The organism is Collimonas sp. GW821-FHT07E08, assembly GCF_059418905.1.
The window spans coordinates 113,474-160,239 of sequence record NZ_JBWKQR010000001.1; the positions used below are offsets into that span (position 1 = coordinate 113,474).

Here is a 46,766-nt window from a genome sequence, read left to right on the forward strand (position 1 = left end):
CGGGCGCTGCTGACGGTATGCGAGGTCCAGGAAGAAAGCGTCTGGGTCCACTTGGTCAGGTTGTTCTTGAATTTCTCGGCATTGCTTTCGGGCAGCAGGATCTTGGTGTCGCTGCTGCCGATGATCACCGGGCGGTTGAATTGCGGATTCAGGGCCTTGAATTCATCCAGCGACAGTTCCGCCAGCTGGGCCGCTACCTTGACGTCGATATCGCGGGTCTTGCCGATGGTGACGAAGTAAGGCTGGTTGTCGACCTTGGGCAGCGCGATGTTGTACATCTCCGGCGCGGCGATGATGTTCTTGACGGCTTGCAGCTTGGGTACGTAATTGCGGGTTTCCGCCGGCATCAGCGGCGCCAGGCTGTTGAAGTCGATCGGCAGGCCGGCGGCCTGGTTCTTGTTGATGGCGCGCTGCACCGAGCCTTCGCCCCAGTTATAGGCAGCCAGCGCCAGTTGCCAGTCGCCGAACATGCCGTACAGTTTTTGCAAGTAAGTCAGCGCTGCATCGGTTGAGGCCAGGACGTCGCGGCGGTCATCCTTGAACATGTTTTGCTTGAGATTGTAGTCGCGCCCTGTGGCAGGCACGAACTGCCACATGCCGGCGGCCTTGGCGCTCGAATAGGCTTGCGGGTTGAACGCCGATTCGATGAACGGCAGCAAAGCCAGTTCGGTCGGCATGCCGCGTTTTTCCAGTTCTTGCACTACATGGAACAGATAGCGTGAAGCGCGTACCGTGGTGCGTTCGAAATATTCCGGGCGGGCGCTGTAAAAATCGGTCTGGCTGACTACCTGCTGGTTGTCCAGGTCAGGGATGCCGAAACCTTTGCGGATGCGTGCCCAGATATCGATCTGTTCCATGCCGAGCATGCCGGCGCTGGGGTCGTTCGGGTCGATCAGGCTGAAAGTGGGGGTATAGATGGAAATGTCGTTGGCTTGGGCCAAGAGCGGAGTGCCGAAAAAAGCGAGCGCGGCAAAAGCGAATGTCTTGAGTTTTAGCTGATACATGGGTTCAATTTATGTGACCGGGATGTAATCAACCGGTAATAATGGATTAGACGCAGTGTACGTAAGGCGGTTTTCTCCCGTCAAGCAGAAATTGCACTGTTACAAGAGATAAGTGATTGATTTATCAGGTATTACTTTTAATAAATCGATATGCGGAAACTATCTAACCGACAATCGCAATAAATGACGATCAGTATTCCCTCGGACTGCCGGATTACCTGAAATTGTTTTTCCACTCGCGCAGGGCAGCGAATGCCGCCACCGGATCGGCTTGCCTGGCTTGGTCGTCGAGGCGGCCGCTGGCTTGCAGGCTGGCAATAATGGTTGCTTGCTGGTAGCGCAGGAAGGGATTGGTGGCGTTTTCCAGGGCGATGGTCGACGGCACGGTGGCTTGCTGGCGTTCGCGTTTGGCTTGTTCGCTGGCCATGCGGGCAACCAGGGCCGGATTGTCCGGCTCCACCGCCAGCGCGAAACGCAAGTTCGAAACGGTATATTCGTGCGCGCAATATACCTGCGTGCCCGACGGCAAACGGCTCAGCTTTGCCAGCGAGTCGACCATCTGCGCCGGGCTGCCTTCAAACAGGCGGCCGCAACCGCCGGCAAACAGCGTGTCGCCGCAAAACAGCCAGGGATGGCCTTGCGCCACGTAGGCAATGTGGCCGCTGGTGTGGCCTGGCACATCCAGCACCGACAACGTCAGGCCTAACTGAGGAACGGTGGCAGTGCCGCCTTCCTTGAGCGGCTGGCTGACGCCGGCGATGTCTTCGCCGGCAGGACCGAATACCGGTATGTCGAAGTGCCGCAGCAAAGTTTGTACGCCGCCGACATGGTCAGCATGGTGATGTGTCAGTAAAATAGCGACAAGTGTCAGGCCGTTGGCGTCGAGCGCAGCCAGGATCGGCTGGGCATCGCCGGGGTCGACCACCGCCGCATGGCGGCCATCGTGAATCAGCCAGAGATAATTGTCGTTAAATGCCGGCACCGCCAATACGCTTAACGGCTTATCCGATGGTTCACTCAATGAGTTATCAATTAAGGCAGGCATGGCACATCCGTCGTCAGAAAAGTCCATTATAGCGCTCGGCCCCTGGCTGCAGACGCCCACCGGCAGCTACATGCTGGAGTGGGAGCAGGCGCGCCTGGACGCGATGACGGCGGATATCTTCGGTTTCAACGCGATGCAGATCGGCGTGCCGCAAATCAAATCCCTGCAAGCGAACCGGATGCGCCACAAATGGCTGACAGACAGCCGCCTGCCGGAAGCGGGCGAAGCGCAATCCGGCGTGGTGGTGACCCACGATTTTGCCGAACTGCCGTTTGCCTCGCAAAGCCTGGACCTGGTGGTATTGCCGCATGTGCTTGAGTTCGCAGCCGAGCCGCACCAGATCTTGCGCGAGGTCGAACGCGTGCTGATTCCGGAAGGGCAGGTTATCATCTGCGGTTTTAATCCGGCCAGCTTGTGGGGCGTGCGCCAGACTGCCGGACGCATGTCGGGCGTGCATTTCCTGCCGCAGAACGCCGAATTCATCAGCTTGCTGCGCCTGAAAGACTGGCTGAAACTGCTGAACATGGAAGTCAACCGCGGCCATTTCGGCTGCTACGCGCCGCCGTACACCAGCAGCAAGTGGCTGCACCGGTTTGCGTTCATGGAAAAGGCCGGCAATCGCTGGTGGCCGTATTTCGGCGCGGTATATATCGTGCAGGCGATCAAGCGGGTGAAGGGCATGCACCTGGTCGGCCCGGCGTTCAGCAAGCAGGTGATCAAGGCTGCGCGCGGCGTGCCGGCCACCAACAAGATACACAAGACGGACCGGAATGGCGCCGAGTAGCCAAGGCAAGGTTCTCACATATAACAAGCAGCGAAAGTGAAACAGACAAGCATGGATAAAGTAGAGATATATGCCGATGGCGCCTGCAAGGGCAATCCCGGGACCGGCGGCTGGGGTGCGCTATTGGTAGCGGATGGCAAGGAAAAGGAATTGTTCGGCGGCGAACGCAACACAACCAACAACCGGATGGAACTGAAAGCGGTGATCGAAGCGCTGACCGCCCTGACTCGTCCTTGCGAGGTGACGGTATTTACCGACAGCCAGTATGTGCAAAAAGGGATCAGCGAATGGATCCATGGCTGGAAAGCGCGCGGCTGGAAAACCGCGGCGCGCGAACCGGTGAAAAATGTCGACCTGTGGCAAGCACTGGACGCGGCCCAGGCGCAGCATAAAATCGAATGGAAATGGGTCAAGGGCCACGCCGGCCACGTCGGCAACGAGCGCGCCGACCAACTCGCCAACCGCGGCGTGACCACGGTTGTATAAAGCCGCCACAGCCGGCCGCATTGCCTGCGGCGCGCTACGATAAATATATGTTTGTATTGAAGATCAAGTGACCATGCGACAAATTGTTCTGGATACCGAAACCACCGGCCTCAACCCGCGCACCGGCGACCGCGTCATCGAAATCGGTTGCGTGGAACTGCTGAACCGGCGCCTGACCGGCAATAATTTTCATCGCTACATCAATCCCGAGCGCGATTCGGAAGAAGGCGCACTGGCAGTCCACGGCCTGACCACCGCGTTCCTCAGCGACAAACCGAAGTTTGCCGAAATCTTCGACGAGCTGCGCGAGTACATCCGCGGCGCCCAGGTCATCATCCACAACGCTCCCTTCGACCTGGGATTCCTCGATGCCGAGTACAAGCTGCTAGGCAAGGGCGCATTTTCCGGCGATATTGCCGGCGTCATCGACACCCTGGTGCAAGCCAAGGAAATGTACCCCGGCAAACGCAACTCGCTGGACGCCCTGTGCGACCGCTACGGCATCTCCAACGCCCACCGCACCTTGCACGGCGCCTTGCTCGACTCGGAATTGCTGGCCGAGGTGTACCTGGCGATGACGCGCGGCCAGAACAGTTTCAGCATCGATCTCGGAGCAGGGCAGGAGGATGCGGATGGCGGCGGCGCGGCGCTGGAGCTGCTGCCTTTGGCCGAAATCGTGGTGCGCGCGGCGAGTGCGGAAGAGCTGGCTGAACATGAGCTGCTGCTCAATGGCCTGGACAAGGATGCCAAGGGCGCGTGCATATGGCGCCAGCCGGCCGCAGATGCGGTGGAAAACCCGCCGCAAAACTGATCTTGTAAAAAATCCACACAAGACACTAGCCACGAGCGAGATTTGCCATTATAATTTCGCTTCTTTAGGCGCGTAGCTCAGCTGGTTAGAGCACTACCTTGACATGGTAGGGGTCGTTGGTTCGAGTCCAATCGTGCCTACCAGTATTCTCGATGTTGTGGGAATGCTGGGATAAATCGAGAGCAATTCCCGGTTTATTTTATGAAAATTGTTTTGGCAAATTATGGATGGAAGCGCGGTATGGCTTCCATTTTTGCTTTCTGTCTTCCTCAGCCTTCACAGAGTCAGTCCACTTCGCATAAATTGTAAATGGCGACTGTGCAATTGCAGGCCTTTGCGCACGCGACTTTTCAAGCGTATCAACGTCGGCTTTCAATATTCCTATCTCTGGTTGCGCTTGTCATGCCATGACTCTTCATCCGATTTCGTGGCTAGCGCCTATTTGCCAGTGTCCGTTATCGACCGGAAATGGTTCCTACTTGCTTGAAAAATTTGATGTTGTTGCAACAATCTTTCCGTGGCAACATAGAGTGACGTTATTTCCATGCATGAATACACAACTCTGCGGCCGATTGCTGAATTATGGCGATAGATTTGGCGTTTCTATGCTTGGCACAAAAAAGGAAGCTCGCGAAGCAGCGACTGCCATTTGGTAATAAAACAAACCGATTGTGAGACAGTAGTGGAAAAAACAAATGGATTCGATACGGATACCTTTGCTGTGTACCTTGCCAAGCAGTACATCGCAAAAAAAGGTTTCACCGTCGGTACGGTACCGGAAGCAAGTGCGCTTGCTGAGGAATGCGACATTATTCTTACTGGCTTGACGGCCATGAACCTGCAGCTCATTTGCATGGTCGATTGTGAAGCAAATCCTGGCAAACGTTTCACCATGTCCCCTAGTGCCGTAGAAGAAATAGGTCAACAATGCCTGAAATATTCCGGTGCGATTAATGGAAGCAAGATGCCGGTTTCAATCCAGATAATGGAAATCGGGAAACGCCCAATTGATAATTCGGACCGCGACCGGCTAAAAGGGTTTAAACGGCGATCAATTTTTTCCAAGGCGGTTCTCTCCGCCTGGATCATCGATAGTTCAGCGGGTTCAGTTTGGAGTAACGCGGCATTTAATGGACGTATGATAGGGCGCCTATTTATCGAACAAATGATACGGGAACCGCGCGCCGACGATTCAACCATGCAGCCTGTCGTGGCTGCTGTGCAAAATCCGGGCGTTCCATTCTTAACCTACGGATTAATGGCGACATTGGCGGCCGTCTTTGCAGGTGAACACATATATGGGATTGGGCCGTCAAGTGGCTTGCTGACGCCAAGTGTTCAGACATTGGTCGCATTAGGAGGTTTAACATATAACAAGGTTTTTCAATCGGGTGAGTGGTACCGCGTTTTTTCTGCGACCCTGCTGCACGCTGATTTATTCCATCTGATTTTCAACGGCGTGGCGTTGTATATGGCAGGCGCCGTACTAGAAAACCTCGTTGGCAGAGCCTGGTTTTTTGCGCTATTCGTGCTGGGTGCGGTGAGCGGCTCATTCATGTCGCTCGCAGTTAATCCGCATACGGTCGTTTCTGTAGGGGCTTCTGGTGCGATCATGGGGCTTTTGACTGCAGCATTCGTATGCAGTTTCAGGCTCCCGGGAGGCGTCAATCGTAATCAGATCCATGTCAGCCTGCTTCAGATACTGATCCCGTCACTCATTCCTTTAGCTGTAAATAGAACTGGCCAACACATCGATTTCGGCGCGCATCTAGGTGGTGCATTAAGCGGTGCACTGGTAGGTCTGGTGATGTTGAAAACATGGCCAGTAACAAAGACACTGCCGCGGTTCGTCGGTTTTGCGACAGTATTGTCTTGCGCCGGATTTGCTGCATTTGTATTTGCTGCGGGTCCTGTCATCCAACGCTACGGTACTTACGCACTGGACACGTTGCTGATTCCAAATAATCAAATACCTGAATCCAATGCTGAGAAGAAATTGCAATCCGTTGATTTGGTAGGACGTTATCCTCGGGACCCACGAGCCCGCTATTTTCGTGCGTCTGCATTACTTGAAGCGGGCGATGCAGATGGCGCTGTCCGCGAGCTGCGTGCAGGCCTAAATGAAAAGGAAATTCTTGAGACGAAATTTTCTCCAGACCTTGAGTCGCGCATGCAGACGATGCTTGCATTCGTGCTCGTAGATAAAGGTCAACAGACTGAAGCCAAAACTATTGCACTACAGGTCTGCAGGAGATCGCCGAATGGACCGATGCATGATGTGCTTATAAAGAGCCGCCTTTGTGATTAGATAAAACAATCATTAGTCGTCCCGTCCTTATGGGGGTGTCTGTCGCAAAAGACCTTGTCGGCTCGGATGCAATCATGAAAATAGTGAAGAAAATCGGGTTGGCGACCTGCTTTCTGGCCAGAGAGCCGTCATTAAATAACTTGCACGACTCGTCGCTGCATACAGATTCATTTTTTGTCAGCGAACTTCATTTTGTTGAACCCAAAGGAAAAAAAATGAAAGCGTCAATTGTCAAAATGTCGCCATGGCTTGCTGTCACACTTAGTCCGATCGTTGTGGACTGCCACGCATTGATATTGACCACACATTCACCGTTAATAAGCTATGACGTGTCCAACAGTTAGAACTTGGGTTGGTTGGCTCCGACAATTATGAGTGCCCACATGATCGCCCCGATGACAATGACTATCCAATTTGATCGGCTGAATTTTGAGTTTTCAGCGTGAGGTAGATGCGCTGCTGCATTTATTCGATTTACATGTGCCTGCACCGGGAGTAAGTAAATGAATGAAAGCAGGAAGTACAACAGCCATGGCCCTCGAAGTTTGGGGGAGATTGTAATTAGCACCCAACCTGCAGCCCATACAATGGGCGGCACAACTGATTGCACTCCGATCTGAGCGCCGTATTTGTGAATACGGGAAAAGCATTGATAGCAGAAAAAGACCGAGAATACGGACCTAACGCCCGGGGCTATATTGGACTTCTCTCGGACTTTGATAATCCGCCAGTTTCGATAAAACCAATAGATCTCATAAATACCCGCCGTGAAGATAGACATGATAGCGAGCTTGAAAAGAGACACAGCAAAAAATGGTGGGTCAATTTCAATAGTTTTGTATAGCTGCGGGCCATTGGTAATATCATTTGGCTTGTAGGCACTCATCGAATCAGTGATCACATTCTTCCCTGGAATCTTATTGTGTTTTCGCGAAAATCTAGGTTCGCCCATAGATTAATAATGTTGCCGTACATTATCGTTTCTTAATTGTATAATTCGCAAATGAATTGTGTAGTTTTCTAGAGAAACACCGTGCTCTAAGGCGTCCCATAAAATTGAGATTGAGCCATGAAAAATCGCAATCCTGCACTGCTTTCGTTCAAACCGATTGAGTCAGGAGACCTCCGCCGCCTCCTTGATCTCGCGCGACAAGATAGACATGCCTTTTTTCAGAAGTACCCAGAATGGGCCCGTCTTTACGCCGATCGCGTCATCGGAGTAGCCCTTTGCCAAGGAGCTGCGGTTCACTACACAGACGCAACTGCCGGCATCAACGACTTTGATGTCTACACATTTTTTGCTGCCCATCCCGAGCGCCGTTGGTATGCAAAACGCCTGAAGTCTGTGGATTTCGGGAATCCGAAGTTTGGACAATCAGAGGTAACTAGGCCAGGTTTTCAGGGGCGCAGAGTGGACCTCATGAGCCGAGCAATCGAAGTGGCGCCCGGCACGAATTTGACCGATACTCTGCGCCGTTGGTTAAGTGCTGGCGCGAGTGAAACGGCCCGCGAGCTCAGCAAAAAAGCCGTTGTATTGCTAGAGCCTGAGGACAGGCTCGGCACAGTCGTGTGGCCAATTTAATTTGCTCCCTCCAATACCTGCTATCAAATGTTGGAGGGTAGCCGCCTCTTGATCAAAGCTCGGTCCCCAGTGAGTTATTTTTCCTGATTAATTAGATCATTTTATATAGAGATTTACATGCTAAGGCGCTGGCTACTGATTATTTTATTTTTCACTCCTCTTGTCGTGTGGGCCTACTTTATGCCGACACAAGCTATTTCATCTGTCCCAGGGGTTTCGTGTGTCACTGCTACCGTGTGTACGAATGATTTGGTCCATTCTCGAGAAGCAGAAGAGCTCTATGACGAAGCATTCAATTTTGTGTCGTCAACGTTAGGGCCGATGGGTGCGAAGCCGATAGTGGTTTTTTGCAGCACTCAGTTTTGTTTTCAGTCTTTTGGGCCAAGCGCGGCAACTGCAAAATCTATTGGTAAATTTTGTGTCGTAATAGGTCCACGAGGATGGAAGCCATATTACGTTCGCCATGAAATGATCCACTACTTGCAAAGTGACAAGCTGGGTGTGATCAAATTGATGTTGACTCCAACGTGGTTCACGGAAGGAATGGCTTACAAACTTAGCGAAGATCCTCGGGCCAAGCTTGCCGAACCATGGCAGCAATACCGTACGCATTTCGATTTATGGTACCGGACTATCGATAAAAAAAATATTTGGGATGAAGCGCGCAAGCTTTGAAGATGATTTGTTCTATGTTGAAGGACTGAAAACAAACGCGGCTATTCATCAGAGTTTAAATATGAAAAATAAATCAAAAACAAAGCTGGACACAATTGTTGATACTTACGAAGAGCTCGCAGCGGAGTACAGAGTTCTTGGTGATAAAAAATTGATAGACTTGTTCGAGTCTTTTATACCGCTCATCCACGAATCGAAAAGTAATCCCGAAATCAAGCGCTCTGCGATTGTTACTGGATGCGAACAGGGCTTAAGAGAAACGCCGCAATTCCTCGCTAATTTTAAGCTGCCAGAAGATATTCAAAGTACGGCGCTTAAAATTTTTTATAGAGTAGTGGAGACTCATATGCCAGCTTTTTTCGAAAAAGAGCGGCAGAAGCGAGAGCTGATAGTCAGCCGTGGGAAGATCAAAAGGGAGAGCGAGTGGTATCTACTCCGAAATCGCGTGGATGAGATTGAAGGAGACGTTGCGCATGAAGTGGAGTTACTTGAACTCTACAGGATGCTGGATGATTACGAGAGTGCCGCATAGCCACCAGGTGGACGCATAACGACTCTTCCTATCAAAAAAGTGTGCGGTTCTGGTCGGCTTTCTTTTTTCGTGGTGCTGCCAGTGCCGGCCTGGCGGCCATTAATTCGGCAGGGTAGAGCTGGGGATATGATCTGGCGCGCTCAGGATCGTGACATTCCAGCCAGTCTTCATATTCGGATTCGGGGACGATGCCCAGGGAGCGCTTCTCGCCGTCGGGTTTGTGAAATCGCTTCATCAACGGATGTTCGTCGGCATTGATCGTGATCTGTGTGAAGGAATGTGCGATTGAGCCGTCCAGCTCACTCCAGGAGCGACACAAGCCAGCAGCCGGCGCTCCCAAACGGCGCCTGGTCAATAATCATGGCAGGTAAAAATCGACGGCCGACATTTGATTTGTGCAAAAGCAGTACGTTTTATGTATAATTTTTTTTACCCTTTATAACTGAAGGGTCTGGGTATCTCCACGAGGAGCGCCTTTTTTGCCAGTCGGAGTGACTCTGCTGGTTCCCGTGATGTTGTGACAACGAGCGGGTTCCTTTAATCATCGGAGCTGCTCATGACTACCTCTTTATCTCATCCTCGTTCTGCCGCCTTCACCCGCCAATCGGGCTACTGCTTTTACTGCGGTTTGCCTATGTGGCAGGGAAATCCCGCTGAACTCATCAAGAAATACAATATTTCGATCAGTCAGGCCAAGCGCTTGCAGTGTACCGGCGAGCATCTTCAAGCTCGCTGCGCCGGCGGGACGTCAGCGCAATCAAATGTTGTTGCAGCATGTTTGTTTTGCAATCGCACCCGCCATAGGGCCAAGCATCCGCTTTCGCCGGAAGAATACAAAATCCGAGTACGACGCCTGATGACTAGTAAGCAATGGCACGAGCGATGGGTTTTCACACTAGATTTTTTTGAAAGAATCTAACGGTTGCGTGCGTGTATACCCAAGCTAAGTGCAAGAGAATAATCGGGGGAAACGCTATGGGGACTAAATAGGAACGACTCGAAGGCTCGGATCTATTACCCACATGCCCGCATTATCATCGTAGTGTCGAGGCGCTCCATCTGCGTGGATCTCAGTAAGCCGGAACTGTGACGTTACAGCGCAGATACCAGCTCGTTGTTTGTTAAATTTGGTCGTAAAAATCGGTGGCACGCATTTTATAGTTGCTTTTTGACCAAAAAACTCGTACGTTGCTTTGAGGAATTAAGTTCAAGTTGCCAGACGAAAGGTGCCGAACATGCAAAAAATGAGGCCGCAAGCGCCGACGCAGGCGCCGCATCGTAGCGCGCAAAGCAGCTTGGCGGGACAACCTTGTGCGACGCACGATGGTGGCAACGAACTTATTGCAATGGGCGCGTATAACTATGCCGGGAGCGTGGTCCAGAGGCGCATGGCTAGTATCGGGGATGCTTCCGGATCAGCCGAGGCATCGCCACTTGGTTTTGATGGCGGCGGTCTTCCACGCAGCTTGAGACGGGGCGTCGAGAACCTGTCTGGTGTGGCGTTGGACAACGTCAAGGTGCATTACAACTCGGCCAAGCCGGCCCAAGTCCAAGCGCAGGCCTATGCGCAAGGCAGCGAAATACATTTGGCACCCGGGCAGGAGAGGCATCTGGCGCACGAGGCGTGGCACGTGGTGCAGCAAAGGCAAGGGCGGGTCGCGCCGACGACACAGATGAAGCCAGGTGGTACTGCGATCAACGATGATGTACAGCTCGAACACGAAGCCGATGTCATGGGAAACAAAGCTGCGCATGCTGAGCTGCCCGCCGATACCGGCGACGCAACAGACGTCGCCACGAGCGATACGCTCCAGGATGGCGGAATCGTTCAACGGAAGATGGGCTTCGAGTTCGAAGCTGGCGGGAACGTATTCACAAAGAACAGCAGGCGGGAACAGCCTCTGGATCGAAAAGATGTCGCCTTCGATGGCGGTGACTTCCGATTGGAAGCGGATTCAGGCTATCACCTTGAGTTTGTCACAGAACCCTTCGACAACTGGCCAGAGTTGGGAGATGCGATTCAACGCGCCGTAGAGCTAGCGGACTTTCTCGTCGCGGAGGTAGATGATGATACTAACAACTTAACGGTAGGCGAAGAAGATAATTTTGAAGAGAATGACATTTCGATGCATATTGCCGATCCGACGTTCAGGGCATCTCCACAATCGACCGAAGGTGTCCGGCTTGGGGACTTAGAAGGAATGATCACGGAGCACCTGGCGGCGAGGGGGCGCGCCACTGCGATAAACCAGAATACGGATAACCTCGTCAACGACGCTCGTGTCCGGACACACATTGCGGCTGAGGCCGCTGTCGACCGTACCGTGCTTGGGCTGATTCGCGCGATTGTCATGTACATCCATCGAGCCCGGGCACATCGCGGGCGCTCTAAGGATGGCCCCAAGGCGGGATTTCGCCTGATGGCCAGGACTGACTTCCGCAGTATGTACCAGTCTCTCTCCGATACCCAAAAGACACAATTCAACGCCATTCTTTTTGGTGCCGGTAACGCCGCCACTGCCGACAGCCAGAACAATCCAATATCCGCCAGCACCGGGGTCGCACTTGATGCCAACCTGTTCCGGCGCGGTTATCAAGATGAAGGCTCGGCGGCGGCTCAGCGGAGAGTTGTTGGCCCAACACTGCGAAACTGGTTGGGCAGCATTGCCACTGCCGCCGCAGGAAAAGATATATTGTCGCCGCCGCCAGGCTATACGCCGCACAGTGATCTGGAAGGTGACGACGCAAAGTTCCGTTATGGGATGGGTGCAATGGGCATGGATGACAATCTGGCACTTTTCGAAATGCGAGGATACCGTAAGGTGAAGGGCAAACAGACAAAAGATCATTGGCTGACGTTCGCTCAAGCGATATACGACTTGGCGGCCGCTCGTAACGATTCGCTCGAGGCGCGTGAACAGCCTGAGGCAGAAGTTGAGCCAGTTGATGAAGATATTGTCGCAGAGCCAGCGGGACCACGTGCGCAAGAAATGGAAGAGGAGGTATTGCCGCAACCGGCAATCGCCGAGTTGCAGCAGCAAGCCCTCGCAATGCTCCCGCATCGTCAGGTAATTGATCTCACGGACGATCCTGCACTTCCAGATGTTGGGGAATTTGCGGGGAATATGGCAGGCGCCTCTTGGGACAATCCGATAACCGTTGAGGATGACGAGCCGCCGATCCGCATGGATACGGAGGAGGATTTGGAACGTTCCGGCTACGAGGATATTTCGGGGCCCATCGACGACTCTGAGGAACTGTATTAGTCGCGCCTGGAGCCTGAGGGTATTCGGGGAAGAATCGAGGGAAGAATTTGGGTATTTCAGGGGGTGACCTGGTACACCTATCGTAGGCGAGTCTGCCCCTGATTGTCCCTAGATTCCCCTATCTATTTGGTTCGAGTCCAATCGTGCCTACCAGTATTCTCGATGTTGTGGGAATGCTGGGATAAATCGAGAGCAACTCCCGGTTTATTTTATGAAAATCGTTTTGGCAAATTATGGATGGAAGCGCGGTATGGCTTCCATTTTTGCTTTCTATCTCCCGCATCCGCGGAATCAGTTCACTTTATATCGGCCGTAAATAATATTTGCATTTGCCCGAGCTAGCTGGCGGCCGATGTGTGTCGGGTTGTTGACGAGAGTCAGACCTCGATGCAATTCAATACGCTCATTTTTTTGCCGCGGCCATAAGAACGCCTCGCCGTCGCAGATCGCCAACAAGAATGTGAACTCTTGCAAAATTCGCTATTTCCAAGTATTTCCCCTTGGTAACTAATGATGTTGGCAGTTATGATTTGGTGAAATATTTATCAAGCAGATTCTCAGTCATATCCATTGCTAAAAAAACCATAATATTGATGTCGATTTAATTTCCAGGGGCGCCGCATGAGTAGTGTGTTCAAGTCTTTGATAATGGGGCGTCAGCATGGCCGCATATTGCGGCTCTCTTTCCCGCACGACGATGGCCCCCAAGCCCAGCTCCTGGTCAACAAACTCGATGCAGTAGAAAGCCTGTCCCGCGACTTCGAATTCAATGTCGAATTGATATCGGACGATCCGGCATTGGCGCTCAAGGACCTGCAAGGCAAGCTGTTCAGCGTAGAGCTGGTGCGGGCAGATGGCAGCCTCCGGTATTTCAGCGGTTTTTGTTTCGAATTCCGTTTGACCAGGACCGATGGCGCCATTACGTTCTACCAGGCCAAGCTGGGTCCGTGGCTGCAGTATCTGCGGCTGCGCAAGGACAATTACATTTTTCATGGCAAGACGCTGCGTGAGCAGACGGAAAACATTTTCAGCGACTACGGCACCCATCCCGACTGGGATTTCCAGGTGCGCGGTGCAGATGCGGTAATGACTGACGCCTGCCAATTCGGGGAAAGCGACTACAACTATTTGCATCGTCGCTGGGAAGCCGCCGGCTGGTCGTACTGGTACGAACATACCGAAAAGGGTCACAAGCTGATCCTGACCGACGATACCACCCAGGCCGCAGCCATCGACAATGGCCCAGACATACGCTTCCAGCGCCACGGTGGCGCGACCGAAGAAGATGGCATAGGCGACTGGTCGCCGGTGCGGCAGATCGTGCCAGGCAATGTCACGCTGGCGGGATTCAATTTCAAAAGTCCCGTTCCGTTCAGCGCAGGCGTACCGACCTTGAACAAGCAAGGCAACGTCCTCGATATCGAATCCTATGAATATACCGGCGCCTATGGCGCCAAGGATGCCGGGGATGCGGATAAATTGGCGCGGCTGCGCATGGAAGAAATCGAAGCGGCCGGCAAGCACTTCGAGGCCGCAGGCAATAACCGTTCTGTCCTCCCTGGGCGATATTTTCGTCTGACCAGCCACTTTGCCTTCAATCCCTTCGGCAGCAAAGAAGAGGCCGGCAAGAGCGAGTTCCTGATCCTGTCGGTGCATCATGTCGCCGTCAATAATTACCTGCAGCAGGCCGATGAAAAAGCGCACTACGAGAACCACCTGACCTGCATCCGCAAAGCGATTCCATGGCGGCCAGGCCGCGGTTTCAATAGTGCCGCCACAAAAATCCTGGGGCCGCAAACTGCCACGGTGGTTGGTCCATCCGGACCGGACAGCATCCATACCGATGAATACGGCAGGATCCGTGTGCAGTTCCATTGGGACCGCATCGGCAACAACGATGAAAAGAGTTCGGCCTGGGTGCGCGTCGCCAGTTCGTGGGCCGGCGGCCAGCTCGGCGCCAAAGCGATTCCCCGGGTTGGAGCCGAAGTGATTGTGATGTGGCTGGACGGTAATCCAGATCGCCCGCTGGTGACTGGCGCTGTCTATAACCAGCGCAATATGCCGCCGTGGAAACTGGCAACGCAACAGGCGCTGATGGGTTTGCGTAGCCGTGAGCTGACGCCCAACGGCGGCAATGCTGCCGGCGGCCGCAGCAATCACCTGATCCTGGATGACACCAACGCCAAGATCCAGGCGCAGCTCAAGAGCGACCACCAGCACAGCCAACTGAGCCTGGGGCATATCACGCGCATTGAGGACAACGCAGGCCGCAAGGATGCACGGGGTGAGGGCTGGGAGCTGCGCACCGATGGCCACGGCGTGGCGCGTTCGGCCAAGGGCATGCTGATTACCACCGAAGGCCGGGGCAATGCAGCGTCGCACATGAAAGACATGGGCGAGACTGTCCAGCGTCTGACTTCGGCACGCGACCAGCATGAGACTCTGGCCGACATGGCGCAGCAGGCGGGGGCACAGGAAAAGCAAGGGCAGCAAGCTGATATCGCCAAGATCCTCAAGGCGCAAAATGATGCGATCAAGGGCAGCGGTACTAGCAGCGACGGTACTTTCCCTGAATTGTCGGAACCGCACCTGGTGCTGGCTAGTCCGGCCGGCATCGAGACCAGTACAGCCCAATCGACTCATATCGCTAGCGGTGAACACACCGCAGTCACTACCGGTAAGAGTTTGTCGATCGCCAGCGGCGACAGTCTGTACGCCAGTATCACGAAAACTTTTCGCTTGTTTGTACAAAAAGCGGGAATGAAGATGGTCGCAGCAGCTGGTGACATCGATGTAACGACCTTGAAAGACAGTATCAACCTGCTGGCCAAACTCAATATCACGCACACCGCGGACCGTGTCACGATCACGGCCAAGGAAGAAGTCGTAATCAATGGCGGCGGCAGCTATGTCAAATACAATGCAAGCGGAATCGAACACGGCACAAATGGCATCTATGTTGCCCACGCCGCCACGCATAGCCTTCCCGGGCCTAAGAATCGTTCAGTCGATCTGCAAAATTCTGGGGTCCCAACTCCATTCGACAGGGAAGTGGTTTTCCATCATATAGACGACCAGAACAGCACCGCGGCCAAACAAATGTTCAAACTCGATCGGGACGGAGCTAGCGCAGCTGGGCCTGTCACGGGATCGGACGGTAGTACTCAAATGCAACGCTCCGATGGCCCCGAATTCTACAAAGTCCGCTGGCTTGGGAGGGCCAAATAATGACGGTTCAAGGTGATGACCAAGACATCTGGCTCGATTTCACCCTAGGGGTAAACCAATCTGCCGAGGTTGGTGTTCAAACCACCCCGACTAACGACAAACGTAGGATTAGAGTACGCGTGCCCCCGGGAAAACTGATTCCGATCGTATTCTTTCCTGGCATCATGGGCAGCAATTTGCGTCTGTCCAAAAAACGCCAAGCAGAGATACAGCGCCAGGATAATCGTTCCTGGCGCCCCGATGACAAGGGCGATGCTTTGAAGCGACGTAATGCGTCAGCTGCGGAGCGTCAAATGCGTCTGGACCCCGACGAAGTCGAAGTAGATCACTATGAAATCTCCTACGATAAAGACAAAGATCGTTTCGAATCCACTGGCAATGCAACACAAACTTCAGATAGCCGCCATGACAATGTGCCGGACAATCTCGCGGATGTGAGTAAGTTGTTGATGAGCGATCCCAAGCTTGAAAATGATCACCATCCACTTACCAGAGGACATGAGCAACACTTTAGTGCCGCGCAAAAGGCTCGCGCTCGCGGTTGGAGCGAAGTCATGTTTGGCTCTTACGGCGAAATCCTTATGCTGCTGGAAAAGCAGCTCAACGACATGCTTAAGGCTGACGGCGCCAAAGTTGAAGTGTCGGCATCCTGGGCGAACAAAAGTAACACCGAAGCTTTAGTTGGACGCGCACCCGCGAGTTTTGGCAATGCGGAGGCCCCAGCCCTGGCTGAGACTGACATTAAAAAAATTGGCAACTGTTGGTATCCGGTGCACGCCTTTGGGTATAACTGGCTCAAGAGCAATGGTGATGAAGCCAAAGATATTGCCCCTCGCATTCAAAAGCTTATTGATACTTACAATCAGAATGGCTTCGATTGTCCCGGTGTCATCCTCGTTACTCACAGCATGGGCGGGTTATTGGCTCGAGCTTTGATGCACCCTGATTATGGTAATCTGAAAGACAAGGTGTTGGGTGTGGTTCATGGTGTGATGCCGACAACGGGTGCCGCCGCTGCCTACAAGCGCTTGCGCGCGGGCTTTGAGGGCAGCAACAAAACATGGTGGCACTTCCTCGACAAAATCCAGGGCGGTATCGTCAAAGGTGTGCTGGGCGATAACGGTCAGGAGGTAACTGCAGTATTGGCCAATGCACCGGGTGGATTAGAACTACTACCTAATAAGGTGTATGGCAGCGGCTGGCTCATAGTACAAGACAGACAAGGCAAAGATTTAATGCCTGCTCTACCCAAAGAAGACCCTGCTGCAGAGATTTATACGCAAGCACAACCACAGTGGTGGCGGCTGATCAATCCAGAATGGATTGATCCAGCGGGATTGGGTAAGATGCCCCCAGAAAATGGCGGCAAGAAGGAAGACAAAATTGGCCCAGAAGCCACGATGAAGCGTATCGACAATGCCATGAAGTTCTCTCATGCCATCCAAGATACTTTTCACGAGGAGACTTACGCACATTTCGGTGCAGATCATGAACAAAGGGCGTGGAACGATATTGCCTGGAGAGTCACTGAGGGTAATGCTCAAGCTGCCGGTGATCCGATGGCTTGGACTTTGCTGGAAGGCGAACACGGCGACAATGGAAAAGGCACAATCCGCGTATTGGGAGCCAACGCGACGACTTTAACTCTGGAACTTCAAGCTGCGGCAGCGCCTGGCGACGGAACGGTACCAATGGTACGGAGCGCTGACAAGGTGCAGGCCAAATACAAATTTACTCAAACCGGTTACGATCATCAAGGTAGCTATGGTAATCCGGCTGCGCAAGCTGCCACGCTGTACGGCGTGGTCAAGATTGCCTATGCCTACAATGCGGCGTGGTGGGAAAAGAAGAACTGATCAAGGAATCGATGATGAATCAACGAATCGAAAAACTGTTTTCCAAATCTAAACTATTGTGTTTTGGGCGATATGTATTGCTGGCACCTCAAGACGCCAAGCTGATATTTGGCTCGGATTTCCCGACGCTGCCGAACAGGGCCAAGGATATCAAGCAGATTATGGAAGCTAGGCGGGCAGAGATATTGGCGAAGGACAAGACCGCAAAGATTAACTACTTTGGCCCAGGCCCGGCATCCAATGTGATGTGGATTCGGTATTACGAGGACGAATTTTCTCCGAAGTATGGTCTAGAGAGTTTTGATACCTACTATATAGTTGGTCCGCATATATTTGTCGGAGGCGGGGCTACTGCTAAGAGCCAGAATTCAACTGTTGAATCCATCACGGCGAAAACCATTGAGGTTGCTCAAAACATTCGTCCTCGTGCCCCCGACGAAGTTCCCACGGAACCTGGCTTGTGCCACGAATTCGGCTTCACTCGCCTAGCAAGTGACAAGGGCCAAGTGCTATCTCAAGTTGGACTCTACCTCCCGGAGTTACCAGACATCACCTTCAGTGTGGAGAGCAACCAAAATGCCAGCACTCAAGGCAGTAATGGCCACAGCCTGCTCAAACAAATCAATGATAGACGTAAGGAGTTGGGTGAAAACTACCCCAAGCTCATCACTTTGCGCGAAGGTAAACGCACCGTGCACGGCTGGGCCGGCGAGGAATCGCTGGTGCGTCGTGCTGACGGCACCCATGACTTTGAATGGAAGTTTATCGGCGAAACAGGTAATGTGGCCAAGCCTGCCATGCTGGACGTAACGATGTACAGCAAGGTCAAGGCCAACCGCGTTGGAGCCGCATCTGCCGCTTCCGTCGACGACGACGAAGCACTAGCCCTGTGGGACAAGCTGCTGGAAGGCTTGAAGTTCCGAGTCGCAGTGCCAGGCGCACCGAGCGACGCGGTGGCGCTCCCATGAATGCGGCGACGACTATGGCGCCAATATCTCGTCGCCGTGTACTTGGCATTCTGCTCGCTACATTGGCTGTGCCTTTGACACCCGCTTGGGCCTTGGAACCTACTGAGCCTGTCAACCGCCTGTGGAAGCCTATCGATCCGTTCAAGATGAACGTAAATGACGATTGAATGACATGCCCCTGTGCGACAGGCCGAATCCGGCCACAAGCGACCTCCTGCAACCCCTTTGCAAGTGTCTAGTCACAAGGTACAAGCCGCCCTTTCGGTCGTCCGGCAGACAAAGGCTCCAGATGTTCGGCTGGCCGACGCGCGCCCGCCGATGTGTGTTATTCCGGAATACGGGTCAGGCTTCCTGTTGTGCGGCTTGCCGGCGAATCGCCGAGGCGAAAACGTCGGCCGTCCATGACTCTCCGAGCGCCCGGGCGAACAGCATTTGCTGGCTTTCCGGCGCAAGGCCGCCCACCGGCGGGTCATTGTCAAGGTTAGTGGGAAACGGATAGCCTTCAGCGCATGACGCAATGACTGCATTGGCTTCAGCTTCAGTCATCTTTGACGTCGCTAGCATATCCAGCATGACCGGATACAAGACCTCGCACATCCTTGCCCGATTCAACGACTCCATTGCGCGACCGTAGGCTGAGGAAATCTGCAGCAGATTGGCCATGCGTTGCACGCCAGCCGTCCGGTTTGCTCCTGCTGCATGAAAGAGCGCGGGACTGAAGAAGATCACGTCGCCTTTCTCGAGGGGCAACTGGACATGGTTGGCCTCGAAGTAGTCGCGAAAGTCCTGGCGCCGCCATGCAAGATAGCCTTCAGCGTATCGCTGCGAAAACGGCAACAGCTTGGTGGGGCCGCTTTCCACCGGCATGTCGCCGTGGGCGACAGCGCCTTGCAGCGTCAAGAAAGGCGACATCGCATGGATGTGCGCCGGGTAGCGTTCGGCCTGGGCTATAGTCTGGAATCCCAGGTGATAATCTCGATGCGCCTGTTGTGCGTCTCCGCCGGGCCGCACGACGTTCACCTGCGACGTCATCTGGTAGCAGGGCCCTAGCCATGCTTCCGCTGCTGCAGCCAGCATTGGGTTGGCGTAGTAACGGGCGAACACGGACGGCGCGCGCAGGCACAGCTTTTGCTGCGCATTCCATATCCTGTCGTTGGCTCCCGCCTTTGCGAAATGATCGGCGGCAGCTCCGCCAGTTGCTCGCTCGTTGCGGATGATCGCTTCGAAGACCGCCGTCGCATCGTCAATTGGCGCGGGATCGGGAAAGGCGCGCTTCAGCACCAGCACACCCGCACCGTGGTTCAGGACCTCCGCCCACTCATCTTGCAGGGCGGCGCGACTCGCCGCGTCGTCGAGCAGGCGACCCAATCCGGCACAGTCGTAAATCGGCACCTGTTCGCATATTTCGCGGGCGTATTCGAGCTGAACCTCATTGCGGCGATCCTGCAAGACTGCGATGAAGTCGCGCAGCGAACAATCCTGCTCTCGATATCGTCTGCCTCGCTTTTCGTCTGAGTGCAAATCGGCTTGATCCATGGCGTCTCCTCACGTAATCCGTCAAGAATACCTCTCCCGCAGCGGCTTGCGTTACCATAAACACCTCAAAAACACCTCAGCCAGGATCAGTGTCCCCATGACGCATCGCTTTCTCATGAAGGAAATCGCCCTGCAAGCTGGCGTTGGCCTAGCCACGGTCGACCGGGTACTGAATGGCCGGCCGCACGTGCACGAACGCACCCGGCAGCGGATTCAGCACGCCATCAAGGAGCTTGAAAGACAGCAATTTCAACTGGCGACCAGCGGCCGAAAGCTTGTCGTCGACGTCCTCGTGGAGGCCCCGGGCAGATTTTCCGAAGAGATCCGTGAGGCATTGGAATCCGAACTCCCGATGCTCCGTCCGGCCGTGTTTCGGCCGCGGTTCACGATGCAGGACACCATGACGACTGCTCAGGTTGTGGACGCACTCGAGGCGGTGGGCCGTCGAGGCAGCCATGGCGTATTTCTCAAGGCGCGTGATACCCCTGAGATATCGGGCGCAATTGCCGGGCTGCTACAACGAGGCATCCCTGTTGTGACCATTTTCACCGATATACCCGGGTCGGCGCGGATAGCCTATGCGGGCCTCAACAACCGGATGGCGGGCGCAACCGCGGCCTATCTCGTCGGCCAGTGGCTTGCCCGGCCGCAGGGGAATGTCCTCGTAACGATGAGCGATTCCTGCTTCAGGGGCGAAGAAGAGCGCGGAGCCAGCTTTCGTGACGAACTGCGCAAACGCTATCCGAAACTGACGCTGGTAGACGCCAGCGGCGGGCACGGGCTCGATGCTCAGACTGAGGAACGCGTGCGAAGAGCTGTCGGTAGAAAAAGAGAAATCGCGGCGGTGTATTCAATGGGTGGCGGGAATGTCGCGATACTTCGTGTCCTGCATGCCTTGGGGAAAGCGCCGAAGTGCTTCATCGCGCACGACCTTGACAGGGACAACATCCGCCTGCTGCGAGGCGGGCAGATTAGTGCGGTATTGCATCATGACTTGCGGCAGGACCTGAGGAACGCCTGCCACCAAATCATGCATTTCCACAAGTTGTTGCCCGTATCGGCTGTTGGCGATTCGTCGTCTGTGGTTGTGGTCACCCCGGTAAACATTCCGCAATATATAGACCGTCGTTTTGGCAAAGCCCAACAGAATTAGTCTATTTTCCACGCCAGTTCCTGTGACAGCTCGATGGCCACCCTGCGGAGGAGTCGGTCATCAACGGTGGTCCGCGAGCGTCCGGCATATGGCCGCTCAGCGGGCATCGGCGACACAATGATGGAAGGCCGGTTGGAGTCGAATTGAGTCTGTCGCGGCTGGCTCAAAACAGCCGCTAGCTCCGTTGTTACCAGTTGCGGGCGGCATCGACCAGCAGTTGGCGGCAGAGGTCAACCCGTTCAACGGAGCTGCCTCCCTTGCCACGCGCAAGATAGAGCGAAAACAGCGGCGCGCGTTTCGGCAGCGGCAGTGCTATCAGCTGGCCGGCATGAAGCAGCGGCCGGCATAAACATTCCGGCAGAACGGCCAGGCCGCCGCCCGCTGCTGCTGCCTCTAGCGCCATTTGATAGTCAGGTACGATGGCGGATGGCAGCTCGGCGTTACCGCCGAACACTTCGCGCCAAAAACTCGCCAACGGCGGTACCGGCCCCTGCAAATCGATCAGCGGCAGACCTTTCGGTGCAGCCGACTTGGGCAGGCGGTCGCGAAAGGCCGGAGCGCATGCCATTTGCAGGCGCCCTTCATGCAGCAATTCATAGTCGACACCTTTGTGCGGGATGCGCGCTAGCGTTACAGCCACATCGAGTTCGCGGTCGGCAAGCGCCTTGACCAAGGCCGGTGGCGGCATCGCGCGCAGGTCAAGTCGAATAGCATAGCGCGGCAGGGTGCTCAATGCAGACAGCAACAACCTGGAAAAACCGCTGGTCGCGCCCACATGGACGACACCGGCAAGGGCGTCGCGCTGGCCCGCGCCGCTGCCGATGACGGCCTCGAGTGCGTCCAGATGCAGTCCGGCCTGCCGCTCCAGTTCGATGGCGGCTGGCGTCGGCGCTAATCCGCGCGGAAGACGGGTGAACAGCTGAGACTGCAGGCGCGCTTCCAATATCTTGATGTGTCGGGATACGGCAGGTTGGGTCAGCTGCAGGGCAAGCGCGGCACGCGAGATCGAATTGTGTCGGTAGACGCTGATGAAGCTGCGTAGATGAAGTAGGTAAGACATCTTATTTTTGATGAGATGACCAATAATTGATAATTTGATTTTAGCCTAATCAGTTTGTAATCTGGCGTCAAGCATTCACTGGAGACCTGCCATGACCGAACCAAACAGCCTTGTTCCGACCTACCCAGACCTGCGCGGCAAGGTCGCCCTTGTTACCGGTGGTTCGCGCGGGATCGGGGCTGCCGCTTGCCTGGCGCTAGCCCGCTGTGGCGTACGGGTTGCCGTCAATGGCCGTGCCCACGATGCCGTCGACGCTACCGTGGCCGCTATCCGTTCATCTGGCGGCGAAGCTCTCGCGGCGATAGCCGACTGTGCCGACCTGGCTTCTGTCGAACGCATGCGCATCGCCATAGAGGCCGACTTCGGTGCGCCGGAGCTGCTGCTGGCATTTGCCGGCGGCGGCAGCGGACGCCCCGCCGCACTGGCCGACATTACTGAACAGGATTGGCGCTCGAGCATCGACAACAACCTGACTTCAACTTTCTTCACGCTCAAGTCTTTCCTGCCAGCGATGATTGCGTGTGGCGGCGGCAGTATCGTCACCATGGCTTCGGCCGGTGGAAGAGTCGCGTCGGGAGCACCGGCCGGCTATGGGGCAGCCAAGGCGGGTGTGATCATGCTGACACGTCACGCGGCTAACGAAGTAGGGCGGCACGGCGTGCGTGTGAACTGCATTTCACCGTCGGCTGTGCTGACCGAACGCACTGCTCAGCGCATGCCGTTCGAGCAACAGCAACGCATGCTGGAGGCGTTTCCGCTGGGCCGGCTTGGTCAACCCGACGACGTTGCGTCGGCCGCACTATTTTTACTATCAGCGGCGGCGTCATGGATCACCGGCGTCACGTTGGATGTCGCGGGTGGCCGCGTCATGACGTGAACGATTCTGTCAGCGCATTGAAAGGAACATCATGGTAACCCTCGATCACCTCATCCTGCGGGTGCGCGACCCGGTCGCGTCAGCGCATTTTTATCAAGAAGTGTTCGGTTTCCGTCACGAAGGACGCGAGGGTCCGTTCGAACTCGTGCGGGTGAACGAAAGCTTCACGCTCGACCTGATGGGCGAGACGCCGCGCGATCCAGTGCACTTGGCGTTTTGTCTTGACCGCGCCAGCTTCGAGGCGGTGCACCGCCATCTTGGCGAACGATCGATAGCGTTTGGCAGCACCCCATTCGACCGCAAAGGCGGACCGCTGGCGAAGTCCCAGGGCGCGCGCGGCATGGCCGACGCCTGGTATTTCTACGATCCCGATGGACACAATCTCGAAGTGCGCAGCTACTTTAATGTCGATTACGCCAAGAGTTGCGTTTGACAGCATCCTTATACGGTAAGGCCATCGAAATATATGTAACGACTAAATTCCGATTGCCCCGATCGGGTCGAGGCCTGAAACAAATTGGCCGCATTATTTATTGAAAGACCAGCGTCGCGATGCACGCGACGCTGGCGCAGCAGCCCCTGTCTGTCCTTGAACCAGACAAGGCCGCTGGCAACCGGCATTACGCGAGATCGAAGCGGTCCGCGTTCATGACCTTGACCCAAGCCGCGACGAAGTCCTTGGCGAACTTCTCCTTGGCATCCACACCTGCATAGACCTCGGCATAAGCCCGCAGCACCGAGTTGGAACCGAAGATCAGATCGTTGCGCGTGCCTGTGTACTTGACCGCGCCGGTCTTGCGGTCGCGTCCTTCGAACAATTCGGCCTCGCTGTCCACGGCTTTCCACTCCAGGTCCATGTCCAGAAGATTGACGAAGAAGTCATTGCTGAGCACGCCAGCCTTGTCGGTGAACACCCCGTGCTTGCTGCCATCAAAGTTGGCGCCGAGTACCCGCAGGCCACCGACCAGCGCGGTGAGCTCAGGTGCGGTCAGCGTCAGCAGCTGGGCCCGGTCGACCAGCAACGCTTCGGTCGGAGCACTGAACTTGCCCTTATTGTAGTTGCGGAAACCGTCGGCGAGCGGCTCCAGCACGGCAAAGGCCTCGACATCCGTCTGTTCCTGTCTGGCGTCGGTGCGGCCCGGTGCGAAAGGCACCTCGATCGAGATCCCACCCGCCTTGGCCGCCTGTTCAACACCAACGCCGCCGGCGAGCACAATCACGTCAGCCAGCGAGGCCTTGCCCGAAGCCTTCTGAATGTCGACCAGCTTTGGCAAGACACTCACTGCCGTCGCGTTGACTTCCCAGTCCTTCTGAGGGGCCAGAGCGAGGCGTGCGCCATTGGCGCCGCCGCGTTTGTCGCCGCCACGGAAGGTGGAGGCGGAAGCCCAGGCCACCGACACCAACTCGGCTACCGATAGGCCAGAGGCTGCGATCTTGGCCTTGATATCGGCAATGTCGGCCGGTGACGGCTGGTGTGTCGCAGCCGGCAATGGGTCCTGCCAGATCAAATCTTCCTTCGGCACTTCGGGGCCGAGGTAACGTGCCTTTGGGCCCATGTCACGGTGGGTCAGCTTGTACCAGGCGCGCGCAAAAGCTTCTGCAAAGGCTTGCGGGTCCTCATGGAAGCGCTTGGATATCTTGCCGAACTCCGGGTCGAAGCGCATGGTCAGGTCGGTGGTCAGCATGGTGGGCTTGTGGAACTTGCCTTGCACATGCGCGTCGGGAATGATGTCCTCGGCATTCTTGGCCACCCACTGTTTGGCTCCAGCCGGCGAATGGGTGAGCTCCCAGTCGTACTTGAACAGGTTTTCGAAGAAGTTGTTGCTCCACAATGCCGGGGTTTTGGTCCAGGTCACTTCCAGGCCGCTGGACACGGTGTCTTTGCCGTGGCCGCTGCCAAAGTTGCTGTTCCAACCCAGGCCCTGGGCTTCGATGCCCGCGCCTTCTGGTTCGGGGCCCTTGTGCGATTCGGGCGCGGCGCCGTGCGCTTTGCCGAAGGTGTGGCCGCCGGCGATCAAGGCAACGATCTCCTCGTCGTCCATGGCCATGCGGCTGAAGGTGGCGCGAATGTCCTTGGCTGCAGCCATGTAGTCGCCGCTGGCGTTCGGGCCTTCCGGGTTCACGTAGATCAGGCCCATGTGGGTGGCCGCAAGGTTGTTGTCCAGTTCGCGGTCACCATGGAAACGCTTGTCGGTCCCCAGCCAGGTGGTCTCGGCGCCCCAGTTCACGTCCAGGTCCGGTTCCCACACGTCTTCGCGGCCGCCGGCAAAGCCAAAGGTGCGGAAACCCATGGATTCCAGCGCCACATTCCCGGCCAGGATGAAAAGGTCGGCCCAGGAGATTTTCTGGCCATATTTTTGCTTGATCGGCCACAACAGGCGGCGCGATTTATCAATATTGACGTTGTCCGGCCACGAATTGAGCGGTGCGAAACGCTGTTGTCCACGACCGCCGCCGCCTCGACCGTCGAGAGTGCGATAGGTACCGGCCGAATGCCAGGCCATGCGGATGAACTGCGGGCCATAATGACCAAAATCGGCCGGCCACCAGTCCTGGCTGTCGGTCATGAGTTTGATCAGATCTGCCTTGAGCGCCTTGTAGTCGAGTTTCTTGAACTCGTCAGCGTAGTTAAATTTCTCGCCCAGCGGATTGGACTTGTTGGAATGCTGGTTCAGCAAATCAACGCGTAGCTGATTCGGCCACCAGTCTTTGTTCGTTGTGCCGCCGCCGGCGTGGTGGAAAGGGCATTTGGCTTCAGTTGACATGGGGATCTCCTTTGTCGTGGGTAGGTTAGGTGGCTACAACATCTCTTTAACCAGGTCGTTCGGGCCAACAGTTTGTGAACTTCGATTATCACCTATTGCTGCGTCCTTATCCCGAGTGGGAGCTGCTGCAATGCTTGGACCGTTGCCAAGCGCAATGAGCGCCACCGCGATGGTCGCTAGACATAGAGCTGGCAGCCCGATATAGCGCCCGGGAAGTGAAGCATTTTTCATGGGGCGTCTCCTGATTATCAAATAGCGTATCCATAGTAATTTCAATTCAATGATATATGAAATTAATTATTATCATTAAATCGATAGTTATATACAATCACTCGCTCGGCTTAGGCTGAGATAGCTCGAGCCATTCGACCATCTGCGCCTGATCGCCTCCGGCTACAGCCAGATCAAGTGTCATGCGCCCGGTTTGCTAAGGCGTGTTGACATTCGCTTCAGCCACAGCGCCGAAGCAGCGATCACCACAAACGACTCGAAGCGCGAGACGAGTTTGTCGTAGTGAGTGGCGATTCCTTTGAGAGGCCGGAAGGGACCGATCAATTTGTTCGAGTAACTGACTGGGAGCCGCCTGAAGGCTGATAGGGCGAGGTCATTGCGTCAGTCCGGTCTGCTCCAATGCTCCGATGTAACATCGTTGTGGACTGCCTCGCATTGATATTGAACGTAAGATGTAGTGGCTGCGACCGGATCTGACAGTTACCCGGTTTGAAGCCTGCGACTGTCAGATCAAATCGAAACTGCTACAACTTAGGCTACTTGGTGTTGATGGAATCGACGACTGAGTTATTCCTTCCGCCATTGGGTAACAGCGTCAGATTGATGTTTCCTTTGGCCGACCAGTTGTCCGTCTTTATACTGTCCTTGCTCGTTCGGTCATAGCCCTTCACCCGCGTGCCATCCTCATGGAACAGTATCATGAGCCTCAACCGCGCCGAGCAGCTTCAATCGCAGCGATGTCTATCTTTCTCATCCCCATCATGGCATCGAACGCCCGCTTGGCCGCAGCGCGATCAGGATCGGTGACCGCAGCCGTCAGGGCGCGTGGCGTGATCTGCCACGACAATCCCCATTTGTCCTTGCACCAGCCACACGCGCTTTCCTGGCCGCCGTTTCCGACAATCGCATTCCACAATCGGTCCGTTTCGGCCTGGTTGTCGGTCGCGACCTGGAATGAGAAAGCCTCGTTGTGCTTGATCGCAGGCCCCCCGTTCAGGCCGAGGCAAGGAATGCCCATCACGGTAAATTCGACCGTCAGGACATCGCTTTCCTTACCCGCAGGATAGTCGCCAGGCGCGCGAAAGACCGTTCCTACCGCGCTGTCCGGGAACGTCTCGGAGTAGAATTTCGCAGCGTCCAGCGCGGCGCCGTCGAACCAGAGACAAATCGTGTTTTTGCTGACCATGTTGCTTCTCCTGAATTGGAATAGATAAAAGAGGCATCATTCGCCTCTCAACATTTGGGCCGGGTTGCCCAGTCAAACACTTCTTCGATTTAACTTCCTGGGAATAGTGCCGGAAAAATTCTTCGCTCCCTGATAATCTGCTGATCAAAATGGAATCCATTACTTGATTGCTGAACAACGTTGATGGTTCTTTCCCATGGTCGACGGCAAGTGGCGCGGATGATGGCTTGCCATTATTTTATGCCCACATCCGGCCACAGCCGGACGGTTGGCTATCTTCCGCAAATAGGTTTCCGCCTCAAGGGTTGCGGCGCCATACGTCTTGTACGGCGATTACCGCGCTGCACGGGCGAGGAAACCAGGGGGCCGGGAAGTGCGCAGCAGGATCGCGAACACCAGCACATGGGTCCAAAGCAAGAGAGGAACGCCGACAGTCGGGATAAACCAGGCAGCGCCGAGCGCAGCCGGCTCGATGCCTACGCCGATCACGCCTTGGTAGAACGCGAACAAAAGGTCGGCAAACCCCCACAAGTTGAACACCCAAATCACATTGAAGGAACTGACGTGCGGCTGCAGGTGGATAGCTCGACATCCTTGTCCCGCTGACCCATTGAGCAAATCAAGCTGCATATGCTACCCAGCCTTTGATGCTCAAGCCGGCGTAGAAAAGGCTGACGTCCGAAAATCCTGCGCCTTTAAGCATCGCCACCTCTTCCTCTGGCGACAGGATTGTCAGCTTGGTTCTGATTGCTTCGCGGGCATGCTCCGCTTGGGCCGAGCCTGCTCCATCGGGGAGGCCATAGGCGACATGGCGAGCTATCCATGTCGACCGCTCGGGCTCAGTTTGCGGGAAGCTCAGATGGACCAGGACGAGCGCTGCGCCGTCCCTTAAGCGACGCCGGAGTTCTTGCAGGGTTTCGAGACGCTGTTCGCGTGGAATGAAATGGAAAGTCAAAATGCATGTGGCGGCGTCGAAAGGTTCCTCTGGCGCGCTGCCGATGTAGCCCTCATGCAAACGCACCCTCGCGTTGTGTGGACTAGTTACCTGCTGGGCCAATCGGAGCATGTCGGCCGAAGGGTCCACGCCATCGAATGACCATTCCGGATGCGCTTCCGCAAGTGCCTTGATTTCTTGCCCGCCACCGGCTCCCAAGACCAGCACGCGTCCATCGGCAGGCATATGCTCGGCGAGTAAAAGAGACACCATGCGATGAAGGCTTGAATAGCCCGGAACTTGTCGCGGCGGGCCTGCGCTATAAGAATCCACGGTGCTTCCAGAAAAAACGGAGTCGATATTATTCGGCATGGTTATTCTCTAGGTTAATGACTTTGAGGTGCTCGCCGCGAAGTGGGGAGGGATATGAAACACGCCGGAGAAACGGTTGCCCTTATTTATGCAACATATGTTGTTACATAACGTCTTGCATGTCAAGGACAACGGTCGATCAAAGGCCAGCGCTCTTGCGAGGATGCGATGCTTCGCCGGTCTCGGGCAGGTGATATACTTTTTTTCGGCGCATTTCTGCATGCGTACGCTGCGTGAAACCTAAGGGCCGAAGCTGCAACTCTCTCTTGCATGGCGCTGCACGGTGCTATCAGGCCGGCTTCAGGCGAAAACGAACAAATAGGATCGAAAGTCATGAACGACAAGCCAGATGCAGCGCCAGACAGCACAGCAGCGCGGGTCGCCTTGTGGCGCGCCTTGCATGTCGAGGCCGACCCTCCGCCGCATGTGCTGGAAGACCAGATCGGCCTCAAGCTGCTGGCTCCGGGCAAGGACTGGCGCAGCCGCGGAGACATGGACCCGCAGTTCACGCGTCCCTTCCGCGCTTCCATCGTAGCCCGTGCCCGCTTCATTGAGGACCTGGTGGTGGAGCAGGCAGGCCGCGGGCTTACCCAGTACGTGATCCTCGGCGCCGGCCTTGACAGCTTTGCGCAACGAAGGCCGGAGATCGCCTCCCGTCTCGAGGTGTTCGAAATCGACCAGCCGGGTCCGCAGGCATGGAAGCGCCAGCGGCTGGTCGAGCTCGGCTTCGGCGTCCCGGACTGGCTGCGCTTCGTGCCGGTCGATTTCGAAGCGGGCGAGGCCTGGCGGGACCGGCTCGCGGCTGCGGGCTTCGACGACAGCAAGCCTGCGATCGTGGTCTCCACCGGCGTCAGCATGTATCTCACCAAGGAGGCGAACGCGGCTACTTTGCGCCAGGTCGCGGCCCTCGCCTCAGGATCGACGCTTGCAATGACGTTCCTGCTCCCGCTGCAGCTGGCGGACCCAGAAGTACGTCCCGCGCTTGAGATGGCGGAGAAGGGCGCGCGAGCGAGCGGTACGCCTTTCCTCAGCTTCTTCACCCCGCCGGAGATCCAGGCGCTGGCCCGCGAAGCCGGCTTCAGAGAAGCACGGCACGTCTCGGCGGCGGATCTTGCCGGGCGCTACTTTGCGGGCAGGACGGACGATCTGCGCCCGCCAAACAATGCGGAGGAACTGCTGGTGGCCAATACATAGCAGTCAGCGCAATTCTAATCCAACAAGAGGCAAATTCTCCATGAGTGGCATTCAAGAAAGAATCGCAGCCAGCTTCAACGCGCAGGGCCTGATGGCGACCCTCGGCGCCCAATTGGTCTCAGTGGCGGACGGCGAGGTGCAAATAGAATTACCGTTTTCCACCCGGCTTTCGCAGCAGCGCGGTTATGTTCACGCTGGCGCAATAACCAGCATTGTTGACAGTGCATGCGGGTACGCGGCGCTGACCAAGGCGTCGTTGGAAAGCGATGTTGTCACTGCCGAGTTCAAGATCAACTTCGTGCGCCCTGCGATTGGCGAACGATTCCTGGCAGTCGGAAAAGTCCAGACTTCGGGCAAGCTGCTCACTGTCTGCACGGGAGAAGTCCGAGCCTTGTCGGGAGGCGCCTGGAAAGTGGTCGCCATCATGCAGGCGACGATTGTCAATGTTGCCGCCTGACGCCTGATTCCGCTCTATATAACTGATCATGGATGACAAGGGACGTTTGCGCGCCGACAAGAGGACAGCAGCGGCGCCTTCCTCGGGAGCGGCTCGGCTCGGCGTTGTCTTTACCGCTCTGTTCTACTGCTCCCTGCTGGTGGCCGCATTGATGGCGTGGATTCCGCTGGCGGTGCTTGTCCTCTACCACGCGGCGAGCGCCGTCGCGTTTCTCGCGTATGCCTTTGACAAGGACGCCGCAAAGAAAAAACGATGGCGAACCAAGGAGAGCACGCTGCACCTGCTGGCGCTTGCCGGCGGCTGGCCAGGGGCTTTCCTGGCCCAGAAAATAATACGCCACAAATCGAAGAAAGAAGAGTTCCAGGCGGTATTCTGGATCACCGTCATCTTGAATTGTTGCGCGCTTGGCTGGATTCTCGCGCAGCCTGGCGCCGGTTTCCTGCGCTCTGCCATGGCCTTGGGCGCATAGGCAATGTTGAGCAGATCGGCATGAGGCGCTCCACGTTGCCGAAAGCACTCAAATATTGGCGAGAAAATAACATGTTGTAATGCTCGCTATCGCACATACGGCTGCGAACGTTTCCGATAGATTCAAATTTTAGATCGGAGACTATCATGCCAGCCAAGCGAAATTTTTCCTTATCCACGTTTATTGATTGCAAGGCAATACGGCAACTGGCCTTGGCGCTCTTTATCTCCGGCGCCTCGCTGGCAGCCGTGGCCGCCGGCAATCCGCAAGATGCGAATGCACGCTACCAGGCGGAACGGGCAACCTGCTTGAACGGACAATCGAACCAGGCGCGCGAGACCTGCCTGCGCGAAGCCGGCGCCGCTTTGCAAGAGTCGAAAAGAGGCCGCCTGAGCGACAACCCGGAGGCCGACCAAAAGAATGCCCTGTTAAGGTGCAACGCCTTGCCGGCCGACGACAGGGATGCGTGCCAGCGCCGCATAGCGGGTGAAGGCACGACGACCGGCAGCGTGCTTGACGGTGGCGTGCTGCGGGAATTGACTGTGCCGGATCGCAAATAGGCGTCATGCTTTTGAGTTGAAGCGGGCCGGCCAAAATCAAGCCGCGCGGCTTGCCGGCTGCGCGGTGTGGATATTGGTAAAAGCTCAATACATCAATCTTGGTGTATTGGGCTGCGGCTAAATGCCTATCTAAATGCGCATAAATTTTGAACTTGCGAAACGGCTGCGATGTCTTATACCATCAGCTCCATCGCAGGCGTCCGCATGGCTCCAAGGCAGGCGCGGCAGCTATTGTTCAATGCTGAGATGGGAATGCTGGTTTTACCACCTATTTTCAGGAGAGAAGAAAATGCGAATTTCCTTTCTCGGTGCAATAGTCCACGATCCCAATTCCAACAGCGTCATCATTCCAGTCGTCATTGATAACAAACTGACAAAATGCAATGTCACCAAGGAATGCCTGGATAATAAGTTCTACGCGGGGCCGCAACCGGAAGACCGGCTTGCGACTTATCGCGGCCATAAGGTCGAGATCCAGATAGCGCTCGCCCACAAGCTCAGGGCAACGGGACGCCGCAACGGCGTTACACTGTTGGCTGACGATTTTAACGATTAGATAATTCTTCATTATTGCAGGCCGGTATTCAACCGGAACAGCGGATAATATCGAGCATGCATATCAAACCTGTCATGTCCCGGCTGATCGCTCTTGGAGCGATCAGCCTTGCCTTGTGCGCCAGCATTGTACAAGCCGATGAAATCGATGTGATGAACTCGGGCGGCTTTACCGCTGCCTATAAATCCTTGCAGTCCAAATTTGAAGCGGCTACCGGCCATACGCTGGTAACCGCCTGGGGACCTTCCATGGGCAAGGCGCCGGAAGCGATTCCCAACCGCCTGCAGCGGGGCGAACCGGCCGATGTCGTGATCATGGTCGGTTATGCCTTGGACGAATTGATCAAGCAAGGCAGGGTGATTGCCGGCAGCCGCGTCGATCTGGCGGATTCCCGCATTGGCATGGCGGTCCGGAGAGGCGCCGCCAAACCGGACATCAGCACGGTGGCAGGCTTGAAGTCGGCCTTGCTAGGTGCGCAATCGATTGCCTATTCAGATAGCGCCAGCGGAGTCTATATCGAGCACGAGCTGTTCAAGAAGCTGGACATTGAAGAACAGGTCAAGCCGAAAGCCCACATGATCCAGAAAACCCCGGTCGCCGCACTGGTGGCCGGCGGCCAATACGAATTGGGATTCCAGCAGGTGAGCGAGATATTGCCGGTGCAAGGCGTCGATTTTGTCGCCAGGATCCCAGAGCAGGTCCAGAGCATCACCACTTTCGCGGCCGGCATTCCAGTGGGCGCCAAACATCCGGACGCCGCGCGCGCATTGATTCGTTACCTGGCTTCGCCCGAGGCGCGCGCCGACGTGATCAAGAGCGGCCTCGATCCGCGCCAGTGAGCTGCGCCGCGCGCAGGCACGCACTACGGATCAAACATTCATTCGCAAGCAGCGGCAATGGATTAACATGTGGTATCTGCCGACATGTATCCACTGCCCGTATCCGAGCCATATGAAATTACCGATCGCTATTGTCATAGGTTGCATCATCATTGCAGTTGCCATATTCCTGGGCCTTACCTACGACAAGCGCACCTGGATGGAGTCATGCACCAGCGGCAATGAACTTTTCCTCAAAGACCAGGCGACGCAAACCTGCGAGCTGCAATACGTCAAATCCAGGAAATAATTCGAGAGCGCGGACAGCTTGCCGGCGCCGCCGTGAAAAATTTCTTATCGCTCAGCCAGCGCCAGCTTGACCGCCAAGGCGCCAAACGCCGCCGCAAAACTGCGCCGCATCCAGGTCATGACATGCGGCCGCGATACCACGCGATCGCGCATCACGGCGGCAAACACGCCATAGCCTGAAAAAATCACGAAGGTGGCCAGCATGAAGGTGCCTGACAGTTCCAGCATGCGCAGCAGCGGATGCGTATCCTGGGGACTGACGAACTGAGGCAAGAACGCGACAAAGAAGATGGACAGCTTCGGATTGAGGATGTTGACGAGGACGCCATCGACGATCACGCGCAGGTCGGAGCGTTTGTCTTCGACGCGGCCCACCCGCAATGCGCCTTTCTCGCGCAAGGAACTCCAGGCCATGAACAGGAGATAGGCGATGCCCGCATACTTGACGGCGTTGAAGGCAAGCGCGCTGGCGTGCAGGATCGCGGCCAGTCCCAACATGGCGGCGCCGAGGTGCGGCAGGATTCCCAGCGTACAGCTGAAGGCGGCCAGGATGCTGGCCTTTGTTCCGCGCGACAGGCCGGCGGACAAGGTGTAGATCACGCCGGTGCCGGGCGATGCGACAATGATCAAGGTCGTCAGCAGGAATCCGAGTGTCATTGGCCGGTCCTCAGTGATGTGGTTTGCGGGCAGGATGGTTAATCGCGATTGCAAAGTCTATCATTGAAAACAGCTTTCGTATTCCGGGGCGTCATGGCGTGGGGAAATGCTGGGGAGGGGGCGCACAAGGGGGAAATGTATTGGCGCACACGCTGGCGATGGAAGCGTACCGCTGCTCCCAGTGTGGCTTGTTGCATGCCAGGCCTGAACTCCACCGGCCGATCCACATACGCATCAAATCGGTGGAAAGCGTCCAGCCCGGTTCAGGCAAGTCTTTCAACGCCAGGCGTGTTATTCAAAAGCCGTAAAACGGCTCTCGGGGCCTGGCACTCGTGATCGAGGTTCAGGGGTTTTGAATATTGGATGCCTGCTTGCCTTTCGGACCTTGGGTGACATCGAATGACACCTTCTGGCCTTCCTTGAGGGTCTTGAAACCTTCCATGTTGATCGCTGAGAAATGCGCGAACAGATCTTCGCCGCCATCGTCCGGCGTGATGAAGCCGAAACCTTTAGAGTCGTTGAACCACTTTACTGTACCTGTTGCCATGATGATCTTTCAAATGTGTGAGCTACGGGCCAAGGTTAGTAGCGCCAGGAAAATGCTTCTGTACGCTATTTAACATAGCGCCGAGGGTCGGGCCGAAAACAAGCTGCGTCCCGGCATCGATCAGTATCCTCCTAAATTTCTGTTTTTGCCAAGAGTGTTGCTGAAATAAATACAGATATCCAACTATTGGATACCTGCCGTCTGTCAGCGCACGTTCGCCAGCGATTCCAGAAACTGTCCGCACCACCAGTGCACATCGTACTTGCGCACATTTTCCAGCAGCGCCGCGTGGCGCGCCTGGCGTTCTGCCAGCGGCATTTGCAGGGCGCGCTGGATGGCCTGCGCCGTGCCGGGAATGTCATAGGGATTGACCAGCAGCGCCTCTTTCAGCTGCTCGGCGGCGCCGGCGAAACGCGACAGCACCAGCACGCCCGGATCGGCGGCATCCTGCGCCGCGATGAACTCCTTGGCGACCAGGTTCATGCCGTCGCGCAGCGGCGTCACCAGCGCGACGTCGCAAGCCTGGTACAAGCCGGGCAGCCGGCGCCGCGCCACGGCGCGATGGATGTACCGGATCGGCATCCAGTCGAGGTCGCCGTAGTTGCCGTTGATGGCGCCGCACAGGCTTTCCAGTTCATGCTGGATGTCGCTGTAGGCGTCGACATCTTCGCGGCTGGGTGCTGCTATCTGCAGCAAGGTCGCACTGTGCCGGTTCTCCGGGTATTCCTTGAGCAGCTCGCCGAAGGCGCGGATGCGTTGCGGCAGTCCTTTTGAATAATCGAGGCGGTCAACCCCGATCAGCAGCCGCCGGCGCGAATATTCGCGGCAGGTGGTTTCATAGGTTTCCTGCGACTCGCGCGCCCGTCCCAGGCGATGAAAGTCGTCGATGTCGATGCCGATCGGAAACGCGCCGGCCTGCACCGTGCTGTTGAAGGCGCGGAACTGGCCGACGCCGACGGTTTCAGCAGTGGCCTCGGCTTTCACGTAGTGAGCGAAATTCAGCAGGTCGGCCTCGCTCTGGAAACCCACCAGGTCGTAGGCAAACAGGGCGCGCATCAGCCATTCGTGCGATGGGATCGCCGCCAGGATCTGCTGCGGCGGCAGCGGGATATGCAAAAAGAAGCCGATCTTGTTGCCGCAGCCCATGGCGCGCAGTTCCGCCGCCAGCGGGATCAGGTGATAGTCGTGGATCCAGATCAGGTCGTCCGGTTTCAGCAGCGGCATCAGCTTGCGCGCGAACAGGTGGTTGACGCGGCGGTAGCCGCTCAGGTAGCCGGACTCCAGGTTGGCCAGGTCCAGCCGGTAATGGAATATCGGCCACAGCACGCCGTTGGCGTAGCCGCGGTAATACGCATCGTGGTCCTCCTGGCACAGGTCCATTTCGGCCAGCGTCACCGGCCCGGCTTGGTGCACGTGCAGTTCGCCTTCGCCGGGCGTGCCGTCCTTGACTACCGCACCGCTCCAGCCGAACCACAGGCCGCCGGTTTTCTTGAGGGTTTCGCCCAGCGCCACCGCCAGACCTCCTGCCGCGGGTTTGCGCGGATCGGCGAGTCGGTTGGATACTACGACCAGGCGGGACATGGGCGGATTCCTTTCTTGTTGTGGATGAAGGCAGTAGTCGAAAGATGTTCAGATGGCGCTCTCCCAGGCTGCAGACAGGCGCATGGCGCAGTTGATGATGCCGACCATGGAGTAGGTCTGTGGAAAGTTGCCCCACATCTCGCCGGTGACCGGATGCGTGTCTTCGGATAGCAGGCCGAGGTGGTTGCGGGTCGCCAGCATGGTCTCGAAAATCTCGCGCGCCTGTTCTTTGCGGCCTATGCGCGCCAGCGCGTCGATGCGCCAGAAGGTGCAGATGTTGAACGCGGTTTCGGGCCGGCCGAAATCGTCAGGCGCTTCATAGCGCCGCATGTAAGGGCCGTCGCACAAATATTTTTCCAGGGCGTCGACGGTGGCGATGAAACGTTTGTCGGTCGGCGCAACCAGGCCGACTTCCACCATCAGCAGCACGCTGGCGTCGAGATCGCGGCCGCCGAAACTCTCGGCATAAGCCTGGCGCTCCTCGTTCCAGGCTTCGCTCAGGATGCGCTGGCCGATGGTTGCGGCGCGCTCCTGCCAATAGCGGGCGCGTTCGGGGAGTTCCAGCTTGGCGGCAATCTTGCCCAGGCGGTCGCAGGCGGCCCAGCTCATCAGTGCCGACGAGGTATGGATGCGCGAACGCGTGCGCAGCTCCCACATGCCGGCGTCCGGCTGGTCGTACAAGGTGAAGGCGCGTTCGCCGCAGGCTTCCAGATGCTGGAACTGTTCAACGCCGGAACGGTGCAGCAGGCGCTCATCGTGGAACGACTGCGCCGCGCCGAGCACGATATTGCCGTAGACGTCGTGCTGGAAATGCTCGTAAGCCTGGTTGCCGACGCGCACCGGTGCGTGATTGCGATAACCGGGCAGGTGGTCCAGGGTTATTTCCGGCAACGCTTCTTCCAGGCCGATGCCGTACAAGGGCTGTACATGGCCGCCGGCGCTCCTGACCACGACATTGCCGAGCCAGCGCAGATAGTCTTCCATGGTGCCCAGTTCGGACAGGCTGTTGAGCGCGCGCACCACAAAAAACGCGTCGCGCAGCCAGCAATAGCGATAGTCCCAGTTGCGCGCGCTGCCTGGCGCTTCCGGCACGCTGGTGGTCATGGCCGCGATGATTGCGCCGGTGTCTTCGCACAGCGATAGCTTGAGGGTGATCGCGGCGCGGATCACGGCGGCCTGCCATTCCAGCGGCGTCGCCAGGGCGCGGCTCCAGCTGCGCCAGTAAGCCAGGGTCTCCTGCTCGAAGGTGCGGGCGGTGTCGCCGATGCCGTTGAGCAGGGTTTCGTCCGGTCCCAGGATAAAGTTGTAAGGGCGGCTGACGACGAACGCGGTTTCCGCCAGCAGGTAGCTGATGGGCGCGTCGGTGTTCAGGCGCAGGGTTTGTTCCGAGCCGACATAGCGCAGGTGGTTGCTGCCGCGCGTGATGACAGGTATCTCGCGGCCCCAGTCGAAGCGCGGCCGCAGCAATACGCGCAGGCGCGGCGCGCCGCTCAGCGGATGCAGGCGGCGCACCAGGGTCAGCGGGCGGAAGTAGCGGCCGCGGCTGGGAAAGCGCGGAGCGAAGTCGGTAATCTCCACGCCTTGCCCCAGGGTGTCGAACAGGCGCGTGTGCAGCACGGCGGTGTTCGGTTCATACCACTGTTCGCTGTGGGAAAAATTCTCCAGCTGGAAACTCCACAAGCTGCCGTCTTCGCTGGGATCGAGCAAGGCGTTGAACACCGGGTCGCCGTCGAAGCGGGGCAGGCAGCACCAGACTACGCGCCCTAGCTTATCGATCAAGGCGTTCAGCGCGCAATTGCCGACGACGCCGAGGTCGAGAGAGGAGGTGGAGGGTATTGCGCCGTCTTCGATCACTGCGGCAGCGGCCAACGTTTCTGCGGGTGGCTTGGTCATGATTTCCTTCGACTTTATCGTTGTTCCAGAACTTGCGCCAGCATGCTGCGTACCGCAGCGGGGCTGGCGATACGCGCGCGCGCCAGGCTGGCGCCGTCGCCGACCTTGATGCCGAGGCCGCCTGCCGGTTCCGACTGGACCCAGGCAAAACCGATTTCATCCGTGATGTCGTCGCCGATGAATACCGGGCGGCGGCCGGTAAACGGCGCTTCCTCCATGAAGGCGGCAATCGCCTTGCCTTTGTCGGCGTCGGCGGCCTTGGCTTCGACCACCATGTTGCCGCGCAATAGCGAAAATCCTCGCTCATGGGCCAGGGCTTCGCTCATTGCCTCTACGCAGATCTGTTCCAGGTGCGGAGCGCGCCGGTAATGCAAGGCCAGCGCGCCGCGTTTTACTTCCAGCAGCAGGCCTGCATGCTGCACCGTCAGCGGTTGCAGGCAGGCCAGCAAGCGTTCGATGTCGGGGACCGTCAGTTGCGTCATGCGGCCGTCGGCGCTGCGGCGCTCGGCGCCGTGTACGCCAGCCACGGGCAAGCGCAGCGGTGCAAGAAAATGGTCGATCTGCTTTAACGGGCGGCCGCTGACAATGGCCAGCGCTCCGTTTGCAGCATGTTGGAGCCGTTGCAAGGTTGTTATCAAATCCGGCGGCAGCACCACGCTTTCGGGCAGCGGGGCAAAATCGACCAGGGTATTGTCGAAGTCCAGAAACAACGCGTCAGCGGCAAAGTCGTAGTCACGATTTTGTGGAGGCATGTTATGTATGGCGGCAGAATGCCGGAATAGTTCCATGACGAAAGTGACAAATGATAATTTGTCATCAAGGCCAGGCTGGAGAGGTGCTCGGAAAACTGGGCGGCAGTGCTGCCGATACGCCGTCCCGGCTTAATACAGCCGCGTTTTCATGACTTCGGATTCCATCGCTGCATTGCGCTCTTCGCTGGCTTCGATGGGATCGACTATGTCGTCGCTGAGCGCCGCCGCGCGCTCCGCGGCCGCGATGGCCGGATCCAGGCCGTCGCCGAATTCTTCCTCGTCGTCGCCCGGCGGCTCCAGCATGTCTTTCAGCATGGCGCTCAGCTCCGGCGTATCCCACGGCTCGCCATGGCGTTTTTTTACCGTGATGTAGTGCCGCACTTCTGCATCTTGCTCCGGAGTCAACGGCAGTCCCCGGAAACTGCTCTTGGGATCAATGTCGGTCATGATGTCACTCCCGTGTTGCGCTGGCTGGCGTGGCGTCGCATGGCTTGCGAAACACCACACTAGGAGTGTAGACCTATTGCGCGCGCTAGTGGGAGCCTTCGGCGGTTTTATCGCGCCGCATCCGCCGCCCGCGGCCGGGCTTAAAGTTTTGGAATCCGGATGCGGCTGACCATCAGGGCCCCGGACACGGCAAACATCAGCGCCAGCGGGTGGAACTGGAAGCCGGCGACATACACCACGCCCAGCCACAGCTGTTCGCCCACGGCGTCGTGCCAGGCAGCGGCGGCCAGCACCATGACCAGCAGCAGGGAAGTCGGGATCGGCGTGCCTTCGAAATATTTCACTTTGTCGCCGCCTTCGGCAAGCTTTTCGGAAGTGACGTTGTAGCGCGCCAGCCGCGAGACGCCGCAAGCGACAAAAAACACCAGGATGATGCGGTCCACCAGTCCCTGCATGCCGCAGCCGTAGGCGATGATTGCCGGGGCCACGCCAAACGAGATGATGTCGGCCAGCGAATCCAGTTCGCGTCCCATGGCCGAGCTTTGAGCGCGCCAGCGGGCGATGCGGCCATCCAGCACGTCGAACACCAGTGCCGCCGGAATCAGGCTGCACGCCAGCAGCAGGTGCAGCACTTCGCGCGTCTGCAGGTAAGTCATCACGGAAAACAGGGAACCGACTCCGCAGAACGCGTTGCTGAGCGTGAACCAATCGGCGAGATGGAATTCACGTATCATCGAAAAAGGCTTAGGTCTGGTCATTGATTCAATCCGGATGTGATAAAAAAGTAGGGGCAATCAATTGCCCGCACCAAATTTATCACATACGGCGCGCCAATCCGAAGCTGAATCTCCGATCTAGCGCGATGCGACCTTGATAAGCGCCGGCTGGGCGCGGTACACGGCTGGAAACAGGCGTTTCAGGTCGTCGATCTTCGGCAGGTCGTTGACCACGATATAAGGATAGCTCGGGTTGTGCACCAGGAAATTCTGATGATATGGCTCGGCAGGATAGAAACCGTTGAAGGGCTCTACCCGTGTCGCCAGCGCCTTGCCGAATACCTTGCTTTTATCTATCTGCCCGACATACGCCAGCGCCACCTTGCGCTGCATCTCGTTGGCGGGAAACACGGCAGACCGGTACTGGGTGCCGGAATCCGGACCCTGGCGATTCAGCTCGGTCGGATCGTGGGCAACCGAGAAAAATATCTGCAGCAGCTTGCCATAAGTGACCTGGGCAGGATCGTAGGTGATCTGCACGGATTCCGCATGCCCGGTATCGCCTTCGCTGACGCGTTCGTAGCGGGCTGTATCGCGGCTGCCGCCGGCGTAGCCGGACACTACGTCCGTCACGCCGCGCACATGCTGGAACACGCCTTGCACGCCCCAGAAGCAGCCGCCGGCGAACACTGCCGTTTCCGAGTGCGCCGCGGCGGACACCGGTTCGTCGCTGGCAGGCGGCGGCACGACCTGGGCCGCCTCCGACGAGAATGCGGGAGCCAGGCCAAGCAGCAATGCCAGCCCGAGTCCGCACGCCGTCAGCAACCCCTTGGCCCAGAGCGCCATGGTTGCCGGTTGCCTTGTTTCAGTTGATAAGTTTTCCATGACGCCCATCCTCTTCGATATGATCGGTTTTTGCGGAGCTGATGGTTAGTCGGCGATGCCTGGATTTCCTTACGGGGGTGCGCACGATATGCGTAGATTTCCAGGCCTCAGCTTACACCCAGGCTGGAATACCGACTGCGCCCGCGGCGCTCGATGTTGCTTTGCCAATTCTTCCATGGCAACATGCTTTGGTCATTTTGGGTTTGTTGTCTGGAAGAGAGCGTATGACAGAATTAAAGTTAAGACCGCCTGTCGCAGCCGATTACGCCGCGATCGCTGGATGGATCCCTGATGCCGCGGCGTGCGCGCGCTGGGCCGGTCCGCAGCTGGCGTATCCGTTCGACGCCGGCGCGCTGCCCCGGTTGCTGGCGGTGGAGCACGGCGCCAGCTACGCGCTCCATGACGCGCATGCCGACCTGCTGGGGTTCGGCCAGTATCGGCTGCGCCAGCCGGGCACGGCGCATCTGTGCCGCATTATCGTGGCTCCGGCGGCGCGCGGCAAAGGCATGGGCAAGGCGCTATGCCGCCTGCTGATCGACGAAGCGCGCCATGCCACTGCAGCGCAGGCCGTGACGCTGCGCGTTTATCGCGACAACCTTGCCGCCTTCGCGATCTATTCTGACCTGGGGTTTGTCCCGACCGCTGCCGAATCGGACGCCGAAGTACTCATGATGCGATTGACGCTCAAGGCCTGACCGCCGACGGCTGTTGCGTGGCACGCAGGAATGCCGCCCTGAGCCTGGCGTTGACCGGTTCCGAATAGAAGCGGGCGACAAGGCCGGCGACGATTGCCGAGACCGCCAGGAACAGCGCCAGCAGCGGCAGTTTGTAGGCATGGCCCATGGTCCCGCGCGGCATGACGCTGCGCATCAGTCCAAGTACGATGATGTGGAACAGGTACAGCTCGTAGCTATGCCTGCCCAGCCAGCGCACTCCGGCGAGCAGGCGGTTGCTGCGCAGCCAGGCGGGCGTGGCGCGGTTGCCGGATCCGGCCAGCAGTACCGCGGTGCCGGCCGCGACCAGGCTGAAGCCAAACACCTCATGGCCATTGATGCCGCGCACATAAGTGATGGCAACCAGGCAGGCCGCGACGGCCTGGACTACCGCTCCGGTTTTCCCCTGCAAACTGTTCCGGCCCGCAAACAAGGCTGCGCAGCAGCCAAAGGCCACGGCGTCGAAACAGGCTGCATAGGCATACATGAAATAGATTTCATCGGTGGCGTGGAAGCTGCGGTAAACCGGGCCGGCCACAATCGCCAGGATCCATATCGAAGCGATCGCCCATTCCCGTTTCAAGCCGAAGCAGAGCACAGGAAAAACAAGGTAGAACACCTCTTCCACCGACAGCGACCAGTAGATGTTCATCGCATAGTTGAAATACCAGGCATGCTGCATCAGCACGTTGTGCCAGAAGGTCAGGACAGACAGGACCGCGAGCGGATAGCCGACATCCGGCCAGCCGTCCGCGGACGAATTCATGAATGCCGGCTGGCCGAGCAAGCCCAGGATGACGATAGCGGCAAGCGCGACCAGCAGGCAGGGGACGATCCGCGACAGGCGGAAGATATAGAAGCTGCGGATATCGATATTGCCAAGGCTGCCGTAGCGTTTGACCGCAGTCGATGTGATCAGGTAACCGGAAATCGCAAAAAACATCGTGACCCCATAGTTGCCGTTAACCGCAACCGCCTTGATGGCTTCCCTGGACAACAGCAGGTTGAGCGGGCTGTCGGCAAGTCCGTAGGACAAATGGAAGTGGAGGATGAGGACCAGGAAGATGGCAATTCCTCTGAGCAGGTCTATTCTGAAATTGCGCGAATCATCAAGAGCCATTGGGATTTTCATTTTCCAGGACGATCGGAACTGCCGGACCGGCAAACATCATAAACTTAATTTGCGATGACAGGCGGCGGCAGCAAATGCAATTGCGCGTATTGCAGCAGCATGATGGTCTTGCCGTCGGCGATCTCACCGCTGCCTATCATTTGCAGCGCCTGTTCCAGCGGCAGTTCCAACACCTGGATATCTTCGCCCTCCGCATGCAGGCCGCCGCCATCGCTGACGCGCGATCCTGGATCATATTCGGCCACGAAAAAATACAGTTTTTCGGTGACGGAACCCGGGCTCATGAAGGCTTCGAATATTTTGCGCACATCCGTCACCCGATAGCCGGTTTCTTCTTCCGCTTCTGCCTTGATGCGCTCCTCGGGACTGGCCTGGTCCAGCAGCCCGGCTGCGGTTTCAATCAGGAAACCGTCATGGCCGTTGCCATAGGTGGGGAAGCGGAACTGGCGGATCAGGATCACGCTGCGCCGTTCGCGGTTGTACAGCAGGATGGTGGCGCCGTTGCCGCGGTCATAGGTTTCGCGCGTCAGGGTTTGCCAGCTGCCGTCGCTGCGGCGGTAATCGAAGGTGGTTTTCTGCAGCAGGTACCAGTCGTTCGACAATACTTCAACGTTACGGATCTTGATTCTGTGATCTTGCACGGCGGATCTCCTGTTGGTGTTGCATCGGGCTTGCGTTCGGGGAATTTATCATGCAATATCGTTAAATATCAAGAAAAAACGTGCAAAGCCATGTGTGAAAAATTATGCTGACCCTGCAACGCAAGCAACATTTGCTGGAAATCCTGAAGCGCGACGGACAGATCGTCGCCAAGTCGTTGAGCGAACAGCTCGGGCTGTCGGAAGACACTATCCGGCGCGACCTGCGCCAGCTGGCGAAGGAGGGGCTGCTGCAGCGGGTCCATGGCGGCGCCTTGCCGGCATCCTCGGCGATGGCTCCTTTCGCTGAGCGGCAGCAGATTTCAAGCGATGCCAAATCCGCCATCGGCCGCGCCGCTGCCGCCATGATCCAGCCGGGGCAGGTGGTGTTCATCGATGGCGGCACCACCGCGGTGCAGCTGGCGCGGCAGCTGCCGCCTGCGTTGCGGGCAACGGTGGTGACGCACAGCCCGTCGGTCGCGCTGGAGCTGGTTGAGCATGCCCACATTGACGTGATCATGATCGGCGGCCGCCTGTTCAAGCACTCGATCGTCAACGTCGGAGCGAACGCAATCGACGCCATCGGCCAGATCCGTGCCGACCTGTATTTCATGGGGGTGTGCAGCTTGCATCCCGAAGCGGGCATCAGCACCGGCGATTATGAAGAAGCGTGCGTCAAGCGTGCGTTGTGCATCGGGGCTGTGAAGACGGTGGTGCTGGCGTCGCCGGAAAAGCTGGATACCGCATCGGCTTACCAGATAGTGCCGCTGGCTCAGGTCAGTGAAATCGTGGTCAATGCCGGGGTGGCGGAAGCCTTGATTGTTCCGTATCGGAAAATGGGAATAACCGTCACCCTGGCATAATCGAATCCATGCATTACATCGACCTTCCTGATTTCGTGCATGAACTTGTTGCCCTGCGCCCGTTGAGTCGCGCAGACGGCGCCGCGTGGTACGCATATCTGACCATGCCGCACGTGCTCGACCATACGAGCTGGGACTTGCGCTCGATGGATGACCTGATGCAGAAATTCGATGCTTTGGAGTCGTTGGACCCAGCTTCAGAGATTCGCCTGGCAATTGTTCGGCGCGACTCCGGTGCGTTGGTCGGTACTATCGGTTTTCACAGCATTTCGCTGCCGCACAAGACTGTCGAAATCGCCTACGATCTTGCGCCGGCTGTCTGGGGCAAAGGTATCGCGCCGGCGGCATGCAATGCCGTGGCGGAGTGGGCCTTCTCGTACCTTGGCGCGGTCCGGGTCCAGGCCACCGTACTTGATTCAAATACGCGTTCTGTCAGGGTATTGGAGAAATGCGGTTTTCAATGTGAAGGGCTGCTGCGCAGTTTTCGCATGGTGCGCGGTCATCCGCGGAATTTTTGGATTTATTCACGCCTCGATCCGCGTGTCGCAGCAGCCTGAATGGCGTTAGTCGTAGTCTTCTGAGCCATCGTCGGCGAGTACCATCGCCGCGTTGTCGCCTAACAAATAACGCGGTCCCGCGCCGCGCCGTTTTGCGGCATCGTCGGGATTGTATAGCGCACATTTTTTCAGCGAAAGACAGCCGCAGCCGATGCACGAGGTAAGCTGGTCGCGCAGCGCGGTCAGCGTGTCTATGCGTTGCTGCAGCAGCGGGTGCCAGGAGCGCGAGAGCCGTTCCCAATCCTGTCTGGTCGGTGTGCGTTTTTGCGGCAGCGTGGAGAGGGCGTCCTTGATTTCCTCGAGGCTGAGGCCTACCGTCTGCGCCACGCGGATGAAGGCGACCCGGCGCAGTACGTCACGCGAGAACTGGCGCTGCCGTCCGCTTTCGCGCGTGCTGCTCAGCAATCCCTGTTCTTCATAGAAGCGCAAGGCGCTGGCGGCCACGCCTGAACGTTTCGCCAGTTCGCCGATGGTGATCAGTATCTCGCTCATCAGATGTTCCCGAAATGTCATTGGCTTCAAGTTTACTTGAACTTTGTGCTGCCTGTCCGAGGCTGCTCCGGGCGACGCAATGCGGCGTGGATGATCTGTGCTAAATTTTGCATTCGACGTATATCGCCATGCAGGGCAGGGAGTACTGAATTGAGTGAAAAAACCACCTCAGTGAATGCCGAAGGGGTATTCGAACCATTCCATGTCAGCAGCGTGCCATGGGAAGAAGCTTCACGCGGGAAGCGTTTTGGCATGCGTTTCCAGCACCTGAGTTCATTCGGCGGCGGTTCCCAGCTGAGCGTGTCGATGGAGGTGCTGGAGCCCGGCAAGCAAGCCAACCAGTCGCATTACCACCTGCTTGAAGAGGAGCACCTGTTCATCCTTGAAGGCAGCCTCACTTTGCAGCTCGGCGCCAAGAGCTACGAACTGTCGCCCGGGCACTATGCCTGTTTTCCGGCAGGCCAGAAAGTCGGCCATTGCCTGGTCAACCACACATCCGCGCCTTGCCGCTACCTGGTGCTAGGCAATCCGCAGCGCAACGACGTGGCGGTGTTTCCGGAAACGGGGCGGGTCAGCGTGAGGCTGACAGGAGAAAGTTATCGCCAGTCAGCCACCATGGAGTATTGGGATGGCGTCGATATCAACCAGCCGGCGCGGGCGCCCGGCGCCGGCTGAAACCGGCGGTGTCTTTGGAGCCAGGCTGCTGATTTAACCTAGCATTTGGTGAAGAACATTTTGGTCTTGGCGTCTTTGCGTTCCTTGTCTATCCATTCCTTGGTCTGGACCGGGCTTTGCTGCGCACCGGTCCGCCCGGCGCGGGCGATACGTTCATCGTCCATCCTGTCGAGTTCGCTGATGCGCTCCTGCAGGCGCCGGCATTCTTCGGCGGCTTGCGGTTTTGCGGTATCCAGCGATGCGCGCGGGCCGGCTTCCTGCGCCTGGGCGGCGGCAAGGCTGGCCGCCGCCAGCAGTGTGGCAGCGGCGAGGATTTTGTGGATTGTCATGGCTGTCGTCAAGTTGATGCTCCTGTGAATCCAGGCGTAGGCCTTGCCTTTGCCTGTTGTCGTATGGCGTAGTGGTTAGCGGTGATGGCGGTCGTTGTCGCGGCGGTCGTAGCCGCGATGGTCATCGCCGCGGTGATGATCGCGCCGGCCGTCATATCCGCCGCGATAGTCGCCGCCGCGCTGCCAGCCGCCACGGCGCAGTTCCCAGCCGTGCCGCCCCTGGCGCCATTCCGGCCGATTATACATATAGCCGTTGCGTGATCTCTCCCAGTGGCCGCCGGACCAGACATGGCGGCGGCCGTCCCAATTCCAGTATCCGGGCGCCCACATGTAGCCGTAGCGCGGCGGCGGCGCCACTTCGTACCTTGGCGGTGGCGGCGGGGTGCCGATGATGATGTTGACGCCGACCTGCGCCATGGCCTGGGTTGGCAAGACCGCGGCAGCGCCGGCGGCGACAAGGGCAATTGCGCAGAGCAAACGTTTCATGGTTTTTTTCTAATGTTGTTGGGCTGCGCTAACTATACCTGTGAATGTTTACCCGCCAAGCAATGATGCAATTAATTACATCCATTTTGAGACTGACGCGGGTCAGGTTCAAGCAAGGCCGAATGCCGGCCATCGCCAGCGGCGCTTCCAATGGCGAGATGAAAGGCAGGCAGGGGAGCGGTTCCGCCAGATTCGGCGATTGCAGCGGCGCCGGCGGCGAACGTCGGCTCTCGTGTGCGGAGAATCCCCCTTTGTCAGGATTTTGTCAGCTTTCCTTCAGGTTCCTGACAGGATAGCCCGGTAGCCTGTGCGGGTCCCAGTTTGGTGGGACTGAATCCACCTTCGGAGCTGCGGCGGGGGGGGGGGGGGGGGGGGGGGGGA

General features: G+C 57.2%; 50 protein-coding genes and 1 tRNA gene (1 of these 51 cut by a window edge). 27 read left to right on the forward strand and 24 right to left on the reverse strand.

The window, feature by feature from the left end; translation table 11 throughout:
* Both AC07RZ_RS00490 and gloB read right to left on the reverse strand, forming a co-directional pair.
* Window positions 1-1,004, reverse strand: partial view of a transglycosylase SLT domain-containing protein gene (locus tag AC07RZ_RS00490; RefSeq protein ID WP_494666489.1) — the 5' portion only. The gene continues 508 nt to the left of window position 1, outside the view; only the first 1,004 of its 1,512 coding nucleotides appear in the window; its start codon is at window positions 1,002-1,004; the stop codon falls past the left edge of the window.
* Between the two features lie 214 nt (window positions 1,005-1,218).
* Window positions 1,219-2,025 (reverse strand): hydroxyacylglutathione hydrolase, encoded by an 807-nt coding sequence (gene gloB / locus AC07RZ_RS00495; protein WP_494666490.1) that lies wholly within the window; start codon window positions 2,023-2,025, stop codon window positions 1,219-1,221.
* 22 nt (window positions 2,026-2,047) lie between these two features.
* Between gloB and AC07RZ_RS00500 the strand changes: the two genes are divergently transcribed.
* The 5 genes from AC07RZ_RS00500 (at window position 2,048) to AC07RZ_RS00520 (ending at window position 6,438) form a co-directional block, all read left to right on the forward strand.
* Entirely contained in the window at window positions 2,048-2,833 is a 786-nt protein-coding gene (locus AC07RZ_RS00500; RefSeq protein WP_092398368.1) for a class I SAM-dependent methyltransferase, read from the forward strand.
* A 51-nt stretch (window positions 2,834-2,884) separates the two neighbouring features.
* Window positions 2,885-3,319 carry a ribonuclease HI gene (rnhA, locus tag AC07RZ_RS00505; RefSeq protein WP_092398366.1) on the forward strand — a complete coding sequence of 145 codons (435 nt, stop codon included), beginning with the start codon at window positions 2,885-2,887 and terminating at the stop codon, window positions 3,317-3,319.
* A gap of 73 nt (window positions 3,320-3,392) precedes the next feature.
* Complete coding sequence (gene dnaQ / locus AC07RZ_RS00510; protein WP_494666491.1) at window positions 3,393-4,130, forward strand: DNA polymerase III subunit epsilon; 738 nt, start codon at window positions 3,393-3,395, stop codon at window positions 4,128-4,130.
* Window positions 4,131-4,196: 66 nt separating this feature from the next.
* Window positions 4,197-4,273 (forward strand) — tRNA-Val (locus AC07RZ_RS00515).
* Window positions 4,274-4,812: 539 nt separating this feature from the next.
* Window positions 4,813-6,438, forward strand: coding sequence for a rhomboid family intramembrane serine protease (locus AC07RZ_RS00520; RefSeq protein ID WP_494666492.1), 1,626 nt, complete (start codon window positions 4,813-4,815; stop codon window positions 6,436-6,438).
* 340 nt (window positions 6,439-6,778) lie between these two features.
* On the opposite strand, the gene AC07RZ_RS00525 is transcribed toward AC07RZ_RS00520, so the two are convergent.
* Complete coding sequence (locus AC07RZ_RS00525; protein ID WP_494666493.1) at window positions 6,779-7,339, reverse strand: hypothetical protein; 561 nt, start codon at window positions 7,337-7,339, stop codon at window positions 6,779-6,781.
* A gap of 168 nt (window positions 7,340-7,507) precedes the next feature.
* On the opposite strand from AC07RZ_RS00525, the gene AC07RZ_RS00530 reads away from it, so the two are divergent.
* From AC07RZ_RS00530 to AC07RZ_RS00540, 3 genes are all read left to right on the forward strand, one after another.
* On the forward strand, window positions 7,508-8,020 hold the full coding sequence (locus AC07RZ_RS00530; RefSeq protein ID WP_494666494.1) for a hypothetical protein: 513 nt from the start codon (window positions 7,508-7,510) through the stop codon (window positions 8,018-8,020).
* A gap of 117 nt (window positions 8,021-8,137) precedes the next feature.
* The gene (locus AC07RZ_RS00535) at window positions 8,138-8,695 is read left to right on the forward strand and encodes a hypothetical protein (protein WP_494666495.1); all 558 of its coding nucleotides are present in this window, start codon (window positions 8,138-8,140) and stop codon (window positions 8,693-8,695) included.
* Window positions 8,676-9,227, forward strand: a complete 552-nt coding sequence (locus AC07RZ_RS00540; RefSeq protein WP_494666496.1) for a hypothetical protein — start codon at window positions 8,676-8,678, stop codon at window positions 9,225-9,227. Before AC07RZ_RS00535 ends, AC07RZ_RS00540 begins: the two co-directional genes overlap by 20 nt.
* Before the next feature lie 31 nt (window positions 9,228-9,258).
* On the opposite strand, the gene AC07RZ_RS00545 is transcribed toward AC07RZ_RS00540, so the two are convergent.
* Window positions 9,259-9,546 (reverse strand): hypothetical protein, encoded by a 288-nt coding sequence (locus AC07RZ_RS00545; RefSeq protein ID WP_494666497.1) that lies wholly within the window; start codon window positions 9,544-9,546, stop codon window positions 9,259-9,261.
* A gap of 237 nt (window positions 9,547-9,783) precedes the next feature.
* Here AC07RZ_RS00545 and AC07RZ_RS00550 point away from each other — a divergent pair, with 237 nt between their 5' ends.
* From AC07RZ_RS00550 to AC07RZ_RS00570, 5 genes are all read left to right on the forward strand, one after another.
* A complete protein-coding gene (locus tag AC07RZ_RS00550; protein WP_494666498.1) occupies window positions 9,784-10,146 on the forward strand; it encodes an HNH endonuclease in 363 nt (120 codons plus the stop codon).
* A gap of 316 nt (window positions 10,147-10,462) precedes the next feature.
* Window positions 10,463-12,493, forward strand: a complete 2,031-nt coding sequence (locus tag AC07RZ_RS00555) for an eCIS core domain-containing protein (RefSeq protein WP_494666499.1) — start codon at window positions 10,463-10,465, stop codon at window positions 12,491-12,493.
* 621 nt (window positions 12,494-13,114) lie between these two features.
* Window positions 13,115-15,721: a type VI secretion system Vgr family protein gene (locus AC07RZ_RS00560; RefSeq protein ID WP_494666500.1), complete on the forward strand. Its 2,607-nt coding sequence runs from the start codon at window positions 13,115-13,117 to the stop codon at window positions 15,719-15,721.
* The gene (locus AC07RZ_RS00565) at window positions 15,721-17,577 is read left to right on the forward strand and encodes an esterase/lipase family protein (RefSeq protein ID WP_494666501.1); all 1,857 of its coding nucleotides are present in this window, start codon (window positions 15,721-15,723) and stop codon (window positions 17,575-17,577) included. Before AC07RZ_RS00560 ends, AC07RZ_RS00565 begins: the two co-directional genes overlap by 1 nt.
* Entirely contained in the window at window positions 17,559-18,545 is a 987-nt protein-coding gene (locus AC07RZ_RS00570; protein ID WP_494666502.1) for a T6SS immunity protein Tli4 family protein, read from the forward strand. The genes AC07RZ_RS00565 and AC07RZ_RS00570 overlap by 19 nt, the downstream gene beginning before the upstream one ends.
* 342 nt (window positions 18,546-18,887) lie before the next feature.
* Here the strand turns inward: AC07RZ_RS00570 and AC07RZ_RS00575 are convergent, their stop codons facing one another.
* Window positions 18,888-20,081 (reverse strand): phytanoyl-CoA dioxygenase family protein, encoded by a 1,194-nt coding sequence (locus tag AC07RZ_RS00575; protein ID WP_494666503.1) that lies wholly within the window; start codon window positions 20,079-20,081, stop codon window positions 18,888-18,890.
* 97 nt (window positions 20,082-20,178) lie between these two features.
* Between AC07RZ_RS00575 and AC07RZ_RS00580 the strand changes: the two genes are divergently transcribed.
* Window positions 20,179-21,234, forward strand: coding sequence for a LacI family DNA-binding transcriptional regulator (locus AC07RZ_RS00580; RefSeq protein ID WP_494666504.1), 1,056 nt, complete (start codon window positions 20,179-20,181; stop codon window positions 21,232-21,234).
* 187 nt (window positions 21,235-21,421) lie between these two features.
* Here the strand turns inward: AC07RZ_RS00580 and AC07RZ_RS00585 are convergent, their stop codons facing one another.
* A complete protein-coding gene (locus AC07RZ_RS00585; protein WP_494666505.1) occupies window positions 21,422-22,294 on the reverse strand; it encodes a LysR family transcriptional regulator in 873 nt (290 codons plus the stop codon).
* A 91-nt stretch (window positions 22,295-22,385) separates the two neighbouring features.
* On the opposite strand from AC07RZ_RS00585, the gene AC07RZ_RS00590 reads away from it, so the two are divergent.
* Both AC07RZ_RS00590 and AC07RZ_RS00595 read left to right on the forward strand, forming a co-directional pair.
* On the forward strand, window positions 22,386-23,171 hold the full coding sequence (locus AC07RZ_RS00590) for an SDR family NAD(P)-dependent oxidoreductase (RefSeq protein WP_494666506.1): 786 nt from the start codon (window positions 22,386-22,388) through the stop codon (window positions 23,169-23,171).
* Window positions 23,172-23,202: 31 nt separating this feature from the next.
* Window positions 23,203-23,604: a VOC family protein gene (locus tag AC07RZ_RS00595; protein ID WP_494666507.1), complete on the forward strand. Its 402-nt coding sequence runs from the start codon at window positions 23,203-23,205 to the stop codon at window positions 23,602-23,604.
* Between the two features lie 187 nt (window positions 23,605-23,791).
* Here the strand turns inward: AC07RZ_RS00595 and katG are convergent, their stop codons facing one another.
* The 5 genes from katG to AC07RZ_RS00620 all read right to left on the reverse strand — a co-directional run bounded on the left by katG (window position 23,792) and on the right by AC07RZ_RS00620 (window position 28,659).
* Window positions 23,792-25,936, reverse strand: a complete 2,145-nt coding sequence (gene katG, locus AC07RZ_RS00600; protein ID WP_494666508.1) for a catalase/peroxidase HPI — start codon at window positions 25,934-25,936, stop codon at window positions 23,792-23,794.
* A 33-nt stretch (window positions 25,937-25,969) separates the two neighbouring features.
* Entirely contained in the window at window positions 25,970-26,167 is a 198-nt protein-coding gene (locus AC07RZ_RS00605; protein WP_494666509.1) for a hypothetical protein, read from the reverse strand.
* A gap of 706 nt (window positions 26,168-26,873) precedes the next feature.
* Window positions 26,874-27,353, reverse strand: a complete 480-nt coding sequence (locus tag AC07RZ_RS00610) for a VOC family protein (RefSeq protein ID WP_494666510.1) — start codon at window positions 27,351-27,353, stop codon at window positions 26,874-26,876.
* A gap of 333 nt (window positions 27,354-27,686) precedes the next feature.
* Window positions 27,687-27,983 carry a DUF8737 domain-containing protein gene (locus tag AC07RZ_RS00615; RefSeq protein ID WP_494666511.1) on the reverse strand — a complete coding sequence of 99 codons (297 nt, stop codon included), beginning with the start codon at window positions 27,981-27,983 and terminating at the stop codon, window positions 27,687-27,689.
* Window positions 27,973-28,659: a class I SAM-dependent methyltransferase gene (locus AC07RZ_RS00620; RefSeq protein WP_494666512.1), complete on the reverse strand. Its 687-nt coding sequence runs from the start codon at window positions 28,657-28,659 to the stop codon at window positions 27,973-27,975. The genes AC07RZ_RS00615 and AC07RZ_RS00620 overlap by 11 nt, the downstream gene beginning before the upstream one ends.
* A gap of 333 nt (window positions 28,660-28,992) precedes the next feature.
* On the opposite strand from AC07RZ_RS00620, the gene AC07RZ_RS00625 reads away from it, so the two are divergent.
* The 7 genes from AC07RZ_RS00625 to AC07RZ_RS00655 all read left to right on the forward strand — a co-directional run bounded on the left by AC07RZ_RS00625 (window position 28,993) and on the right by AC07RZ_RS00655 (window position 33,023).
* A complete protein-coding gene (locus AC07RZ_RS00625) occupies window positions 28,993-29,853 on the forward strand; it encodes a class I SAM-dependent methyltransferase (protein WP_494666513.1) in 861 nt (286 codons plus the stop codon).
* 40 nt (window positions 29,854-29,893) lie between these two features.
* Window positions 29,894-30,310, forward strand: coding sequence for a PaaI family thioesterase (locus tag AC07RZ_RS00630; RefSeq protein WP_144735934.1), 417 nt, complete (start codon window positions 29,894-29,896; stop codon window positions 30,308-30,310).
* A gap of 28 nt (window positions 30,311-30,338) precedes the next feature.
* Window positions 30,339-30,779: a DUF1294 domain-containing protein gene (locus tag AC07RZ_RS00635; RefSeq protein ID WP_494666514.1), complete on the forward strand. Its 441-nt coding sequence runs from the start codon at window positions 30,339-30,341 to the stop codon at window positions 30,777-30,779.
* Window positions 30,780-30,991: 212 nt separating this feature from the next.
* On the forward strand, window positions 30,992-31,339 hold the full coding sequence (locus tag AC07RZ_RS00640; protein ID WP_494666515.1) for a hypothetical protein: 348 nt from the start codon (window positions 30,992-30,994) through the stop codon (window positions 31,337-31,339).
* Between the two features lie 289 nt (window positions 31,340-31,628).
* Window positions 31,629-31,895, forward strand: coding sequence for a DUF1488 family protein (locus tag AC07RZ_RS00645; protein WP_041741488.1), 267 nt, complete (start codon window positions 31,629-31,631; stop codon window positions 31,893-31,895).
* Between the two features lie 74 nt (window positions 31,896-31,969).
* Window positions 31,970-32,734 (forward strand): substrate-binding domain-containing protein, encoded by a 765-nt coding sequence (locus AC07RZ_RS00650; RefSeq protein WP_494666774.1) that lies wholly within the window; start codon window positions 31,970-31,972, stop codon window positions 32,732-32,734.
* Window positions 32,735-32,846: 112 nt separating this feature from the next.
* Window positions 32,847-33,023: a hypothetical protein gene (locus AC07RZ_RS00655; RefSeq protein ID WP_186450390.1), complete on the forward strand. Its 177-nt coding sequence runs from the start codon at window positions 32,847-32,849 to the stop codon at window positions 33,021-33,023.
* A 44-nt stretch (window positions 33,024-33,067) separates the two neighbouring features.
* On the opposite strand, the gene AC07RZ_RS00660 is transcribed toward AC07RZ_RS00655, so the two are convergent.
* The 8 genes from AC07RZ_RS00660 to msrA form a co-directional block, all read right to left on the reverse strand.
* Entirely contained in the window at window positions 33,068-33,679 is a 612-nt protein-coding gene (locus tag AC07RZ_RS00660) for a LysE family translocator (protein ID WP_494666516.1), read from the reverse strand.
* Between the two features lie 343 nt (window positions 33,680-34,022).
* Entirely contained in the window at window positions 34,023-34,226 is a 204-nt protein-coding gene (locus AC07RZ_RS00665; RefSeq protein WP_092399078.1) for a cold-shock protein, read from the reverse strand.
* A 204-nt stretch (window positions 34,227-34,430) separates the two neighbouring features.
* Window positions 34,431-35,807: an alpha,alpha-trehalose-phosphate synthase (UDP-forming) gene (gene otsA, locus AC07RZ_RS00670; RefSeq protein ID WP_494666517.1), complete on the reverse strand. Its 1,377-nt coding sequence runs from the start codon at window positions 35,805-35,807 to the stop codon at window positions 34,431-34,433.
* Between the two features lie 48 nt (window positions 35,808-35,855).
* Complete coding sequence (locus AC07RZ_RS00675; protein ID WP_494666518.1) at window positions 35,856-37,700, reverse strand: glycoside hydrolase family 15 protein; 1,845 nt, start codon at window positions 37,698-37,700, stop codon at window positions 35,856-35,858.
* A gap of 14 nt (window positions 37,701-37,714) precedes the next feature.
* The gene (gene otsB / locus AC07RZ_RS00680) at window positions 37,715-38,452 is read right to left on the reverse strand and encodes a trehalose-phosphatase (RefSeq protein ID WP_494666519.1); all 738 of its coding nucleotides are present in this window, start codon (window positions 38,450-38,452) and stop codon (window positions 37,715-37,717) included.
* Window positions 38,453-38,581: 129 nt separating this feature from the next.
* Complete coding sequence (locus AC07RZ_RS00685; protein ID WP_092399070.1) at window positions 38,582-38,899, reverse strand: hypothetical protein; 318 nt, start codon at window positions 38,897-38,899, stop codon at window positions 38,582-38,584.
* A 140-nt stretch (window positions 38,900-39,039) separates the two neighbouring features.
* Window positions 39,040-39,657 carry a CDP-diacylglycerol--serine O-phosphatidyltransferase gene (pssA, locus tag AC07RZ_RS00690; RefSeq protein ID WP_494666520.1) on the reverse strand — a complete coding sequence of 206 codons (618 nt, stop codon included), beginning with the start codon at window positions 39,655-39,657 and terminating at the stop codon, window positions 39,040-39,042.
* A 96-nt stretch (window positions 39,658-39,753) separates the two neighbouring features.
* Window positions 39,754-40,461, reverse strand: a complete 708-nt coding sequence (gene msrA / locus AC07RZ_RS00695) for a peptide-methionine (S)-S-oxide reductase MsrA (protein ID WP_494666775.1) — start codon at window positions 40,459-40,461, stop codon at window positions 39,754-39,756.
* Between the two features lie 263 nt (window positions 40,462-40,724).
* Between msrA and AC07RZ_RS00700 the strand changes: the two genes are divergently transcribed.
* Complete coding sequence (locus AC07RZ_RS00700) at window positions 40,725-41,195, forward strand: GNAT family N-acetyltransferase (RefSeq protein ID WP_494666521.1); 471 nt, start codon at window positions 40,725-40,727, stop codon at window positions 41,193-41,195.
* On the opposite strand, the gene AC07RZ_RS00705 is transcribed toward AC07RZ_RS00700, so the two are convergent.
* Together AC07RZ_RS00705 and AC07RZ_RS00710 are read right to left on the reverse strand one after the other, a co-directional pair.
* Window positions 41,185-42,333 (reverse strand): acyltransferase family protein, encoded by a 1,149-nt coding sequence (locus tag AC07RZ_RS00705; protein WP_494666522.1) that lies wholly within the window; start codon window positions 42,331-42,333, stop codon window positions 41,185-41,187. The two genes, AC07RZ_RS00700 and AC07RZ_RS00705, sit on opposite strands and share 11 nt — an antisense overlap.
* Before the next feature lie 56 nt (window positions 42,334-42,389).
* A complete protein-coding gene (locus AC07RZ_RS00710; RefSeq protein WP_494666523.1) occupies window positions 42,390-42,986 on the reverse strand; it encodes an NUDIX domain-containing protein in 597 nt (198 codons plus the stop codon).
* Between the two features lie 104 nt (window positions 42,987-43,090).
* On the opposite strand from AC07RZ_RS00710, the gene AC07RZ_RS00715 reads away from it, so the two are divergent.
* Window positions 43,091-43,846: a DeoR/GlpR family DNA-binding transcription regulator gene (locus AC07RZ_RS00715; protein ID WP_494666524.1), complete on the forward strand. Its 756-nt coding sequence runs from the start codon at window positions 43,091-43,093 to the stop codon at window positions 43,844-43,846.
* Between the two features lie 8 nt (window positions 43,847-43,854).
* Window positions 43,855-44,403: a GNAT family N-acetyltransferase gene (locus AC07RZ_RS00720; RefSeq protein ID WP_494666525.1), complete on the forward strand. Its 549-nt coding sequence runs from the start codon at window positions 43,855-43,857 to the stop codon at window positions 44,401-44,403.
* A 6-nt stretch (window positions 44,404-44,409) separates the two neighbouring features.
* Here AC07RZ_RS00720 and soxR read toward each other — a convergent pair whose 3' ends face one another.
* Entirely contained in the window at window positions 44,410-44,895 is a 486-nt protein-coding gene (gene soxR, locus AC07RZ_RS00725) for a redox-sensitive transcriptional activator SoxR (protein ID WP_144735947.1), read from the reverse strand.
* A gap of 150 nt (window positions 44,896-45,045) precedes the next feature.
* On the opposite strand from soxR, the gene AC07RZ_RS00730 reads away from it, so the two are divergent.
* A complete protein-coding gene (locus tag AC07RZ_RS00730) occupies window positions 45,046-45,570 on the forward strand; it encodes a cupin domain-containing protein (RefSeq protein WP_494666526.1) in 525 nt (174 codons plus the stop codon).
* Between the two features lie 38 nt (window positions 45,571-45,608).
* Here the strand turns inward: AC07RZ_RS00730 and AC07RZ_RS00735 are convergent, their stop codons facing one another.
* Both AC07RZ_RS00735 and AC07RZ_RS00740 read right to left on the reverse strand, forming a co-directional pair.
* Entirely contained in the window at window positions 45,609-45,899 is a 291-nt protein-coding gene (locus AC07RZ_RS00735; protein WP_494666527.1) for a hypothetical protein, read from the reverse strand.
* Window positions 45,900-45,974: 75 nt separating this feature from the next.
* Window positions 45,975-46,385 (reverse strand): hypothetical protein, encoded by a 411-nt coding sequence (locus AC07RZ_RS00740; protein ID WP_494666528.1) that lies wholly within the window; start codon window positions 46,383-46,385, stop codon window positions 45,975-45,977.
* Window positions 46,386-46,766: the final 381 nt, after the last annotated feature.

Coding starts and splice junctions, on each gene's coding strand:
- AC07RZ_RS00500 (WP_092398368.1), top strand. CDS start 2,048: ATGGCACATCCGTCGTCAGAAAAGTCCATTATAGCGCTCGGCCCCTGG.
- rnhA (WP_092398366.1), top strand. CDS start 2,885: ATGGATAAAGTAGAGATATATGCCGATGGCGCCTGCAAGGGCAATCCC.
- dnaQ (WP_494666491.1), top strand. CDS start 3,393: ATGCGACAAATTGTTCTGGATACCGAAACCACCGGCCTCAACCCGCGC.
- AC07RZ_RS00530 (WP_494666494.1), top strand. CDS start 7,508: ATGAAAAATCGCAATCCTGCACTGCTTTCGTTCAAACCGATTGAGTCA.
- AC07RZ_RS00535 (WP_494666495.1), top strand. CDS start 8,138: ATGCTAAGGCGCTGGCTACTGATTATTTTATTTTTCACTCCTCTTGTC.
- AC07RZ_RS00540 (WP_494666496.1), top strand. CDS start 8,676: ATGAAGCGCGCAAGCTTTGAAGATGATTTGTTCTATGTTGAAGGACTG.
- AC07RZ_RS00550 (WP_494666498.1), top strand. CDS start 9,784: ATGACTACCTCTTTATCTCATCCTCGTTCTGCCGCCTTCACCCGCCAA.
- AC07RZ_RS00555 (WP_494666499.1), top strand. CDS start 10,463: ATGCAAAAAATGAGGCCGCAAGCGCCGACGCAGGCGCCGCATCGTAGC.
- AC07RZ_RS00560 (WP_494666500.1), top strand. CDS start 13,115: ATGAGTAGTGTGTTCAAGTCTTTGATAATGGGGCGTCAGCATGGCCGC.
- AC07RZ_RS00565 (WP_494666501.1), top strand. CDS start 15,721: ATGACGGTTCAAGGTGATGACCAAGACATCTGGCTCGATTTCACCCTA.
- AC07RZ_RS00575 (WP_494666503.1), bottom strand. CDS start 20,081: ATGGATCAAGCCGATTTGCACTCAGACGAAAAGCGAGGCAGACGATAT.
- AC07RZ_RS00580 (WP_494666504.1), top strand. CDS start 20,179: ATGACGCATCGCTTTCTCATGAAGGAAATCGCCCTGCAAGCTGGCGTT.
- AC07RZ_RS00585 (WP_494666505.1), bottom strand. CDS start 22,294: ATGTCTTACCTACTTCATCTACGCAGCTTCATCAGCGTCTACCGACAC.
- AC07RZ_RS00590 (WP_494666506.1), top strand. CDS start 22,386: ATGACCGAACCAAACAGCCTTGTTCCGACCTACCCAGACCTGCGCGGC.
- AC07RZ_RS00595 (WP_494666507.1), top strand. CDS start 23,203: ATGGTAACCCTCGATCACCTCATCCTGCGGGTGCGCGACCCGGTCGCG.
- katG (WP_494666508.1), bottom strand. CDS start 25,936: ATGTCAACTGAAGCCAAATGCCCTTTCCACCACGCCGGCGGCGGCACA.
- AC07RZ_RS00605 (WP_494666509.1), bottom strand. CDS start 26,167: ATGAAAAATGCTTCACTTCCCGGGCGCTATATCGGGCTGCCAGCTCTA.
- AC07RZ_RS00610 (WP_494666510.1), bottom strand. CDS start 27,353: ATGGTCAGCAAAAACACGATTTGTCTCTGGTTCGACGGCGCCGCGCTG.
- AC07RZ_RS00615 (WP_494666511.1), bottom strand. CDS start 27,983: ATGCAGCTTGATTTGCTCAATGGGTCAGCGGGACAAGGATGTCGAGCT.
- AC07RZ_RS00620 (WP_494666512.1), bottom strand. CDS start 28,659: ATGCCGAATAATATCGACTCCGTTTTTTCTGGAAGCACCGTGGATTCT.
- AC07RZ_RS00625 (WP_494666513.1), top strand. CDS start 28,993: ATGAACGACAAGCCAGATGCAGCGCCAGACAGCACAGCAGCGCGGGTC.
- AC07RZ_RS00630 (WP_144735934.1), top strand. CDS start 29,894: ATGAGTGGCATTCAAGAAAGAATCGCAGCCAGCTTCAACGCGCAGGGC.
- AC07RZ_RS00635 (WP_494666514.1), top strand. CDS start 30,339: ATGGATGACAAGGGACGTTTGCGCGCCGACAAGAGGACAGCAGCGGCG.
- AC07RZ_RS00645 (WP_041741488.1), top strand. CDS start 31,629: ATGCGAATTTCCTTTCTCGGTGCAATAGTCCACGATCCCAATTCCAAC.
- AC07RZ_RS00650 (WP_494666774.1), top strand. CDS start 31,970: ATGTCCCGGCTGATCGCTCTTGGAGCGATCAGCCTTGCCTTGTGCGCC.
- AC07RZ_RS00655 (WP_186450390.1), top strand. CDS start 32,847: ATGAAATTACCGATCGCTATTGTCATAGGTTGCATCATCATTGCAGTT.
- AC07RZ_RS00660 (WP_494666516.1), bottom strand. CDS start 33,679: ATGACACTCGGATTCCTGCTGACGACCTTGATCATTGTCGCATCGCCC.
- AC07RZ_RS00665 (WP_092399078.1), bottom strand. CDS start 34,226: ATGGCAACAGGTACAGTAAAGTGGTTCAACGACTCTAAAGGTTTCGGC.
- otsA (WP_494666517.1), bottom strand. CDS start 35,807: ATGTCCCGCCTGGTCGTAGTATCCAACCGACTCGCCGATCCGCGCAAA.
- AC07RZ_RS00675 (WP_494666518.1), bottom strand. CDS start 37,700: ATGACCAAGCCACCCGCAGAAACGTTGGCCGCTGCCGCAGTGATCGAA.
- otsB (WP_494666519.1), bottom strand. CDS start 38,452: ATGCCTCCACAAAATCGTGACTACGACTTTGCCGCTGACGCGTTGTTT.
- AC07RZ_RS00685 (WP_092399070.1), bottom strand. CDS start 38,899: ATGACCGACATTGATCCCAAGAGCAGTTTCCGGGGACTGCCGTTGACT.
- pssA (WP_494666520.1), bottom strand. CDS start 39,657: ATGACCAGACCTAAGCCTTTTTCGATGATACGTGAATTCCATCTCGCC.
- msrA (WP_494666775.1), bottom strand. CDS start 40,461: ATGGCGCTCTGGGCCAAGGGGTTGCTGACGGCGTGCGGACTCGGGCTG.
- AC07RZ_RS00700 (WP_494666521.1), top strand. CDS start 40,725: ATGACAGAATTAAAGTTAAGACCGCCTGTCGCAGCCGATTACGCCGCG.
- AC07RZ_RS00705 (WP_494666522.1), bottom strand. CDS start 42,333: ATGGCTCTTGATGATTCGCGCAATTTCAGAATAGACCTGCTCAGAGGA.
- AC07RZ_RS00715 (WP_494666524.1), top strand. CDS start 43,091: ATGCTGACCCTGCAACGCAAGCAACATTTGCTGGAAATCCTGAAGCGC.
- AC07RZ_RS00720 (WP_494666525.1), top strand. CDS start 43,855: ATGCATTACATCGACCTTCCTGATTTCGTGCATGAACTTGTTGCCCTG.
- soxR (WP_144735947.1), bottom strand. CDS start 44,895: ATGAGCGAGATACTGATCACCATCGGCGAACTGGCGAAACGTTCAGGC.
- AC07RZ_RS00735 (WP_494666527.1), bottom strand. CDS start 45,899: ATGACAATCCACAAAATCCTCGCCGCTGCCACACTGCTGGCGGCGGCC.
- AC07RZ_RS00740 (WP_494666528.1), bottom strand. CDS start 46,385: ATGAAACGTTTGCTCTGCGCAATTGCCCTTGTCGCCGCCGGCGCTGCC.